60 protein-coding genes (1 of these 60 running past the window's edge) are annotated in these 53402 nt (G+C 58.2%); 31 read left to right on the top strand and 29 right to left on the bottom strand.

The annotated features are described in order from the left end of the window. Positions 1-6 carry the start of an NUDIX hydrolase gene (locus tag ACR0FE_RS19005; RefSeq protein ID WP_480914636.1) on the bottom strand. The gene continues 639 nt to the left of window position 1, outside the view, so only the first 6 of its 645 coding nucleotides appear in the window; it begins with the start codon at positions 4-6; the stop codon falls past the left edge of the window. A 5-nt stretch (positions 7-11) separates the two neighbouring features. Further along, complete coding sequence (locus tag ACR0FE_RS19000; protein WP_480914736.1) at positions 12-587, bottom strand: GcrA family cell cycle regulator; 576 nt, start codon at positions 585-587, stop codon at positions 12-14. 123 nt (positions 588-710) lie between these two features. On the opposite strand from ACR0FE_RS19000, the gene ACR0FE_RS18995 reads away from it, so the two are divergent. Beyond that, positions 711-1517, top strand: a complete 807-nt coding sequence (locus ACR0FE_RS18995; protein ID WP_480914634.1) for an ABC transporter permease — start codon at positions 711-713, stop codon at positions 1515-1517. On the opposite strand, the gene ACR0FE_RS18990 is transcribed toward ACR0FE_RS18995, so the two are convergent. Next, on the bottom strand, positions 1514-2749 hold the full coding sequence (locus ACR0FE_RS18990; protein ID WP_480914632.1) for an MFS transporter: 1236 nt from the start codon (positions 2747-2749) through the stop codon (positions 1514-1516). The two genes, ACR0FE_RS18995 and ACR0FE_RS18990, sit on opposite strands and share 4 nt — an antisense overlap. Before the next feature lie 122 nt (positions 2750-2871). Beyond that, entirely contained in the window at positions 2872-3750 is an 879-nt protein-coding gene (locus ACR0FE_RS18985; RefSeq protein ID WP_480914630.1) for a DMT family transporter, read from the bottom strand. 293 nt (positions 3751-4043) lie between these two features. On the opposite strand from ACR0FE_RS18985, the gene ACR0FE_RS18980 reads away from it, so the two are divergent. From ACR0FE_RS18980 to ACR0FE_RS18965, 4 genes are all read left to right on the top strand, one after another. Continuing rightward, positions 4044-5231, top strand: a complete 1188-nt coding sequence (locus ACR0FE_RS18980) for an acetylornithine transaminase (protein WP_480914628.1) — start codon at positions 4044-4046, stop codon at positions 5229-5231. Positions 5232-5305: 74 nt separating this feature from the next. Next, on the top strand, positions 5306-6232 hold the full coding sequence (gene argF, locus ACR0FE_RS18975; RefSeq protein ID WP_480914626.1) for an ornithine carbamoyltransferase: 927 nt from the start codon (positions 5306-5308) through the stop codon (positions 6230-6232). 96 nt (positions 6233-6328) lie between these two features. Beyond that, on the top strand, positions 6329-6733 hold the full coding sequence (mce, locus tag ACR0FE_RS18970) for a methylmalonyl-CoA epimerase (protein ID WP_170609666.1): 405 nt from the start codon (positions 6329-6331) through the stop codon (positions 6731-6733). Positions 6734-6755: 22 nt separating this feature from the next. Continuing rightward, on the top strand, positions 6756-7031 hold the full coding sequence (locus ACR0FE_RS18965; RefSeq protein WP_170609668.1) for a DUF1467 family protein: 276 nt from the start codon (positions 6756-6758) through the stop codon (positions 7029-7031). Between the two features lie 3 nt (positions 7032-7034). On the opposite strand, the gene ACR0FE_RS18960 is transcribed toward ACR0FE_RS18965, so the two are convergent. Then, positions 7035-7733 (bottom strand): EI24 domain-containing protein, encoded by a 699-nt coding sequence (locus ACR0FE_RS18960; RefSeq protein ID WP_170824797.1) that lies wholly within the window; start codon positions 7731-7733, stop codon positions 7035-7037. Continuing rightward, positions 7730-8308, bottom strand: coding sequence for a nitroreductase family protein (locus ACR0FE_RS18955; protein ID WP_170609672.1), 579 nt, complete (start codon positions 8306-8308; stop codon positions 7730-7732). Before ACR0FE_RS18955 ends, ACR0FE_RS18960 begins: the two co-directional genes overlap by 4 nt. A gap of 134 nt (positions 8309-8442) precedes the next feature. On the opposite strand from ACR0FE_RS18955, the gene ACR0FE_RS18950 reads away from it, so the two are divergent. Further along, entirely contained in the window at positions 8443-8718 is a 276-nt protein-coding gene (locus tag ACR0FE_RS18950) for a DUF167 domain-containing protein (RefSeq protein WP_480914623.1), read from the top strand. Here the strand turns inward: ACR0FE_RS18950 and ACR0FE_RS18945 are convergent. Beyond that, positions 8706-8954 carry a hypothetical protein gene (locus ACR0FE_RS18945; protein ID WP_170609675.1) on the bottom strand — a complete coding sequence of 83 codons (249 nt, stop codon included), beginning with the start codon at positions 8952-8954 and terminating at the stop codon, positions 8706-8708. The two genes, ACR0FE_RS18950 and ACR0FE_RS18945, sit on opposite strands and share 13 nt — an antisense overlap. 81 nt (positions 8955-9035) lie before the next feature. Between ACR0FE_RS18945 and ACR0FE_RS18940 the strand changes: the two genes are divergently transcribed. The 5 genes from ACR0FE_RS18940 to ACR0FE_RS18920 all read left to right on the top strand — a co-directional run bounded on the left by ACR0FE_RS18940 (position 9036) and on the right by ACR0FE_RS18920 (position 11031). After that, positions 9036-9782 (top strand): M48 family metalloprotease, encoded by a 747-nt coding sequence (locus tag ACR0FE_RS18940; RefSeq protein WP_480914621.1) that lies wholly within the window; start codon positions 9036-9038, stop codon positions 9780-9782. Beyond that, positions 9779-10147, top strand: a complete 369-nt coding sequence (locus ACR0FE_RS18935; protein ID WP_480811935.1) for a YigZ family protein — start codon at positions 9779-9781, stop codon at positions 10145-10147. The genes ACR0FE_RS18940 and ACR0FE_RS18935 overlap by 4 nt, the downstream gene beginning before the upstream one ends. A gap of 69 nt (positions 10148-10216) precedes the next feature. Beyond that, on the top strand, positions 10217-10468 hold the full coding sequence (locus tag ACR0FE_RS18930) for a DUF6455 family protein (protein ID WP_480914620.1): 252 nt from the start codon (positions 10217-10219) through the stop codon (positions 10466-10468). A gap of 15 nt (positions 10469-10483) precedes the next feature. Continuing rightward, positions 10484-10753: a DUF6455 family protein gene (locus ACR0FE_RS18925; protein WP_170682081.1), complete on the top strand. Its 270-nt coding sequence runs from the start codon at positions 10484-10486 to the stop codon at positions 10751-10753. Then, positions 10753-11031 (top strand): DUF6455 family protein, encoded by a 279-nt coding sequence (locus ACR0FE_RS18920; RefSeq protein ID WP_480914618.1) that lies wholly within the window; start codon positions 10753-10755, stop codon positions 11029-11031. Before ACR0FE_RS18925 ends, ACR0FE_RS18920 begins: the two co-directional genes overlap by 1 nt. Here the strand turns inward: ACR0FE_RS18920 and ACR0FE_RS18915 are convergent. Continuing rightward, the gene (locus tag ACR0FE_RS18915) at positions 11014-11256 is read right to left on the bottom strand and encodes a CDGSH iron-sulfur domain-containing protein (protein ID WP_480525553.1); all 243 of its coding nucleotides are present in this window, start codon (positions 11254-11256) and stop codon (positions 11014-11016) included. The two genes, ACR0FE_RS18920 and ACR0FE_RS18915, sit on opposite strands and share 18 nt — an antisense overlap. Before the next feature lie 228 nt (positions 11257-11484). Here ACR0FE_RS18915 and ACR0FE_RS18910 point away from each other — a divergent pair, with 228 nt between their 5' ends. Continuing rightward, on the top strand, positions 11485-11673 hold the full coding sequence (locus ACR0FE_RS18910; protein ID WP_170609689.1) for a hypothetical protein: 189 nt from the start codon (positions 11485-11487) through the stop codon (positions 11671-11673). 97 nt (positions 11674-11770) lie between these two features. Here the strand turns inward: ACR0FE_RS18910 and rimO are convergent, their stop codons facing one another. Further along, positions 11771-13159, bottom strand: a complete 1389-nt coding sequence (gene rimO, locus ACR0FE_RS18905) for a 30S ribosomal protein S12 methylthiotransferase RimO (protein WP_480914616.1) — start codon at positions 13157-13159, stop codon at positions 11771-11773. Between the two features lie 98 nt (positions 13160-13257). Between rimO and ACR0FE_RS18900 the strand changes: the two genes are divergently transcribed. Further along, the gene (locus ACR0FE_RS18900; protein WP_480914614.1) at positions 13258-15213 is read left to right on the top strand and encodes an AsmA family protein; all 1956 of its coding nucleotides are present in this window, start codon (positions 13258-13260) and stop codon (positions 15211-15213) included. A 54-nt stretch (positions 15214-15267) separates the two neighbouring features. Here ACR0FE_RS18900 and ACR0FE_RS18895 read toward each other — a convergent pair whose 3' ends face one another. The 4 genes from ACR0FE_RS18895 to ACR0FE_RS18880 are packed head-to-tail and all read right to left on the bottom strand — an operon-like array spanning position 15268 to position 19839. Then, the gene (locus ACR0FE_RS18895) at positions 15268-16764 is read right to left on the bottom strand and encodes a phosphomannomutase/phosphoglucomutase (RefSeq protein WP_170816737.1); all 1497 of its coding nucleotides are present in this window, start codon (positions 16762-16764) and stop codon (positions 15268-15270) included. A gap of 15 nt (positions 16765-16779) precedes the next feature. Further along, positions 16780-17613 (bottom strand): 3-deoxy-8-phosphooctulonate synthase, encoded by an 834-nt coding sequence (gene kdsA / locus ACR0FE_RS18890; RefSeq protein WP_480811930.1) that lies wholly within the window; start codon positions 17611-17613, stop codon positions 16780-16782. Between the two features lie 5 nt (positions 17614-17618). Continuing rightward, complete coding sequence (locus ACR0FE_RS18885; RefSeq protein WP_480914612.1) at positions 17619-19202, bottom strand: KpsE/RkpR family capsule polysaccharide export protein; 1584 nt, start codon at positions 19200-19202, stop codon at positions 17619-17621. After that, positions 19180-19839 (bottom strand): ABC transporter ATP-binding protein, encoded by a 660-nt coding sequence (locus ACR0FE_RS18880; RefSeq protein ID WP_170609701.1) that lies wholly within the window; start codon positions 19837-19839, stop codon positions 19180-19182. Before ACR0FE_RS18880 ends, ACR0FE_RS18885 begins: the two co-directional genes overlap by 23 nt. 225 nt (positions 19840-20064) lie before the next feature. On the opposite strand from ACR0FE_RS18880, the gene ACR0FE_RS18875 reads away from it, so the two are divergent. Together ACR0FE_RS18875 and ACR0FE_RS18870 are read left to right on the top strand one after the other, a co-directional pair. After that, on the top strand, positions 20065-20652 hold the full coding sequence (locus ACR0FE_RS18875) for a uracil-DNA glycosylase family protein (protein ID WP_480914610.1): 588 nt from the start codon (positions 20065-20067) through the stop codon (positions 20650-20652). Continuing rightward, on the top strand, positions 20645-21433 hold the full coding sequence (locus ACR0FE_RS18870; protein WP_480914608.1) for an SseB family protein: 789 nt from the start codon (positions 20645-20647) through the stop codon (positions 21431-21433). The genes ACR0FE_RS18875 and ACR0FE_RS18870 overlap by 8 nt, the downstream gene beginning before the upstream one ends. 45 nt (positions 21434-21478) lie before the next feature. Here the strand turns inward: ACR0FE_RS18870 and yghU are convergent, their stop codons facing one another. Continuing rightward, positions 21479-22357: a glutathione-dependent disulfide-bond oxidoreductase gene (yghU, locus tag ACR0FE_RS18865; protein WP_480914606.1), complete on the bottom strand. Its 879-nt coding sequence runs from the start codon at positions 22355-22357 to the stop codon at positions 21479-21481. Between the two features lie 251 nt (positions 22358-22608). On the opposite strand from yghU, the gene ACR0FE_RS18860 reads away from it, so the two are divergent. Then, the gene (locus ACR0FE_RS18860) at positions 22609-23127 is read left to right on the top strand and encodes a YHS domain-containing (seleno)protein (RefSeq protein ID WP_480811927.1); all 519 of its coding nucleotides are present in this window, start codon (positions 22609-22611) and stop codon (positions 23125-23127) included. Between the two features lie 69 nt (positions 23128-23196). Here the strand turns inward: ACR0FE_RS18860 and ACR0FE_RS18855 are convergent, their stop codons facing one another. Both ACR0FE_RS18855 and metF read right to left on the bottom strand, forming a co-directional pair. Continuing rightward, a complete protein-coding gene (locus ACR0FE_RS18855; protein WP_480914604.1) occupies positions 23197-23883 on the bottom strand; it encodes a J domain-containing protein in 687 nt (228 codons plus the stop codon). Positions 23884-24097: 214 nt separating this feature from the next. Beyond that, a complete protein-coding gene (gene metF, locus ACR0FE_RS18850) occupies positions 24098-24964 on the bottom strand; it encodes a methylenetetrahydrofolate reductase [NAD(P)H] (protein WP_170609711.1) in 867 nt (288 codons plus the stop codon). Positions 24965-25058: 94 nt separating this feature from the next. Between metF and ACR0FE_RS18845 the strand changes: the two genes are divergently transcribed. Further along, positions 25059-25964, top strand: a complete 906-nt coding sequence (locus tag ACR0FE_RS18845; protein WP_170609713.1) for a LysR family transcriptional regulator — start codon at positions 25059-25061, stop codon at positions 25962-25964. Positions 25965-26072: 108 nt separating this feature from the next. Continuing rightward, positions 26073-26858: an inositol monophosphatase family protein gene (locus ACR0FE_RS18840; protein ID WP_170609715.1), complete on the top strand. Its 786-nt coding sequence runs from the start codon at positions 26073-26075 to the stop codon at positions 26856-26858. Between the two features lie 63 nt (positions 26859-26921). On the opposite strand, the gene bhcD is transcribed toward ACR0FE_RS18840, so the two are convergent. The 4 genes from bhcD to bhcA all read right to left on the bottom strand — a co-directional run bounded on the left by bhcD (position 26922) and on the right by bhcA (position 31319). Further along, a complete protein-coding gene (bhcD, locus tag ACR0FE_RS18835; protein WP_480914601.1) occupies positions 26922-27887 on the bottom strand; it encodes an iminosuccinate reductase BhcD in 966 nt (321 codons plus the stop codon). A gap of 85 nt (positions 27888-27972) precedes the next feature. Next, a complete protein-coding gene (gene bhcC, locus ACR0FE_RS18830) occupies positions 27973-29136 on the bottom strand; it encodes a 3-hydroxy-D-aspartate aldolase BhcC (protein ID WP_480914600.1) in 1164 nt (387 codons plus the stop codon). An 11-nt stretch (positions 29137-29147) separates the two neighbouring features. Next, complete coding sequence (bhcB, locus tag ACR0FE_RS18825; protein ID WP_480914598.1) at positions 29148-30119, bottom strand: beta-hydroxyaspartate dehydratase BhcB; 972 nt, start codon at positions 30117-30119, stop codon at positions 29148-29150. Positions 30120-30128: 9 nt separating this feature from the next. After that, on the bottom strand, positions 30129-31319 hold the full coding sequence (gene bhcA / locus ACR0FE_RS18820; RefSeq protein WP_480914596.1) for an L-aspartate--glyoxylate aminotransferase BhcA: 1191 nt from the start codon (positions 31317-31319) through the stop codon (positions 30129-30131). A gap of 199 nt (positions 31320-31518) precedes the next feature. Between bhcA and ACR0FE_RS18815 the strand changes: the two genes are divergently transcribed. After that, the gene (locus ACR0FE_RS18815) at positions 31519-32358 is read left to right on the top strand and encodes an IclR family transcriptional regulator (protein WP_480914594.1); all 840 of its coding nucleotides are present in this window, start codon (positions 31519-31521) and stop codon (positions 32356-32358) included. On the opposite strand, the gene ACR0FE_RS18810 is transcribed toward ACR0FE_RS18815, so the two are convergent. From ACR0FE_RS18810 to putA, 3 genes are read right to left on the bottom strand one after another with little or no spacing between them, the layout of a single operon-like run. Beyond that, the gene (locus ACR0FE_RS18810) at positions 32334-32705 is read right to left on the bottom strand and encodes a GFA family protein (protein ID WP_480914592.1); all 372 of its coding nucleotides are present in this window, start codon (positions 32703-32705) and stop codon (positions 32334-32336) included. The genes ACR0FE_RS18815 and ACR0FE_RS18810 overlap by 25 nt on opposite strands. Next, positions 32702-33445, bottom strand: coding sequence for a rhomboid family intramembrane serine protease (locus tag ACR0FE_RS18805; RefSeq protein ID WP_480914591.1), 744 nt, complete (start codon positions 33443-33445; stop codon positions 32702-32704). The genes ACR0FE_RS18810 and ACR0FE_RS18805 overlap by 4 nt, the downstream gene beginning before the upstream one ends. A 42-nt stretch (positions 33446-33487) precedes the next feature. Further along, on the bottom strand, positions 33488-36889 hold the full coding sequence (putA, locus tag ACR0FE_RS18800; protein WP_480914589.1) for a bifunctional proline dehydrogenase/L-glutamate gamma-semialdehyde dehydrogenase PutA: 3402 nt from the start codon (positions 36887-36889) through the stop codon (positions 33488-33490). Between the two features lie 102 nt (positions 36890-36991). Between putA and ACR0FE_RS18795 the strand changes: the two genes are divergently transcribed. Both ACR0FE_RS18795 and ACR0FE_RS18790 read left to right on the top strand, forming a co-directional pair. After that, positions 36992-37480 carry an Lrp/AsnC family transcriptional regulator gene (locus ACR0FE_RS18795; RefSeq protein ID WP_170609741.1) on the top strand — a complete coding sequence of 163 codons (489 nt, stop codon included), beginning with the start codon at positions 36992-36994 and terminating at the stop codon, positions 37478-37480. Between the two features lie 30 nt (positions 37481-37510). Then, on the top strand, positions 37511-38074 hold the full coding sequence (locus ACR0FE_RS18790) for a tetratricopeptide repeat protein (protein WP_170805693.1): 564 nt from the start codon (positions 37511-37513) through the stop codon (positions 38072-38074). 148 nt (positions 38075-38222) lie between these two features. On the opposite strand, the gene ACR0FE_RS18785 is transcribed toward ACR0FE_RS18790, so the two are convergent. The 6 genes from ACR0FE_RS18785 to ACR0FE_RS18760 all read right to left on the bottom strand — a co-directional run bounded on the left by ACR0FE_RS18785 (position 38223) and on the right by ACR0FE_RS18760 (position 44247). Further along, positions 38223-39218, bottom strand: coding sequence for an ABC transporter ATP-binding protein (locus tag ACR0FE_RS18785; protein WP_480914588.1), 996 nt, complete (start codon positions 39216-39218; stop codon positions 38223-38225). After that, the gene (locus ACR0FE_RS18780) at positions 39215-40249 is read right to left on the bottom strand and encodes a Gfo/Idh/MocA family protein (RefSeq protein WP_480914586.1); all 1035 of its coding nucleotides are present in this window, start codon (positions 40247-40249) and stop codon (positions 39215-39217) included. Before ACR0FE_RS18780 ends, ACR0FE_RS18785 begins: the two co-directional genes overlap by 4 nt. Further along, positions 40246-41085, bottom strand: a complete 840-nt coding sequence (locus ACR0FE_RS18775) for a carbohydrate ABC transporter permease (RefSeq protein ID WP_480914585.1) — start codon at positions 41083-41085, stop codon at positions 40246-40248. The genes ACR0FE_RS18780 and ACR0FE_RS18775 overlap by 4 nt, the downstream gene beginning before the upstream one ends. A gap of 10 nt (positions 41086-41095) precedes the next feature. Continuing rightward, positions 41096-42010: a carbohydrate ABC transporter permease gene (locus tag ACR0FE_RS18770; RefSeq protein ID WP_170609749.1), complete on the bottom strand. Its 915-nt coding sequence runs from the start codon at positions 42008-42010 to the stop codon at positions 41096-41098. A 71-nt stretch (positions 42011-42081) separates the two neighbouring features. Beyond that, a complete protein-coding gene (locus tag ACR0FE_RS18765; protein WP_480914582.1) occupies positions 42082-43335 on the bottom strand; it encodes an ABC transporter substrate-binding protein in 1254 nt (417 codons plus the stop codon). Between the two features lie 24 nt (positions 43336-43359). Further along, complete coding sequence (locus ACR0FE_RS18760) at positions 43360-44247, bottom strand: N-acetylmuramic acid 6-phosphate etherase (protein ID WP_170609753.1); 888 nt, start codon at positions 44245-44247, stop codon at positions 43360-43362. Positions 44248-44414: 167 nt separating this feature from the next. Here ACR0FE_RS18760 and ACR0FE_RS18755 point away from each other — a divergent pair, with 167 nt between their 5' ends. From ACR0FE_RS18755 to ACR0FE_RS18710, 10 genes are all read left to right on the top strand, one after another. Beyond that, on the top strand, positions 44415-45290 hold the full coding sequence (locus ACR0FE_RS18755) for a glucosamine kinase nucleotide-binding domain-containing protein (RefSeq protein ID WP_480914580.1): 876 nt from the start codon (positions 44415-44417) through the stop codon (positions 45288-45290). Then, positions 45277-46026: a GntR family transcriptional regulator gene (locus ACR0FE_RS18750; RefSeq protein ID WP_170609757.1), complete on the top strand. Its 750-nt coding sequence runs from the start codon at positions 45277-45279 to the stop codon at positions 46024-46026. The genes ACR0FE_RS18755 and ACR0FE_RS18750 overlap by 14 nt, the downstream gene beginning before the upstream one ends. A 21-nt stretch (positions 46027-46047) precedes the next feature. Then, positions 46048-47076: an SIS domain-containing protein gene (locus ACR0FE_RS18745; protein ID WP_480914578.1), complete on the top strand. Its 1029-nt coding sequence runs from the start codon at positions 46048-46050 to the stop codon at positions 47074-47076. Then, positions 47073-48215, top strand: coding sequence for an N-acetylglucosamine-6-phosphate deacetylase (gene nagA, locus ACR0FE_RS18740; protein ID WP_480914575.1), 1143 nt, complete (start codon positions 47073-47075; stop codon positions 48213-48215). Before ACR0FE_RS18745 ends, nagA begins: the two co-directional genes overlap by 4 nt. Positions 48216-48457: 242 nt before the next feature. Then, the gene (locus ACR0FE_RS18735; RefSeq protein ID WP_480914574.1) at positions 48458-49555 is read left to right on the top strand and encodes a tyrosine-type recombinase/integrase; all 1098 of its coding nucleotides are present in this window, start codon (positions 48458-48460) and stop codon (positions 49553-49555) included. After that, a complete protein-coding gene (locus tag ACR0FE_RS18730; protein ID WP_480914572.1) occupies positions 49548-50276 on the top strand; it encodes a hypothetical protein in 729 nt (242 codons plus the stop codon). The genes ACR0FE_RS18735 and ACR0FE_RS18730 overlap by 8 nt, the downstream gene beginning before the upstream one ends. A gap of 84 nt (positions 50277-50360) precedes the next feature. Next, on the top strand, positions 50361-50564 hold the full coding sequence (locus ACR0FE_RS18725) for a helix-turn-helix domain-containing protein (RefSeq protein ID WP_170609766.1): 204 nt from the start codon (positions 50361-50363) through the stop codon (positions 50562-50564). Beyond that, positions 50564-51232: a helix-turn-helix domain-containing protein gene (locus tag ACR0FE_RS18720; RefSeq protein WP_170609768.1), complete on the top strand. Its 669-nt coding sequence runs from the start codon at positions 50564-50566 to the stop codon at positions 51230-51232. The genes ACR0FE_RS18725 and ACR0FE_RS18720 overlap by 1 nt, the downstream gene beginning before the upstream one ends. A 271-nt stretch (positions 51233-51503) precedes the next feature. Then, entirely contained in the window at positions 51504-52334 is an 831-nt protein-coding gene (locus tag ACR0FE_RS18715) for a class I SAM-dependent methyltransferase (protein ID WP_170609769.1), read from the top strand. 43 nt (positions 52335-52377) lie between these two features. Next, complete coding sequence (locus ACR0FE_RS18710) at positions 52378-52587, top strand: hypothetical protein (protein WP_170609771.1); 210 nt, start codon at positions 52378-52380, stop codon at positions 52585-52587. Positions 52588-53402 lie beyond the last annotated feature (815 nt).

Here is a 53402-nt window from a genome sequence, read left to right as displayed (position 1 = left end):
GCGCATCCCGGTCAGCGACGGCGGTCGCGGCGGGCGCTCATGGGTTGAAAGGCCACGCCCACATGCGCCTCGCAATAGGGTTTGCCCTGTTCAACCGGCAGACCGCAGAACCAGAAATCTTCGGTTGCGGGGTCGCCGACCGGCCATTTGCAGGTTTTCTCGGTCAGTTCCATCAAAGTCAGCTTTTTGGCCTTCTTTTCGACCTCGTTGACCTTGGCCAGCGCTTCGGGGCTGATCTCGTTGGCCGACGGTTGCGGCGGCAGGGGCTGACCGGCCGGGATGATCTGACGACGGGCCGGAATGGCGGGCTTGGCTTCGGCTGCCGGGGCAGGGGCCGGGCGTGCCGGTTCAGTCTTAGGTGCAGGTTTTTGCTTGGCTTCCGCCTTTGGTTCGGAGGCTGGTTTTTCCTTGGGTTCAGCCTTGGCCGGTGCCGCGCCCGTGGTCCGGTTCGACAGGCCCAGACGGTGCACCTTGCCGATCACGGCGTTGCGGGTCACACCACCCAGTTCCTTGGCGATCTGGCTGGCCGACTGGCCCTCGCCCCACATCTTCTTCAGCAGTTCTACACGCTCGTCAGTCCAGGACATCATTTGCCTTTCAAAAGCGGAAAGCGGCCCCGGATTCGGGCCGCCTTGGGAATTCGTATCAGCCCCCTATTTTAATCACTGCAGCCCGAGTTACAAGCTGTCTTCGAATCAGGTTGAGGTCAGATGATGCAAATTCCCGCAGATCAGAATACGCGCCATTTCGGAGCAGTGAACTGGATGGGCCTTTACACGCTGGCGCAGCGCGAGACCCTGCGCTTTCTGGCGGTGTGGACGCAGACTTTGCTGGCCCCGCTGGTGACCGCGGGGTTGTTCCTGTTGATCTTCAATATCGCTATCGGCCCCGGCAGGCCGGACGTGATGGGTGTGCCGTTCCTGATCTTCCTAGCCCCGGGCATCATGATGATGACAGTCATTCAGAACGCCTTTGCCAACACATCATCATCGATGGTGATCGCCAAGGTACAGGGAAACATTGTCGACACTCTGATGCCTCCGCTTTCGCCGCTGGAGATTTTGCTGGGCTATCTGGCCGGCGGCATCGCTAGGGGGCTATTGATTGCCTGCGTTGTCGCCATCGCGCTGGCGGTGGTCCTGGGGCTGGTGCCGCAACATCCGCTGACAGCGCTGATTTTTGTGCTGCTTGGCGGCGCTTTCATGGGGGCACTCGGGTTGCTTGCCGGAATTTTCGCCAACAAATTCGACCAGATGGCGGCGATCACCAATTTCATTGTCACACCGTTGGCCTTTTTGTCGGGCACCTTCTACTCGGTCGAAGCCTTGCCACCGGTGCTGAACCGCCTGAGCCATCTGAATCCCGTCTTTTATCTGATTGACGGGTTGCGCTACGGGATGATCGGCGTGTCCGACAGTTCGCCGTGGCTGGGCATGGCCGTCTGCGCAGGCGCAACCGGCCTGATAGGCGCGTTGACCTGGCAGATGCTGCGCACAGGATATCGGCTAAAAGCCTAGGCGGCTTCGGCCAGCGCAACTGGCTGCAACGGGACCCGGGGTCGTCCCAGCCTGGGGTGCAACCGTGCCGCTACCGCCCATGCCCCAAACAGGGCAACGCCGCCGGCCGCAAACACGCCTGCAACCGGCGTAGCCAGAAGTACCAGTGAGGCCACGCCCGGCGTCAGAATGCCCGATACGTCGCGATAGCTGGAATAGATAGCAGACATCTCGGTCCGCTCCGACGGTTTCACGGCCATCAGAAATGGCAACCCGGCGCAGATATCCAGCACGATCAGCCAGACCGACCCCAAAACCAGCGCCGCAACCGACGCGGCGGGCCATCCCGCCACCGCCCCGGCGATGACGAAACAGACCCCACAGGCGGCAAAACCCGTCCGAACCGCAGCCCGCAAAGACCGCGCCTGGACCCAGCGCAGAATCAATGGGGCGACAAACAGCATTGCATTGGTTCCCGACAGCAGAATGCCGCCAAGCTGCTCACCCAGCCCGTTCTGAATGGCAAAGATTGGCAGGTAGACCACATAGATCCACCAGCCGCACGAGCGGATCATCGCAAACAGATATCCGGCCACCAGCCGGGGCTGGGAGAAGAAACGAGGCAGAAACGCCATTGGATTCGTTGCCGGTCCGCGTGCTTTGGTGATCAGTTTGCCATTGCCCAGGCGCATGCTCCAGAACAGGATCAGCATGCCAAAAGAGGCGACCGCGCTGATCACGAAAGGCGCTGGTGCCCATAGTTCCATCAGCAATACGCCGGCCATCGGTCCGCCAGTCCAGCCCAGCGCGCTGTAAAACATGCGGCTGGTTTCGCAGCGTCCAAGTTCGATTTTGCTGATGTAATCCAGCACGTAAGCGTTGAAGCAGACAAATGTCACAACTGTCGCCACCGTGTTTATGGCCAAGGCAGTCACCACGGCGGTCGGGCTGCCCTCGATGGCCAGAACAGCGCTGACCATGAACATCACGCAGCCGATGGTGTACGCCCAGCGCCGCGGAATGAAGCGAATGATGAATGGCACCATCAGACCGGCCGTCAGTGACACGATCCCCACCAGAAAATACACAAAGGAAACCGAAGACGCGTCGCCCAGCGCGCGATACATCACCAGCGGAAAGACCGAAATCAGAATGCCGCGAACAATCGCCTCAAAACCCGCAAGCAGTCCGAACTCGCGAACCGACGGGGCAGGAGCATGGCGGACCCATTCCGGGATTCGGCGTTCGTGCATCGCGTAATCTCTCTAAACAACAAACAACTTCGACCAGAATGCGGGTCTCGGATCAGGTGTCGTGAAGATTTGCGACACCGAGGTCGCCCTCGGGCCAAAGCGTTGGAAGTTTCCGGATATTTTTATTGCCGGGCGCGGGCCTCGCGCCAGACCAGAATCAGGGCGCCGGTCAGGATGATGGCCGAGCCTGCCAAGCTGACCGCATCCGGAAACACGCCAAAAACAGCAAAATCGTACAGGGCGGCAAAGATCAGGGTCGCGTAGCTGATCGGCGCCACGAATGAGGCGTCAGCCCTGGCCATACCGTTGACAAAACAGGCCTGCGCACAGGCCATGAGCCCACCGATCCCCGCCAGAGCGACCCATTGTGCAGGGGTGGGCGGCTGCCAAACCGCAATTACCGCGACCGTTGCGATGCCCAGCCCCATAGAGTTGTTCACCAGCAGAATCTGGATCGGAATTTCACGACCTGAGAGTTTCTTGATAAATATCAGCTCCATCCCGATCACCGCAGCCGCCGTCAACGCCAAAAGCGCTGCGGACTGAAAACTGGCCGGCGTGGGGCGCAACAGGATCAGCGCGCCTGTCAGGGCCACCGCTGCCGCCAGCCAGCGCCAGGGACCGACCCCCTCTTTCAGAAGTGGGATAGCAAGCATCATCGCAAAGACGGGGTTCAGGAAGGAAATCGCAGTCGCATCCGCTATTGGAATATACGCGACCGAGGCAAACATCAGCGTGACCCCCAACCAGCCAAAGCTGGTGCGCCCGACATGCAGCCCCCAATGAGGTCGCCGCAGGTTCGGACGCAGCGCGAAGACCGCGCTGATGATCACGACAAAGGCAAACAGAAACCGCCCATGGCTGATCTGTATCGGATGCAGCGCCGGACCAAGCGTATCGGTGCCCAGCGCCTTGGCCAGCAGTGTTGTGCCCGCGATCAGCGCGCTTGCAACAAAGATGAGAATAGCCGCAAGGGCAGGGTTCTGGCGCGCCGGGGTCATGGTTCAGCGGTGCGCGACGCAGGGCGAAATGACAAGTGCCAAATGCTTGTGTCAGAGTGAAATTATGCGATCCACTCAATTTCGGGGTTTTCAGAAACCGAAGGTCCCGCTATACGGCCCGCATGATCAAACACGCACATATCCTGCGCCTCCGACGCCGACGCCTGACCGCGTAACCGGCCCAGTTGATCCTTTGTGCTGTTCAAATCAGCGCAATCTCCACCAAATCAGTTGACGAAACCGGCCTTCGTGTATCACTCACGGGGCTTAACCAATCTGAAAAGGATGATCCGATGATCCCGTCCGTTCTGCCGACCTACAATCGCGCACCGCTTTCATTCGTGAAAGGCGAAGGTGCCTGGCTGACCGAGGCGGACGGCCGACGTTTTCTTGACCTCGGCGCCGGGATCGCGGTGAACGCGCTGGGTCACGCGCATCCGGCACTGGTTGCGGCTCTGACGGATCAGGCGCACGCGTTGTGGCATGTTTCGAACCTGTACCAGATCCCTCAACAACAGGCGCTGGCCGACAAACTGGTCGAACACACATTCGCGGATACCGTATTCTTCACCAATTCCGGTACCGAAGCCTGTGAACTGGCCGTCAAGATGGCTCGGAAGCACTTCTATGACAAAGATCAGCCGGACCGGATCGAGATCATCACCTTCGAGGGATCTTTTCACGGGCGTTCTTCGGCAGGTATCGCCGCCGCAGGGTCCGAGAAGATGACCAAAGGCTTCGGTCCACTGCTACCCGGCTTCGTGCATGTTGCATTCGGTGATCTGGAAGGTGTCACAAACGCCATCACTGAACAAACAGCAGCGATCATGATCGAACCCGTTCAGGGCGAAGGGGGCATTCGCCCGGTTCCGGATGCGGAACTCAAGGCGCTGCGCCAGATCTGCAACGATAACGGAATCCTGCTGATCCTGGACGAAGTGCAATGCGGTGTCGGCCGTACCGGAAAGCTCTTTGCTCATGAATGGGCGGGTATTACGCCTGATATCATGTTGGTTGCCAAGGGTATAGGAGGGGGCTTCCCGCTGGGTGCCGTGCTGGCAACCGAGGATGCGGCGAACGGCATGACAGCGGGCACACATGGGTCTACCTATGGCGGCAACCCGCTGGGTTGCGCGGTAGGCTGTGCAGTGATCGATCAGGTCGCCACACCGGCCTTCCTCGAAGGCGTGAACCGCAAGGCCGGCCTGCTGCGCCAGAAACTCGAAAGCCTGATCGCCAATCATCCTGACGTGTTCGAAGAAGTGCGCGGCGCCGGTCTGATGCTGGGCCTCAAATGCAAGCCGACAAACATAGACGTGGTGAATGCCGGCTATGACAACGGGGTCATCACCGTCCCTGCCGCCGATAACGTCATTCGGCTCCTGCCACCGCTCACGCTGACCGAGGACGATATCGCGCAGGCCATGATCCGCCTGGAAAAAGCCGCCCGAAAGGTCGAAGCCAGTCTCGCAACCGCCTGATCTTCATCTTTTCCCAAATACTCCGGGGGTCCGGGGGCTGGCCCCCGGCGTCCGACAGCCAAAAGCGAAATGAAATGAACCATTTTCTCGACATCCATAAAACCGATGCAGCAGCCCTGCGCAGTATGATCGACCAAGCCGACGCCATGAAAAAGGCGCGCCTCGGCCGCCCCAAGGCGGCTCATGACGATGAACGGCCTCTCAAGGATCGCATGGTCGCGCTGATCTTCGAAAAGCCTTCGACCCGAACCCGCGTGTCGTTTGATGTGGGCGTGCGTCAGATGGGCGGGCAGACCATGGTTCTGTCCGGCAAGGATATGCAGCTGGGCCATGGCGAAACCATCGCCGACACCGCCCGTGTGCTATCGCGCTATGTCGACATGATCATGATCCGGACCTTTGACGAAACCATCCTGACCGAAATGGCCGAGTACTCGGATGTCCCCGTCATTAACGGTCTGACAGATCGCACCCATCCCTGCCAGATCATGGCGGACGTCTTGACGTTTGAAGAACACCGCGGCCCCATCGCCGGCAAAAAGGTGGTCTGGACAGGCGACGGCAACAATGTGTGTGCTTCGTTCCTGCATGCTGCAGGCCAGTTCGGCTTCGATCTGACCTTTACAGGACCCGCTCAATTCAACCCGGAAGAAGAGTTCATGGGCTTTGCCCGTCAGAAGGGCTCGAAGATCGTGGTCGAACGTGATCCCTACAAAGCGGTTGAAGGTGCCGATCTGGTGGTCGCCGACACCTGGGTCTCGATGCACGATTCCCAGTCTGCCAAGGAACGCCGTCACAACCTGCTGCGCCCCTATCAGGTCAATGCCGAACTGATGGCCCACGCCAAACCCGACGCGTTGTTCATGCATTGCCTGCCGGCGCACCGGGAAGAGGAAGCCACGTCCGAGGTTATGGATGGCCCGAATTCGGTCATTTTTGATGAGGCCGAAAACCGTCTTCACGCGCAAAAGGCGGTCATGCGCTGGTGTCTGGGTGTTTGACGCCGGAGGGCAATACCGGGGCAGGGCCGTCGCGCCTTGCCCTTTTGATCGTCTGCGACCATAAACGCTGCAACGCAGAAACGACAGGAGAGCACAATGATCGGACGTTTGAACCACGTCGCCATCGCCGTTCCGGACCTCGAAGCCGCATCCGCGCAATACAGCAACGCGCTGGGCGCAAAGGTTGGCGCGCCTCAGGATGAGCCGGACCACGGTGTAACCGTCGTTTTCATCGAGTTGCCGAACACCAAGATCGAACTGCTCTATCCGCTGGGCGACAACAGCCCGATCAACGGGTTTCTGGAAAAGAACCCTGCGGGCGGCATTCACCATGTGTGTTACGAGGTCGAAGATATCATTGCCGCTCGTGACCACCTGAAGGAAACCGGTGCCCGTGTTCTGGGGTCGGGAGAGCCCAAGATCGGTGCCCACGGCAAACCTGTTCTGTTCCTGCACCCCAAGGATTTCAACGGATGTCTGGTCGAACTCGAGCAGGTCTGACCACAGCCTCGGAGGATCTGATATGACGATCACGGCAGCGATTGTTTTGTTTGCGGTCATCTGGTTCATGACCTTGCTGGTGGTGTTGCCCATCCGGATCAAAACGCAGGGCGATCTGGGCGAGATCGTTCCGGGCACCCATGCGGGTGCTCCGGAAGTGCATCACATGAAGAAAAAGATGTGGATCACCACCGGGATTTCGGCCGTCCTGTGGGCCATCATCGCCGGTATCATCGTGTCCGGCGTGATCTCGGTGCAGGATTTCGACTGGCTGAACCAGCTTGACCGCCAGGGATAGCCCTTACAAGTCCGTGGCTGACAGTTGATGGTAGATATGCGTGAACGTGGCTGCTCCGATAATGGGGATCAGCAGGTTTACAAGCGGCACTGACAGCGGAATTGCCATCAACGTGCCGGCTATCCAGATGGTTGCGGAATGCCTAGCGCGCAGCTTGCGCGCGCCATCGCGGCCCAGCCTGCGCATCGCTGCCAGAGTGAAGTATTCACGCCCCAGGAGGAATCCGTTCAGCGCCCAGAAGATAAACGGGGCAAGCGGCGTGAAGATCACGTATAGAACCAGCGCCAGCAGGTTGGCCGCGATCAGAACGCCCAAAAAGTTCACTGTATCCTTCAACGCCTCGGCTACCGGAATTCCTGCAACCGGTGGCAGATTGGGATAGTGCCTGTCCTCGACGGCCTGCGCGACCTCATCCAGAAACATCGACGTGATGGCCGAGGCGACGGGCACCATCAGAAACACGGACAGTACCATCATCAACAGCAGTGAGGACACGCTGAGCAGATCGTTCAGCCACGTGACCTCACCCAGCAAGGGTAAAGTGGCCTGGTCGCCGACAAGCGCATTGATAAGCCACAGGAAACCGGCATAAGCCACGACCAGCAATGCGAAAGTCAAGCCGACGCCCAGCAGCAGGACCTTGCGGAATCTCGGATCTCCGATCTGGCCGAGCGCCAGAAAGAACGACTGAAAAATAATCATTCAACAACCCATTGCGTCAGTGCCATCACATCCGGGCGCGGGCGCTCCGGTGGTTCCGCTCCTTCTGTCGCGATGTGAATCAGGCCCGCTACACGCTCGTGATCGGCCAGGCCCAGAGCGTCCTTGCAGAACTTGCGGTCATGGACTTGCCAGCCTGACAGCCAGTTCGCGCCCCAGCCGGCGGCCAGCGCCGCGTTCAAAAGCGCCAGACAGACCGCTCCGGCGGAGTAGGTCTGCTCGATGGCGGGAATTTTTTCCGATGGTTTCTGAACCTCGATCACAGCGACGGCCAGATGACCCATGTCGAACTGGCTGCGGGCCTTGGAAATATCTTCAGGCGATTTCCCCAGTCGAGCGCCGCAGTCCCCGGTCAGCTCCGAAAGACGGGCCATCGCCCCTTTTTCCAACACAAGAAAACGCCAGGGCTCGAGCTTGCCATGATCCGGACTGCGAGCCGCGGCCGTAAGCAGAGGCATCAGCTCTTCCCGCGTCGGGGCCGGTGCAATCAGCGTTTTGGCCGGACGTGAGCGGCGGATTTGCAGAAACTCCAGAGCAGCCTGATTCTTGAGAGGCATATGTTAAGTTCCTTTACATAGGCAGTTTGTATCTTGGGTGGCACTGCCTCTGATTCAAGGGCAAGCTGTTTTGGTGTCAGATCAATTTCACTCTGTCCCCGTTCATGCAAGGGTGTTGCGAACAGGGAAGCAGGATGGCCAAAGCAAAACTACGAAATTTACCGGATCTGAGCGCACTTGCCGTGCCGGGCAAACAGATTTCGGTCAGGGTTACTCCAAAAGCAGCGCGTGACAGCATTGCGGTGGACGGCACCACTCTGCGTGTCCGTGTCACCGCCGCACCTGAAGACGGAAGGGCAAACAAGGCGGTTCGTAATCTTTTGGCACGCTCCATTGGGATTTCGGCGTCTGCCTTGATCCTGAAGCACGGTCAGACCGCTCGTGACAAAACCTTTGTCTATGATCCCTGAGGTGGCGTTTCGCGTATCTGATAGACCCCCTCGGGCAGGTCCAGCGCCGCCGCCAAGTCGCGCACCTGTTCGGGTGACAGGGTAATTTTCTGAACCTGGTCCGTGCGCGGATCCAATTGTTCAAGCGTCACACATTCTGCGAAACTGTTGATAACGACATCTTCGTTCAAAGGCTTTTCGCCTTCGTCCACCAGGGTAATGACCGTCGAGTCGAATTCATGCTCAATCGAAAACATAAAAGCAAAGTGCAGGGCCAACGCAGGTAATGCAACCCATTGACTGCCAATCAGACGTGGCCGTTCCCGGCGTGGCACGCTATGGTTGCGATACGGTATGACCGGTCCAAAGGATTACTGATGCGCCGCCTGACATTTTTGCTGGTTTCTGTTCTGTTGGCGGCCTGCGAAGCCGGTACTTTGCGTGTCTTGCCTGCCGAGGATTGGGACAGCGAAAGCCCGGGTTCTCAGGTCTCGTCCGCAGAGTTCCGCGAAATCAGCCGAGCAGTCGGCAAAGCGGCGCGCACTGAATGCTTGCGACAGTCGGGCAACCGGAACTGCGACTTTACGATCATGGTTGATCTGAACCCACGGGCCCCAGAAAACGCGTTTCAGACATTGGATGATGACGGGCAACCGGTGATTATTTTCACACAGACCATGATCAATTCAGCAAAGAACGCCGACGAACTGGCGTTTGTCATGGGGCACGAGGCCGCGCATCACGTTTTGGGTCACCTTGCCAGGCAGTCGAACAATTCGCAGGAGAGCGCGGTGATTTTCGGTGACCTCGCGCGCCTCGACGGAGGAGATGACGCTGATGTTGAAGCTTGGCAGAAACTGGGGGCACAGGTCGGTGTGCAGGCCTATGTTAAGGACTTCGAGCTTGAGGCCGATCAACTGGGCACCGTCATTACCTATAGGGCGGGATACAACCCCTTGGTGGGGGCAGTGTATTTCAATCGCATTCCTGATCCGGGTGACAAGTTTCTTGGCACCCATCCACCTAACGCGCAGCGTGTGCAGATAGTTCAGGAAACCGCCCGGCAACTGGGGCTGACCCCATGACATCGCTTGTCCGGATGGGCGTGATCCTGACAGATCGCGGTTCGAAATATGCGGTATCCGGTGCGCCAGTAAAAACCCGGGATGAAATCGACGCGGTTTTGAGTGAGCTGAAATCTGACAAGAGCTATGCGAAAGCCACGCACAATACCTGGGCTGCGGTCCTGCCGACCGGTGCGCTCAAGGCGGATGACGGCGAAAGCGGGGCCGGAATGGTGATCCTGCGAATGATGGAGCGGGCAGGTCTGGACAGTCATCTGATCGTAGTAACGCGCTGGTACGGCGGGAAAAAACTTGGGGGTGATCGCTTTAGGCGCGTGCAGGATGCGACGCGCGCCTATCTAGATCATCAGGCGGCGGCACCTTGACCTGAGTCAAAGGCTGACGCGACCGGGTGCGATATCCTTTCTTGTAACGCGAACGGGAAAGGATGCGTGATGCTCAGCCGTAACACATTGCGACGCCATGCCGGTCTTCTGGACCAGATGGCCACGACAATCGGAGTTGATCTGGAAGAAGCGGCCATCGCTGGCCAGGTTTCGCTCGACGCGATTTCCGATGCCGTTCTGCGTTGCACCGATTGCCCCAATCCCGGCCATTGCGAGAACTTCCTGACCAAAGCGGTAGCCACAAGCCAGACGCCGGAATACTGCCGAAATCAGGAGTTGCTGAACAAACTGAAACCCTGAGCGGCCGGATGTACCATGTCACCACTGGGACACATCATGACCCATCTTCGACTGGTCCTGCGCATGGGACAGGCGACCGGCGTAGACATCGCCGCAGCGCATAAGGGCGGGCACCTGACCCAGCGGGACTGGAGCAACATGGTGCAGCGATGCCGGGGCTGTAACTGGGCCAGTGCCTGTCCTGAATGGCTGGACCGTTGTGAAGACGCGTCCAACGCCCCTGAAATCTGTATGAACAAGGCTCAGTTTGCGGTGCTGAAAGCCCGGCAAAAAGGATGCAAGTGATGGCTTCGGACAGACTGGGAGATATCGACAAGCACTTCTGGCTTACCCGATCGACCGCACGGATCATCGGGGTTTCGTTCTCGGATGCGATGGCCGAAGGGAAACTGTCGCACCACGGATTTGCCGAAATCGTTACTCGGTGCCGGGCAGCGGATTGTAGCAGCAAATGTGAGTTGTGGCTGGCAGCGCAGCAGTCCACACCGGAAAAGGCGCCTGATTTCTGCGCAAACGCCTCTGCTCTTGAGGCGCTTAGAAAGTCTTCACAGACGCGAATGTGAGCCGTCGCACAATGGTGGTTTCGATGTCTGCTTGCAGCCGCAGAAGAACACCTTCTTCGTTGCTTCGGCAGTGTATTTCACCGGCTCCAGCCCCGTTCCTTTGTGAGATCCGTCGCAAAAAGGTTGTTTCTTGGACGTACCGCAGGCGCACCAGAAATAGCTTTTTCCTTCGGTCACTTCGACCGGATAAGGGCCTTTCTGGGCAATGATCGGGCTGTCGGCCATTTGGCTGCTCCGTTGTTGGCTGATGTCATTTCAATAGTTTAGAACATAGGCCTGAAAAGGGTAGCGGTTGTGGAATTTTCAGCGCTCGTGGTCGCCTTTACCAGCGTAACTCTGCCCGAAATAACGAATTTGTGATCTGTTTAGTTGCCAGAACGCCCGCCAACTCTTATTCTGAGATTGGCCCGAAAAACCGGGCAATATCAGAAAAGTAATAGAGGATTGACGGACATGAAACTGAAACTCGCAGCCGTAGGTGCGTTTGCCCTTATTCTGACCGCCTGCTCTCAGCAGGAAGAGCCGGCCCCGGTCTATATCCAGCCTGACTATGACAAATACGGTTCTCCGAGCTGTCCGGCAGGTTATGAACTGGCCACAACCGAAGCGGGTCAGACTGTCTGTAATCCAGTTTCCCAATAAGCCTTTCGCAGGCGGTCCTGTTCAGGGCCGCCTGCAAATCCGCGCCCTGATCTGAATGTCCCAATTGCCGGTCGTCACGGCGATTGACGTCTTTTGGTCAGGCCAGTTTTCCCCACAAATCATACTCTCCGGCCTCGTCGACCTCGACAGAAACGATGTCGCCCGGTTTCAGGGATTCGAAGTTTTCGTCAATGAACAGGTTGCCGTCGATCTCGGGCGCGTCTGCCTTCGTGCGGCATGTCGCGGCGTCTTCGTCGATTTCGTCGACGATGACCTCAATCGCCTGACCAACCTTGGCCGCCAGCTTGGCCTCTGAAATTGCCTGTGCCTTTTCCATGAACCGCTCCCAACGGTCCTGTTTGACGTCGGCAGGAACGTGATCCGGCAGGTCGTTGGACCGGGCACCGTCTACGTTTTCGTATTGAAAGCAGCCAACGCGATCCAGTTGGGCTTCGTCCATCCAGTCCAGCAGGGTCTGAAATTCGGCATCTGTCTCGCCCGGATAACCCACGATAAAGGTCGAACGCAGGGTGATGTCGGGGCAGGTCGCGCGCCATGCGGCGATTTCTTCCAGTGTTTTGGCCGCGGCGGCCGGGCGGGCCATGCGTTTCAGAACATCCGGATGGGCGTGCTGAAAGGGGATGTCCAGATAGGGCAGAACATTGCAGCCAGCATCCGCCATCAACGGGATCAGTTCGCGCACATGCGGGTAGGGATAGACGTAATGCAGCCGTACCCAGGCGTCCAACCGTCCCAACTCGCGCGCCAGATCGGTGATGTGGCTGCGTACCTCGCGGTCTTTCCACGGGTTGACGTCGTATTTGCGATCCAGCCCATAAGCCGAGGTGTCCTGCGAGATTACCAGCAACTCGCGCACACCGCTTTCAACCAGCTTTTCCGCCTCGCGCAGCACCGCATGGGCCGGGCGGCTGGCCAGTTTCCCGCGCATGTCAGGGATGATGCAGAATTTGCATTTGTGGTTACAGCCTTCCGAAATCTTCAGATAGCTGTAGTGGCGTGGTGTCAGTTTGACGCCCGAGGCAGGCAGCAGGTCGACGAACGGGTCCGGATCGGGCGGTACTGCGGAATGCACCGCATCCAGCACCTGTTCGTATTGATGTGGGCCGGTAACGGCCATGATCCGCGGGTGATGCTCGCGGATGTAGTCCGGTTCCGCGCCCAGACAGCCGGTCACGATGACCTTGCCGTTTTCCACCAACGCTTCGCCGATTGCATCCAGCGATTCAGCCTTGGCGCTGTCCAGGAACCCGCATGTGTTCACGATGACGGCATCGGCCCCTGAATAATCGGGCGAAATGCCGTACCCTTCGGCACGCAGACGGGTCAGGATACGCTCGCTATCGACCAAAGCCTTGGGGCAGCCCAAGGACACCATACCGATGGTCGGCTGGTTCGGACGGGGCGTATCGGTGATCCGGGCGGCAGGCGCCAGGTCGGGGCGGAGGTTTGGCGGGTTCGTGCTCATGGCGCGGCATATAGTGGGGAACGCTTCCCCTTGCAAATCCCGCTTTTGATTTGAATGATCCCAAGCAAAGAAAAGCCAAAAAGGCGGAGAGCAGAAAGATGAAGTGGTTGTTGCGGATCCTGTTCGTATTCGTTGCCGTAATCGGGCTGGTGATTGGCGCGTTGCTGCTGATGCCGGGCGAAAAACTGGGGTCGATTCTGGCCGAGCAGGTTCGGGCGCAGACAGGTCGCGACCTGAACCTGTCCGGAGACGTGAACCTGTCCTTCTGGCCGGTTCTCGGAATGGAAACCGGGCCCGTCACCTTTGGTAACGCTGCATGGGCCGGACCAGAACCAATGCTGAGCGCGGAACGCCTGATGTTCGGTGTCGATGCAGCGGCGTTGTTGTCCGGTGACATCAGGATCAAACGGGTCGTGGCAGAAAACCCGGTTCTTCGACTGGAAGTGTCGGATGGGCGCGCAAACTGGGAACTTGGCACAGCGACGGCTGCCACTTCGGGTGGCGATCCCGGGGGATCTGCGCCGGATGCCGAAGCTGGCACGGTCACGCTGGAGTTTCTGGAACTGACCCGTGTGCGGCTGATCTACGTCGAAAACGGTGTCACAACGATGGATTTCGCGAATGTCGATTTGTCGGCCAGTTGGCCCGAAGTCACCGCTCCAATGGTGATGGAGGCCAGCATGGCGGTGCCCGGCGGCACCGTGAAGGTCGATCTGAAAATACCCGACCTACCCGCATTTTCGTCTGGAGACGTGACCGCGTTGGAATTGCTGCTTGCGGCGCCGGGTGGTCAGATCGGGTTTGACGGACGGGTCAACCTGGCCGGGGAAATGGACGGCCAGCTTGAGGTCCAGTCGTCAAGCACCGAGAAAATGCTGGCGGCCTTCGGGCGGGCCGGAACTTATGTGCCGCAGGGGCTGGGGCGCGTGGCGAATGTATCCGGTCAGATGACCTATACCAGCGACGGCCGGGTCGCCTTGCGGGATATGACCGCAATTCTGGACAACAACCGCCTGACTGGCGAGGCGGACATTGTCATTTCCGATCCGCCTCAGATCACGGCCCGGCTGAGCGCGGGTGATCTGGATCTGTCTCAGATTACTGGCACCGATGCCTCCACCGGTGGTGGAGCAACCAGTGCATCTGCGCCTGACACGGGTTGGTCCAAAGACCCGATTGATGCATCAGCCCTGGCTTTGGCCAACGGCAATATCCGCCTGACGGCCACCTCGATTGCGGTTCCTGGAATGACATTCGGCCAAAGCGATCTGACCATGAGCCTTGATCGCGCGCGGGCTGTGTTTCAAATGCACCCGGCCACCTTGTTCTCAGGACAGTTGAACGGGCAGATGGTGGTCAACAACCGGAACGGGCTGTCGGTGGGCGGCAACCTTAGGGCTGACGGGATTGACCTGAAGCAGATGCTCTCAACGCTGGCCGGGATCGAACGGCTTTCGGGCACCGGATCGGGAACGCTCGAGTTTCTGGGCGTCGGGCAAACCGAAGACCAGATCATGCGATCCCTCAGCGGGAAAGGGGGCGTCAATGTTGGCAAAGGGGTTATCGCGGGTATCGATCTCGACCGTCTGATGGGCCGGGGGCAGGGCACGGGCGGCACAACGGTTTTCAACAGCTTGTCGGCCATGTTCACCATGGATCAAGGCACGCTGACCAATAACGATCTGCTGATGCTGTTGGATAACTACCGGGCGGATGGAAAAGGTCGCGTCGGGCTGGGTACCCGGGACATCGATTACCTGTTCACCCCGGTCGCATTGCGGGCAAATTCGGGTCAGGGCATTGCCGTGCCGGTGCGGATACAGGGGCCATGGAGCAACCCCTCGATCCGGCCGGACCTGAGCAAGGTGATCGAGGCCGCGGCTGATGCAGAACTCAAGAAGCTTGAAGATGACGCCAAGCAGAAGGTCTTTGAAAAAGTCGGCGGCGAACTGGACACAACGATCACGGACAGTGGCCAAATCGAAGATGCCATCAAGAACAAGCTTGAGGAAGAGGCCAAAAAAGGTCTTCTGAAACTGCTGGGCGCGGACTGAAATGACGGCCCGGTCAGAAATACCCGGGGCGCGACCCGCGCCCCGGTTGTTACATCAGATGGTCTGATCGTAATCGCCGACGCCCGGTTCAGTACGGATGACCGCGTCGATATCCGAAAATATGGCGCGCATCTCGCCTTCGCTCTCGCTGCTTTCGCAAACCACAACAAGGTTGGGCGTGTTCGAAGAGGCGCGTACCAGACCCCAGCTGCCGTTGTCCAGAATGACACGGGCACCGTTGACGGTAACCACCTCTTTGATCGCACGTCCGGCAAAACTTTCGCCAGCGTCGGCCTTGGCGACCAGTTTGTCGACCAGGCGGTTCAGGATATCGTACTTCTCGGTGTCTGCTGCATAGGGTGACATGGTCGGCGTCGACCACGTTTTTGGCAGCGCCTTGCGCAGGTCAGACATGCTTTGATCAGGATTGCGGTCCATCAGTTTACAGATCTCGACCGCCACGCGCATGCCGCAGTCGTAGCCGCGACCAATAGGTTCAGCCAGAAAGTAATGGCCCGATTTCTCGAACCCGGCCAGGGCGTTGATCTCTTTCACGCGGCGCTTCATGTGGCTGTGGCCGGTCTTCCAGTAATCCGCCTTTACGCCATGCGCTCGAAGCTCTGGATCACTGGCGAACAGGCCCGTGGACTTCACGTCGGCCACGAAGGTCGAATTGGGATATAGCTTGGCCAGATCGCGTGCCATGATGACGCCGACCTTATCGGCGAAAATCTCCTCACCCTCGTCATCGACCACACCGCATCGATCGCCATCCCCGTCAAACCCAAGCGCCAGATCGGCGCCGCTGGATTTCACAGTGTCGGACATGTCGTGCAACATCTCCATGGCTTCGGGATTGGGGTTGTAGTTCGGGAAGGTGTAATCCAGCCGGTTGTGGCTAGGTACGACCTCGACGCCCATCCGCTCGAATATTTCAGGGGCAAAGGCCGATGCCGTCCCGTTTCCTGTGGCGCACACAACTTTCAGCTGGCGGGACATTCTGAAATCGCCAACCAGATCGTCGATATACGCCTCTTTCACGCCATCGACGAATTCGTAGGATCCACCTTCATGCGGGACACCTTCGCCATTCAGGACGATATCGCGCAGCTCGGACATCTCATCCGGACCATGGGTCAGGGGGCGGTCAAAGCCCATCTTGACGCCGGTCCAGCCGTTCGGGTTGTGGCTGGCCGTGACCATCGCCACGGCAGGCACGTCAAGATGAAACTGCGCGAAATAGGCCATCGGGCTGAGAGCCGGGCCGATATCCTTGACCTGAATACCCGCCTGCATCAGCCCCAGGATCAGCGCGTTCTTGATCGCCAGAGAATAGTCGCGGTAATCGTTGCCCACTGCAATCACCGGTTCAATCCCGCGTCTGCGCATCTGCGTGCCTAGCCCCAGACCAAGCGCGGTCATGCCGGGCAGGTTGATTTCCTCGGGGTATTTCCAGCGGGCGTCATATTCGCGAAACCCGGTGGGTTTGATCATCGCATCGCGCAGAAAGCTCCAGGTGTTAGGGGTCACCTCAGGCGTGGGTTTGGTCATAACTCTTCTCAATCGTTAAATCTGAATCGGGTTTTCTTTGGCCAGCGCATCAAAACGCATCAATGTGGCAATCAGCTGTCCCATCTGGTCCAGCGGAATCATGTTGGGGCCGTCGGACGGCGCGGTATCCGGGTCCTGGTGGGTTTCGATGAACACGGCGCCGACGCCCAGCGAAACCGCCGCACGGGCCATCACCGGCGCGAATTCCCTTTGCCCGCCGGACGAGCCGCCCTTGCCGCCGGGTTGTTGAACCGAATGTGTGGCATCCATCACGACCGGATAGCCGGTTTTGGCCATTTGCGGCAGTGATCGCATGTCGGCCACCAATGTATTGTAGCCAAAGGATGTGCCGCGCTCGGTCAGCAGAATGTTCTGGTTGCCGGTGCTTTCGATCTTGTCGACGATATTACCCATCTCCCACGGCGCCAGGAACTGACCCTTTTTGACATTGACGGCCTTGCCGGTTTCACCAGCGGCCAGCAACATGTCGGTCTGTCGGCACAAGAAGGCGGGGATTTGCAGAATATCCACCGCCTCGGCCGCGACTGCGCACTGGGCCTCGGTGTGGACATCCGTCAGTACCGGTATGCCCATCGAGCTGCGGATGTCGTCCAGCACCTTCAGCCCGGCATCGATGCCCATGCCGCGCTTGCCAGACAATGAGGTGCGGTTCGCCTTGTCATAGGAGGCCTTGAAAATGTACTGCGCGCCTGCGGCATCGCAGGCTTCTTTCATGGTGCCTGCGATCATCTGGGCATGATCGGCGGTTTCAAGCTGGCAGGGGCCGGCGATGACGGTCAGCGGAAGATCGTTGCCAACCGTTAGGTCGGAGATTTTTACATGTTTCATATGTCTTACGAGGATACCTGTTCACGAAGGACCGACGCGGTAAGCGAGATCAACAGGTAGATACCAGCAAACAACAGGAAAGCCAAAATCGTATTTTCGAACTTGCGCGGATAGCTGGGTTCCTGGCTGGGGACGGGGTTGACCGAGACTGTCAGGTACCGAACTTTACGGTTGGCTTCGGTGCGCGTTGTTTCCACTTGCTGCATGGCTGTTTGAAGCATCATGTCCCGCGCCGCCAGATCGGCCTGCGCCATCTGAATCCTGACACTCAGCCGCGCCAGCGAGTTTTCGCCTGCCGAGGCATCCAGCATCTCGGCATTCAGTTCCTCCAGCACGACTTCAAGCCGTTCGATATCGGCAGTAACGCCATCGACCTTGGCCTTGTTGGGCCGCAGGTTGTCCAGAAGGGCGGCCAGTTGCAGTTCCTTGTCCTGCAACAAGATCTCGATCTCGTTGATCCGGCCGCGTAGTCCCGCCAGAACGTTTTCGGGATCAAGCACCGCGCCTTCCAGCTGCAGTTCGATCAGCTTTTCCTGCGCCTTGCGCCGCTCTTCCTGGGCGGTTTCAAACCCCCTCATAGCGTCCCGCATCTGGTCTTCGCGTTTCAGTTCGGTCAGGCCGTTGATTGTATCTTCGGCATAGGAAATCAGCCGGTTCGACAGATCAACGGCGATATCCGGATCCGGGGCCGCGACCTCCATCCGGACGATTCCATCCGTGGGGTCGTAGCCGATTGTCACCATGCGCTTGTACAGTTTGTACGTCTCTTCCAGGCTGGCGTCGGGGGACAGCCGCTGCACCGGGTCGATCCAGTCCTGCTTAAAGATTTCAGCAAAGCCGGTATCGCGTTCAAGACGTTGCAGGGCATCCTTGGATTCCAGAAACTCCTGCGTCGCGACCGAGTCCTGTGCTGTCGCAAACTGCGTTCCGGAAAGCAGGCCCCCAATCGAACCGCCGCCACCATCTGCCTGCAGGATCGAAAACGCCGAGTCGCTGGCATACATCGGCGTCGCTACGCGGTAAAAATAATACCCCACAACAAATGTGGGCAGCAGCACAAACGCAGCCAGGCGGGCAAACAGGGTAAACAATTTCCGTTTGCGACGCCGGGCGACCTCTTTCTGGATCTGGCTGATCTCATAGTTGCGCCGTTCAGTCGGGCTCCACTCCGGGCCGGGCAGGGGATGGGATTTATCTCCGACAGTTTGCGGCAGGTGGACCGTTACCTTGTCCTCGACCTGAGCCGTGCCCTGCTCGTCCTTGTTACCCGCAGCCGCCAGATCCAGCAGGTTGTTGCCCTGAAAAGGGTCGATCCCCTTTTTGCGCAACAGGCGAACCGCGTCGTAATCCGACGTGGCCGCCAGCCCGTTCTTCTGTGCCAGCCGTCGCGCCATGCGTAACTGGCGCCCGGTCAGCCCCTCGCGCTTGATTTCGTCCAGTTCAGTTCCGGGCTGTTTACTGTTGGCCGCTTCGGGTGGTTGAGTCGCACTTCGAATACGCGAAATCGCATCTGCGCGCGCATCCGGTGTTCCTTCGCCTTGGCGTTTTCGGCGCCAGTTGTATTTTCTAGCCTTGGGTTTGGTAGTCATATAACTGTTTTGCCTCTTCCAAGGTTTCAAACATGTAAAGCTGCCCGTCCACTAGAACCGCTGCCTGACGCGCAAATTTTTCCAGAGTGGTTGGAGAATGCGACACAATCACAAGCGTTGTGGTGCGCAATCTCTCTTTCAGGATCGAGCCCGCTTTCTTGTTGAATTCGACATCGGTTGTAGCGGGCATGCCCTCATCTATCAGGTACATGTCGAAATCAAGTGCCAGCATCAGCGCAAACGTGAACCGGGCCCGCATGCCAGATGAATAGGTCGCAAGCGGTTGGTTGAAATATTCGCCCAGACCGCACAGCCATTGGCAATATGCCTCGATATAATCGGGGTCCATGCCGTAGATCTTTGCGATATAGCGCGAGTTTTCCAGCGCCGACATCTTGCCGGAAACCCCTCCGGTAAACCCCATTGGGAACGACACCTTGCATTCGCGGCGGATTACCCCCTCGTCAGGTTTTTCCAGACCGGCCATCATATTGATCAGCGTGGTTTTTCCGGTTCCGTTGGGTGCAAGTATCCCAACCGAGCGGCCAAGTTCGATCCGAAAGGAAACACGATCAAGGATCACCTTGCGCCGGGTGCCGGTCCAGAAGGACTTGCTGACATTTTCGAATTCAAGCATTGCTGGCCTGTTTCGCTTCGGAGTTGCGGTCTTTCCTCGATGAAAGAACGCATCGTTTACGAGTTCTTGTTGGCTACATTATGTCGAATTGTGAAACAAATGATCAATGCGCCCCACAAGGTGCTGTGGCTTTTGTGATATAACGGCAGTTGGCGCAGGCGCGCGCGGTCTCTATCGTTCAGCGAAGCCTGTTTGGAAACCTGTCTCAGGAAGTGCTGCCACCAGATGACCACTCTTGCCCAGGAAATCCGGTCCTGCCGGATCTGCGAAGCGCGTTTTGCCGCGACGCAGACCGCGCATGAGCCACGCCCGGTAGTCTGGTTCCGTCCCGGAACGCCGATCCTTGTTGCAGGACAGGCACCGGGCGCGCGGGTGCATGACTCAGGTCGTCCCTTCACAGACCCTTCGGGCGACCGGTTGCGCGACTGGTTGGGGATTGATGAGAGCGTGTTTTATGACCGATCCAGTGTTTCAATCGTTCCGATGGCTTTCTGTTTCCCCGGCTATGATGCGCGCAAGGCCGATCTGCCGCCGCCCGCAATCTGTGGCGAGACTTGGCATGACAGAGTCATGCAGGCATTGGGAGCGGTTCCGCTGACTGTTCTGGTCGGTGCCCATGCCCATACCTACCATCTGGGTACGCGTACGTCCGTGACAGAGACGGTCCGGAACTGGCGAGACCACGCGCCGCAGGTCTTTGCCTTGCCTCATCCGTCCTGGCGCAATACGGCATGGCTGAAAAAGAACCCCTGGTTCGAGGCAGACCTGCTGCCGGTTCTGCGCGCCAGGGTGCAAGAGGTTCTGAATGACTGAGACAACGGCCTTGGATGCCGCCCATTCCGCGATGGAGGCTGCCCCACAGGATGACGCAGCCCGGCTGAAGTTCTTTGAACGGCTGGCAGACGCTGAACTGTTCCTGCTGCTGACGGAAGAAGCACGGGACGATAACGTCTCGCCCGAGGTTTTCGATGTGGCGGACGGACGTTTTGTGCTGGCGTTTGATCGCGAAGACCGGCTTGCCCGGTTTGCAGATCGTCCCGTTCCTTATGTGGCCCTGTCCGGGCGGGTTCTGTCATCGCTGCTGGCAGGGCAGCGAATTGGTCTGGGGCTCAACCTCGAGGTCGCCCCGTCCTCGATGCTGATTCCGCCAGAGGCTTTGGGATGGCTGACGGAGACCCTTCAGCATTCCCCGCAAGAGGTTCAGGAACAACTCGCCGAGTTCTTTCCCCCGGCGGGTCTGCCGGATGAACTGCTGACGGCGCTTGATACCAAACTGGCGACGGCGGTGGGGTTGGCGCAGGCTGCTTTCCTGGCCGGAACCAGATCGGCCAGCGGAGCATCTGGTCATTTGCTGGGTTTTGTCGGGGCGGTCGAAGGCGCAGAACCGGCCCTTGCCAAAGCCGCGTCCGAAGCGCTGACATTTTCCGGAATCGAAGCTGGCGCGATGGATGTCGGCTTTTTCGCGCCCGGGGACCAAGTCACGTTAAGGTTGGAAAAAGTCGGGCTGCGGTTTGACCTGCCGCAGCCCGAAAAGCGTGATGTCGGGCGCTCTGCGCCCGGTAGTGATCCCGAACGGCCGCCAATTCTGAAGTAATTCGCTAGCCGGATGCTCCCTACCGTGACGGGCAGGGCGGCAAGACTATTCGGCGGCAGGTTCCAGTTTGTCCTGCGTCCGGGTTTCGAAATCGCTGGCGTCGTGACGCTCGTGCAACTGCGTGTGCGGCTCGCCAAAGGCCCGGTTGACTATACGGCCTCGCTGTACCGCGGGCCGCGCATCGACCGCCTTGGCCCAACGCATCAGGTTCTTGTAGGACTCAACGTCCAGGAACTCGGCTGCGCTGTAAAGGCGGCCCAGAACCAGTTGCCCGTACCACGGCCAGATTGCCATATCGGCAATGGTATAGTCTTCGCCCGCGATAAAGGTCTTGTTGGCCAGTTCCCGGTCCAACACGTCCAATTGCCGCTTGGTTTCCATTGCAAACCGATTGATCGGATATTCCCATTTCTCTGGCGCGTATGCATAGAAATGGCCGAACCCGCCGCCTAGATAGGGCGCGCTTCCCATCTGCCAGAACACCCAGCTCATGACTTCCGTGCGTTCAGGCCCTTCCTTGGGCAGAAACGCATCGAATTTCTCGGCCAGATGGAACAGGATCGAGGCACTTTCGAACACGCGCACCGGCTTGTCACCCGACCGGTCCCACAGGGCCGGGATCTTCGAGTTCGGGTTGGCCTCGACAAATCCTGAACTGAACTGATCCCCTTCACCGATATTGATCAGCCACGCATTGTATTCGGCACCCTTGTGCCCCAGCGCCAGCAGTTCTTCCAGCATGACAGTGACCTTGACCCCGTTGGGCGTGGCCAGCGAATAAAGCTGCAGGGGATGCTGTCCGACCGGAAGGTCCTTGTCATGGGTCGCGCCTGCGATCGGGCGATTGATATTGGCGAATTGTCCGCCGCTTTGGCTGTCCCATGTCCAGACCTTCGGGGGTTCATAGGTGGGTTGCTCGCTCATCTCTATCTTGCCTTTCTCAGCAAAGTGGGAGGAATTGTCCGACATCCCAACAGCTAATATTGCAGTCGGCAGAGTCCAACCCCGGTCAACGGGTCTGTTTTGTAACAATGGCTGCAAAACCCGTCACGAAATCTCATTCAACCTCACAGCGGCGCGAGCGGGGCTATGTTTTGACCGTGTATTGCCTATTCTCTGACCAGACCCGCAAAACGGGCGATCCTGCTAACCCCGGACCCAATAGGATTTATGACATGAAACGCTTTGCCTTGTCCCTTGCCACCGCGCTGACCCTGGCCGTGCCCGCCTTTGCCGGCGATCAGTATATTGACGGAACCGGATTTGCCGTCTCTGGCTACGACGTTGTCGCTTATCGCGGCCTGGATCAGGTTCCGGTCGGGCAGTCTCAGCCCGAAGCCGTTCGCGGCAATGCAAACTTCACGGCAGATTACAATGGTGCCACGTGGGCCTTTTCAAGCGCAGAAAACCGCGACAAGTTCCTTGAAAATCCTGCCTATTACGCTCCGCAATATGACGGACATTGCGCCTATGGCGTTTCCAAAGGCGGCAAGGTTCCGGGCAATCCGAACCTGTGGCGCATCGTGGATGACAAGCTGTACCTCAACATCACCGATGTTGTGGTCGGGTTCTGGGAAGAGGACGTGCCTGGCAACATCAATCTGGCCGAAGGCAATTGGCCGGGTATCGAACCCGACGCCGCCTCGACCAGTGTAATCCCAAAGTTCACTTCGGAAGGCCCTGTAACAAACTGAGCCTTACCTGTTTAAAACACCAAAGCCCGGCTCCCCACCGATGCCGGGCTTTGGCTTTGCGGCAAGGGCTCAACTTGCCATGCAATAGTCGTCGCGTGTGCGCTGATCGGATTCGAACCGGATCCTGACACTTTTGGCGCCGGGGAACTTGCGGGCCATGATTGCGTCAGGAACCACAACCTCTCCTGCGCCTGACTCTTTCGACTGAAAACTCAAAACCTCGTTTTCGGCGTGCCGGCAACCGGCCAGGACCGTTGTTGGCAGGGCCACGCGGTTTGCCCCTTCGCAAACTGAGGAGGTCACAAAATAAGTCAGATGCCGACCATTGCACCCGACAGCCTCGGGGATGTGGTCGGACAATGCAGATTGGGCACCTTTTCCGGAGGAAACCGGATCAGCATCTGATTCCTTCGATTGCGACAGGACGTTGCGCAGCATATCCCGGCAGGCGTCGATTGCGGTTGCATCCAGTTCGATGACCCGTTTGCGAATTTTCGGGCGGCGCGGCTTTCGGGCGGCTGACCCGGCAGTCCCTTTTGCAACCATGCCCTCTCGGCGCAGCAGATCATAGGCCGCCTTGGCATTGGCAAAGCCGGAACTGTCACCTTCGGTGTGGTCCGGATGGGCATGAAACGCGATATGTCTCCATGCCTCGCGGATGTCATCGGAATTAGCAGACGGGTCCAGGCCGAGATGTGCCAAAGCATCCTGGCGCGCCCTGATCTTGTCAGCAGGCTCCATACTCAAATCACTCATTAAACACTACACTGAAACCACATTGAGCAGCTTCATGGCTTTGTCAAATTTTCAGTTAAATTTAAGGCGTTGCGGGAACAATGCGGCAATTCCATCTTGGATTGTCCGTCAGGCGCACCCGGAAGGGGCATCCCGTCTGAAATAAAGGAGCCTTCGAAAAAAGCCCCTGTCTGGCGGTGGCCAAACAGGGGCAGAATGGAACGTGCCAACCGGGTCAGGCGACGTTCTGCAATTCAGTTTTCGGCGTAATTCCCAGCGCAAAGCAGACATCACGGGTCAGCTCGGGGCGGTTCAGCGTGTAGAAATGCAGTTTGTCCACGCCGCCCTCCAGCAAGTCCGAGCACAATTCTGTGCACATTGCCGTCGCCAGCAGGTCTTCGCGATCATCACGCACGGCCTTTTCGAAAGCGTTTTCGACCCAGGCCGGAATGCGCGTTCCGCAGCGGCGGGCAAAATTCCGTGCGCCCTTCCAGTTCTCGATGGGCAGGATGCCGGGCACGATGGGTTTGTCGATGCCGGCCTTTTCGCACGCGTCGCGGAACCGGAAATAGGTTTCGGCCTCAAAGAAGAATTGTGTCAGGGCCTCTTCCGCGCCTGCGTCCAGTTTGGCCTTGAGCCAATCGATATCCGCCTGCGCGTTGGAGGCTTCTGGGTGGATATCTGGATAGGCGCCGACACGGATCGAGAACATCTCGGTTTCGGCCAGCGCGGAAATCAGCTCGACCGAGCTTGCGAACCCGTCCGGGTGCGGAACGAACTGATCCTGACCCTTGGGCGGATCACCGCGCAGGGCAACGATGTCCTGAACGCCCGCGCGGGCAAACGTGTCGGCGATCTCCAGGGTTTCCTGACGCGAGGCATCGACGCAGGTCAGGTGCGCGGCCACCGGAAGATCCAGCGACTTGTGCAGGGTCGCCACGGCATCGCGTGTCAGTTCGCGTGTGGTGCCGCCTGCACCATAGGTGACAGAGACAAATCGTGGTGCCAGCGGTGCTAGAATGTGAACCGTGTCCCACAACCGAAAGGAAGCTTCGAGCGTCTGCGGCGGAAAGAACTCGAATGAGATATCTGGCTTGGTCATCGTGGCCTCGTCTTAACAACCTGGATCCCTTGTGCCACGTCCCGCTATGTGAGACAAACTCATATAATTCAAGAACAACATGAGTCGAACAGCAATGCACATTGAATTCCGACACCTTCGTACGATCAAGGCGATCCATGATTGCGGTGGACTGGCGCGGGCTGCAGATCAATTGAACATTACCCAGTCTGCGTTAAGCCATCAGATCAAGGGGTTAGAGGATCAGGCCGGTGTTGAACTGTTCCTGCGCCGCTCGAAACCGATGAAGCTTTCGGCGGCGGGTGTGCGCCTGTTGCGTCTGGCCGAACAGATCCTGCCGCAGGTTGAGGCAGCCCAGCACGAGTTTTCATCCCTTCGGGACGGGCGAACCGGGCGCATGCATATCGCAATCGAATGCCACGCCTGTTTCGAATGGCTGTTTCCGGTGCTGGAATCATTCCGGAAATCCTGGGCAGATGTCGACGTGGACATTCGCCCGGGCCTGGCCTTTGACGCGCTTCCGGCTTTGCAGAAAGAAGAGGTCGACCTGGTTGTTTCTTCCGACCCCGAGGACCTGCCGGGTGTCGAGTTCGTGGAACTGTTCGACTACAACGCAGTTTTCGTCGCTGCCTCGGCCCATCCGTTGGCGCAAAAGGAATTTATCGAGGCCGAGGATTTTCGCGGTCAGACCCTGATCACATATCCGGTCGAACGCACGCGGCTGGACGTGTTCAGCCAGTTGCTGATACCCGCCCGTGTGGAGCCTGCATCGATCCGGCAGGTGGAACTGACAGCCGTCATCCTGCTGCTGGTGGCCTCAAACCGCGGTATTTCGGTTCTGCCGGACTGGGTTGTGCGCGAGGTCAAGTACAACTCGGACTACGTCACCCGGCCCCTGACCAGCGAAGGGATCACGCGCAGATTGTACGCGGCGGTCCGGTCAGAAGATCTGGAAAAACCGTTTGTGCAGGAACTGGTCAATCTGGCCCGGACCGAGGCACGCAGGCTTCAGGCGCAATAGGTCCAAGCCACGGCGCAAGCTGTGGGGCTGCTATGCGCATCAACCCTCTTGGCAACGGCGCAATGCATCAGTATACGCGCGGTTTGACCGGACAGGAGCCCATACACAATGGTTGGCAGTGCAAATCTCAACATCATGATCAAGGCCGCGCGTAAGGCGGGGCGTTCTTTGGTCAAGGATTTTCGTGAAGTCGAAAACCTGCAGGTGTCGATGAAGGGTGCCGGAGATTTTGTTTCCAAGGCCGATATTGCAGCCGAGGCGATCCTGAAAGAGGAACTGCTCGGCGCGCGTCCGACCTATGGCTGGCTGGCCGAAGAGGGCGGTTCGATCGACGGCGAAGATCCGACCCGTCGTTGGATTGTGGACCCACTGGACGGCACAACCAACTTTCTGCACGGCCTACCGCACTGGGCGATTTCCATCGCGCTGGAACACAAGGGCAAGATCGTCGCCGGTGTGATCTACGATGCGGCCAAGGACGAGATGTTCTTTGCCGAAAAGGGCGAAGGCGCATGGATGAATGACCATCGTATCCGGGTTTCGGGCCGGCACCGCATGATCGAATCCGTGTTTTCCACGGGTCTGCCGTTTGGCGGGCGTTCCGATTTGCCTGCGACGTTGCAGGATTTGGCCCGGCTGATGCCGGTGTGCGCCGGCGTACGCCGCTGGGGTGCCGCTGCGCTGGACATGGCATATGTCGCGGCAGGCCGGTACGAAGGGTTTTGGGAACGCCGCCTGAACGCCTGGGATTTGGCCGCAGGCATCATCATCGTGAAAGAAGCGGGTGGGCTGGTTCAGGCGCTGGACCCTGAGGGCGAAATTCTGTCCGACGGCGAAGTCATCTGCGCCAACGAGCCGATCTTTGACAGTTTCGCCAAGGTGATCCGGGGATAACGGAACATCCCCGCCACAGCTAAATTTTTGATGACGCGCCCCAATCAGGGCGCGTTTCTCGTTTCAGAAATCGACTTCGATGGCGACGCCGCTTTCGATGGCCAGATCGACCACTGCACTGGCGACGGCCAAATCCTGCAGGCCCACGCCTGTGCCATCGAACAACGTGACCTCCTCTGCCGAGGTGCGGCCCGGATGCGCGCCGTTGATGACCTCACCGATTTGGCGAATGTCCTTTTCGGATTTCTCCCCAGCCGCGACCGCGTGCTGGCACTCGCCCAGCGTCACCGCCTGCGCGACTTCGTCCGTGAAGACACTGGCGCGAATGATCAGATCCGTTTCCACTTCCTGTTTGCCAACCGTGTCGGTGCCCATGCACGCGACATGCGTGCCATCCGACACATGTTGCGACAGGAGTGAAGGCGCGAAGGACGACGTGATGGTGATGATCACATCCGCTTCGGCCAGACCCGGCAGGTCCACGGCCTCGAACGGCAATCCCGCGTCTTCAGCAACCTTGGCGAGATTGGGCAGCATTTCAGGATGCAGGTTCCAGCCGATGACCTTTTCAAACTTGCGCTGTTCCAGCGCCGCCCGCAGTTGAAAGGCAGCCTGATGCCCTGCGCCAACCATGCCGATCACCTTGGCATCCTTCCGGGCCAAATGGTTGATCGACACGGACGAGGCCGCTGCGGTTCTGAGGGCGGTCAGCAGATTGCCACCAACCATTGCCTTTGCCCGTCCGGTATCCGGGTCAAACAGGAAAACGGTGGACTGATGGTTGATCACTCCGTGCGTTTCCAGATTGTTGGGCCAGTATCCCCCGGCCTTCAGGCCCAATGTCATACCTGCCCGGTCAAATCCGCCTTTGAACCCGTAAAGCGCATCCGCATGGCCAATGGCTTCGCGCACAACCGGAAAGTTGTATGCATCCCCTGACGCCATCGCGGCAAATACCTGTTCGACAGCCGCATAGCTTTCCTTTCGGCCCATCAGGGCTCCGATTTCCTTTTCGGGAACGATGTACATCGTTTGCGCCTTTCCTGAGTGTTGGCGAAGAACGTAGCAAACGGGGCAGATTGTAAACTGCCCCGTCGGTCAGATTGGATACCGGTCAGTAGGCTTTGCCACGGGCAGAAACCGGCCACAGCGTTTCAACCTTGCCGTCGCGCACACCAACATACCAGTCATGGACGTTGGCCGTCGGGTCGCAATGGCCGGGCACCAGCCGCAGTTTGTCATTCACCTTCAGCGCTCCGCCGGGATCGGAAATCACCCCGTGTTCATCCGAGCATTTGATGTATTCCACATCGTCGCGCCCATAGATAAAGGGCAGCCCGCTATCGACTGACTGGGCCTTGAGACCTGCATCGCAGATCGCCTTGTCGGCTTTGGCATGGCTCATCACACTGGTCAGGATGAAGAACGCGTTCTCCCATTCCCCCTGATCGATCCGTTTGCCGTCCTTGTCGAGAATCCGGCCGTAGTCGGCATCCATGAAGGCGTAGGACCCACACTGCAGTTCATTGTAAACGCCAGAATTGGATTCGAAGTAGTAAGACCCCGTGCCACCGCCCGAAACCAGTTCAGGTTCCAGTCCGACGGCCTTCAACCCCTGCACGGCATCCGCCACCATGGCGATTGCAACATCGAGCTTGGCTTTGCGATCGTCAAAACTGTCCATGTGCTGCATCGCGCCCTGATAGGCCTGAATGCCCAGAAACTTCAGGTTGTCAGCGGCATCGACGGCTTGCGCAATCGCAACCACATCTGCTGTTGTCGTCACACCGCAGCGCCCCGCACCGCAATCGATTTCGACAAAGATACTCAATTCCGTTCCGTGCCGCACCGCCGCAGCGGACAGATCGGCGACGTTGTCGATGTCATCCACACAGACGATGACGTGGGCGTCATATTTTGGCAGTCGCGCCAGCCTGTCGATCTTGGCCGGGTCGCGCACCTGATTTGACACCAAAATGTCCTTGATGCCGCCGCGGGCAAACACCTCGGCCTCGGACACTTTCTGGCAACACACGCCAACAGCGCCGCCGAGCTCTTCCTGCAGTTTGGCAACGTCCACCGATTTGTGCATCTTGCCATGCACCCGGTGACGCATCCCGTGTGCCTTAGCATAGTCGCCCATCTTGCGGATGTTCCGCTCCAGCGCGTCAAGGTCCAGGATCAGGCAGGGGGTCTGGATTTCGCTTTCATCCATGCCAATGGCGGCGGGGACGTCAAAGCCAACTTCCAGTTCGTCCATGTTCAAAGGTTTGTTCATTGTCATCCTCCTTACCCTGCCAGCCAGGGAAGCTTGTCCAGATCCACATTTCCGCCGGTAATGATCACCCCGACGCGTTTGCCCCGGAACACTTCGGGGTTTTTGAGAATGGTCGCCAGCGGCACTGCCGAAGAAGGTTCCATCACCACGCGCAGGTACTTCCACGTCAGTTTCATCGCATCGATGATCTCATCCTCGGTCGCGGTGAAAATGTCGGTGACGTGGTTTGAAACGAAATGCCATGTGTTTTCTTTGAGGGGCACCAGCAGGCCGTCGGCCACCGTCTTGGGCGCGTCATCTGCAATGATCCGACCCGCTTTGAATGAACGATATGCGTCATCCGCCTGTTCCGGTTCAGCCGCGTAAATCGCAGTTTCCGGGGCTAGGTTGGAGACGGTCAGGCAAGTCCCCGACACCATGCCGCCACCGCCGATCGGGGCAATGACGGCATCCACGCCATCCGTCTGTTCCAGCAATTCCGCCGAACATGTCGCTTGACCCGCAATGACGCGAGGATCGTTATAGGGATGCACGAACTCGCCACCGGTTCGGGCCTGTACTTCGGTGAACGTTGCTTCGCGGGACGAAGTCGACGGCTCGCATTCGGTGATCGTACCGCCATAGCGGCGCACCGCGTCCTTTTTGGCCTGCGGTGCAGTGCGGGGCATGACCACGTTGCACGGAATGCCTCGCCGGCCCGCCGCATAGGACAGGGACAGGGCGTGGTTGCCACTGGAATGCGTGCAGACGCCCTTGGCGGACTTCTCTTCGCTCAGCCCGAATACGGCGTTGCACGCACCGCGTACCTTGAAGGCGCCGGCTTCCTGAAAGTTCTCGCATTTGAAGTACAACTGCGCACCGGTGAGGTCATCCAGATATTCCGAACGCATGACCGGAGTGCGGCGGATATGGGGTTTGATCCGCTCATGCGCCGCGCGCATGTCGGCGATGGTCAGATCGGCTGCGGTGACTTGATCCAGCATCTTCGCCTCCTACGCTGCAGCCTGAGCATGGCCGGACGGACCACTGCGATAGTAATCCTGTGCCGCGGCAACACCGCTGCCCAGTTTGATGGGGTAGTTCAGATCGGCCATGGCCATCTCGATCGTGGCGAGGCCAGACAGAACCATAACGTCGGTCAGCGATCCCAGATGCCCGATACGGAACGCCTTGCCGTTCAGTTGCCCCAAACCAACACCGAACGAGACACCATAGGCGTTGAAGGCGTGGTCGGTCAGGGCGTTACTGTCGAACCCATCCGGAACATAAACCGCGCTGACGGTATCCGAAAACAGATCCGGGCTTTGCGCCACCAGCTTCAGCCCCCACGCATCCACGGCCCGGCGAACGCCCTCGGCCAGACGGAAATGGCGGGCGTAGACATTTTCGAGCCCTTCTTCGAACAACATTTTCAAGCTTTCCCTCATACCGTAGATCAGTTGCAGGGGCGGGGTATATGGAAAGCCGCCGGATGCGTTGGCCGCAAGCATGTCGCGGAAGTCAAAAAAGGTGCGCGGCAGTTTCGCGGATTGCATCGCCTCCAGAGCCTTGGGGCTGGCGCACAGGATCGCCATTCCGGTTGCCAGCATGAACCCCTTTTGCGAGCCCGACACGGCGATATCGACTCCCCATTGATCAAATTCGAACGGCATCGAGGCAAGCGAGCTGACGCAATCGACCATCAAAAGCGCCGGATGGTCGGCCGCCTCCATGGCATTGCGAACCGCTGCGATGTCCGAGCGCACACCGGTCGCCGTTTCGTTGTGAGTGACCAGTACAGCACGGATTTCGTGGTTCGTGTCTGCAGCCAGGGCGGCTTGGAACTGATCCGCCGGCGCGCCGCTGCCCCAGGCGCATTCAATGACCTGCACGTCCAGCCCGTGCCGTTCGCACATATCGATCCAGCGGTGGCTGAAAACGCCATAGCGCGAGACCAGAACCTTGTCGCCGGGGCTAAGCGTGTTGGTTATCGACGCTTCCCACCCTCCGGTTCCGCTGGCCGGGAATGTGATGATCTTGCCATCGGTGGTGCCGAACACCTTCTTTGTGTCCTCCAGCACGGGGGCAAAGGTTTCGACGAAATCCGGCGCACGGTGATCCTGTGTCTGAACATGCATGGCCAGACGCAGACGATCGGGGATGTTGGTCGGGCCGGGTATGAAGACCGGATTCTGGTTTGACATGACTGAGTCCTCCGCTTTGTCAGAATTGTGACTGCGCAGGCGTCAGCTTGCAATTTTCTTGAAAAATATTTTCATTTTTGCAATTAAATATGTAATACCCTGAAATTATGAGATTTTCAGTTTCTCAAATTTGTAGGTCGGAATATGGCCTGAAAATTTCCAATCTATGGCCAGGCGAAACTTCGAACAGGAAACAGAAATGAACAATCAAAAGCGGCCACGCGGCAGACCAAAATCCCTGTTCAAGGAAAGTTCTGCCGGGACCATGCAATCGCTGGACCGCGCGCTGGGCGTTCTGAGCGCGGTTGCCCGTTTCGAACGCGCGGCCCTCAGCGATCTGGCCCGTGAAATCGATGTGCCCACGGCCACGACACACAGGATTCTGACGACCCTGCAAAAGCACGGCTATGTGACTTTTGACGATGAACGGCAGGAATGGATGATCGGGATCGAAGCCTACCGGACCGGCGCATCCTTTTTGCGGCGCAACAGTGTTTTGGAGATCGGCCGCCCGATTTTGCGCCGTCTCATGCAGGACAGTGGGGAAACGGCCAATCTGGCGGTACCGGATGGCGCCGAGGTGGTCTTTGTCGGGCAGGTTGAAACATCGAACCCGATCCGCGCGTTCTTTCCGCCAGGGGCGCGAACACCTATGTATGCGTCAGGAACTGGCAAAGCCATACTGGCAGCCATGAAGGAAGCTTCCCTGCAAAAAGTCCTGCGCGGCACGGAACTGACCGCCTTCACCCAGCATACGCAGGTGCCCGAACCGCAGTTGTTGCTGGATTTGGCCAAAACGCGCAGGCGTGGCTGGTCGCTGGACAGGGAAGAACGGTATGAGGGCATGTCCTGCATCGGTGCCGCGATCTACAATGACCGGGGTGAACCCTGTGCGGGAATATCAGTCTCTGGCCCGTCGGTGCGGTTTGACGAAACACGTGCGCCGGAACTGGCAGACCTTGTGACAAAGGCGGCCGCTGAAATCACGTTCCTGAGCGGGGGGCGCCCCCCGGATCACTCCGATCTGTCAGACAGGTGATTGACGCCGTCGTTCCAAGGTATTGGCCCATGCGTGCGGGGATTGCCACCTTCGATACAACCCAGATTGACACCGCATTCGGCGGGGTCGGACCGGCGCTGGTGATACACGTAGATGCCGCAGGTCTTGCAGAAGTGATGCTTGGCCGTGTGCGTGCCCCAGGTGTACAGGCTGAGGTTCTCAGCACCCTTTACTACGCGCAGACTTTCGGTGGTCGCAGTGACCGCCGCTGCTCCGCGCCGCAGGCAGAATGAGCAATCACAACGGGCGGCCGAGGACAGGCCTTCAAGAAACTCGGCCTCGATTTCCACTGCGCCGCAATGGCAGGTGGCTGTCATTCTGGTCATCTGCGAGGCACTTTCGGAATGCGGGATTGGGTCAGCTTGTACTTGTGTTCGGGGTGGGGCGGGTGGCCATGGGTCCGGTTCCAGAAACCGGGTCCGCCCCGGCGCAGCCAAACCGGAATGCACAGCGCCAATCCGACCACAAAGCCGCCGGTATGCGCCCAGTAGGCGACACCACCCTCATCAGGGTTGCTGGCCAGGCTTCCCAAAAACTGCATCCCCAGCCAGATGCCCAGCATGATAAAGGCAGGAATGGTGAAGACGCGGAAATAGATGATCAGGATCAGAAGAACATCGACCCGCGCTTTGGGGAACAGCAAGAGGTAACCGCCCATGACACCGGCAATGGCGCCAGAGGCTCCGATGGTCGGAACGATGGAGGCTGGCGCGGTCAGGACATGAATCAGGCCTGCTCCGATGCCGGACAGTACATAGAATAGCAGAAAGGGCAGGTGGCCCATCTCGTCTTCCAGATTGTCGCCGAAGATCCACAGAAACAGCATGTTCCCCGCCAGATGCATCCAGCCGCCGTGCAAGAACATCGAGGTCACCAGGGTTTCAAAGCTGAACCCGTCCGTGATGCGCGCGGGGATGACTGCATAGTCGTAGTAAAGCTGGTTGATCAGTCGTGCGTTGTCCATAACGCCGACATAGCTGAGGAAAATCAGGATATTGGCCGCCATCAGAATATAGACGACATACGGCGTGCGCCCCGAAGGGTTGTGATCTCGGATCGGAAACATGGGGCGACGCTGGGCTTTTCCCGGCCCAGCGTCAAGACATGCTTACGCCGCACCCCCCAAAAGGGCTGCGTTTCCTCCGGCGGCGGTTGTATCGACGCAGACGTGGCGCTCTCCCAACACGCGGGCGCGGTCGGGCAAGCCCGGGATCAGGGGCAGGATCGGACTTTCCCGTCGCGCCAGAAGGCGTTCGATTTGCCGGGCGGTTTCTTCGCCACCCCACCACAACACGCCCGAAATCCCGGTGAGGTTTTCGATCCGGCGCAGGTCCAGGTTGCCGGTTGCGCAGATGGCGGTGCCGCCAAGGGCCTTTACAGCCTCCGCCTGTGCCCGAGCGGCGTCTTCACCGGGTCCCATGCACAGCAGGGGCGCGCGGGGTGTTTCGCTCAGGCGGTTGGATTCGCCGGTGGGGCCGGGCAAGGAGCGTGTCCGAGTTGGCGCGGCTTGTCCTTCGGGTTTGGGCAGCGTTGTCATGATTGAGTCCCATTGACCCGGGCTTATCTGTCTGTCCGGCGCGCAGAATCGCGCCATGTAGTTTGGCCCGCCCGCCTTTGGGCCGGTGCCGGATAGCCCTTCTCCACCGAATGGTTGCGAGCCGACAATCGCGCCGATCTGGTTGCGATTGACGTAGATGTTTCCGGCATGCACCGCCTCGGTCACGTGTTGAACACGGTCGTCAATCCGGGTGTGCAGGCCAAATGTCAGACCATAGCCGGTCGCGTTGATATCCGCGATCACCTGATCGATTTCGGCGGCTTTAAAGCGGGCGACGTGCAGAACGGGTCCAAAGATCTCGCGCTCCAGTGCGGTGATGCCTGACACTTCGATCAGGGTCGGAGCAACAAATGTGCCTTCGGGCGGAAGCGGCATTTCTTTCAATACGCGGCCTTCGGCGCGGGCGCGGGCCACATGATCGGCGATACCCTGCCGCGCGGTTTCATCGATCACCGGGCCGCTGTCAGTCGAAATCAGCCACGGATCGTCCAGCTGCAGGGCATTCATGGCACCCTTGAGCATCTTCAGAAGGTCGTCGGCGATATCTTCCTGCACATAGAGACAGCGCAAGGCCGAGCACCGTTGGCCAGCGGACTGAAACGCGCTTTCAATGATGGATTGCACGGCCTGTTCCGGAAGCGCGGTGCTGTCGACGATCATCGCATTCAAACCGCCGGTTTCCGCAATTAGCGGCGTGCCCGGGCGCAGGTTTTCTGCCATGGCGGCGCGGATTTTCAGTGCCGTCGCAGTCGAGCCGGTAAAGGCCACTCCGGATACCCGCGGGTCAGAGGTGAGAGCTGTGCCAACCGACGGCCCACCCGGCAGCAATTGCAGGGCATCGCGGGGCACACCGGCCTCGTGCAGCAATTGCACGGCCCGATGGGCGATCAGCGGTGTTTGCGGTGCAGGCTTGGCCAGAACGGCGTTGCCGGTCGCCAGCGCCGCCGAAATCTGACCCGAGAAAATCGCCAGCGGAAAATTCCACGGACTGATGCAGGTAAAGGTACCGGCCGGTTTGGCATCCGGAATGTTGGCCGCATAATAGCGCAGGAAATCGACAGCTTCGCGCAGCTCGGCTACCGCGTCGGGCAGGGTCTTACCGGCTTCCCGCGCCAGCAGGGCAAACAGTTCCCCGAAGTTTTGTTCATAAAGATCTGCAGCCCTGTTCAGGGTTTCCTGGCGCTCGGAAGCAGGGGCCTGCCACGGCGCCGCTGAGGCAAGGGCCAGTTCGACATCGTCTGCGCTGGCGGGGGCAACCGCTCCGGGCCGGTCCATCGGTTGCGCCGGGTTAATGACCGGCTCATCCACTTCGGGCGCAGCGTTGTCGGACAGCAGGGGTCGTGCGTACCAGTGATGGGCCCGGAACTTGTCCCTTGCGGCGTCGATCCTGTCCAGCGTGGGCGTGTGATGCAGGTCGAACCCAACCGAGTTTTTTCGCTCGGGCTGGAACAGATCGGGACCGGTGGTCAGCGGCGTGACAGCTTGTTCAATGGATACGAACGGGTCGGCCGCAACTTCTTCCGGGGGGACGTCCTCATCCACAATCTGGTTCACGAAGGACGAGTTCGCACCGTTCTCCAGCAACCGCCGCACCAGATAGGCCAACAGATCGCGATGCGCGCCAACCGGGGCGTAGATACGGCAGCGCGTGTTGCTTTTGTCCTTGACGATCCGGTGCAGGGTTTCGCCCATGCCGTGCAGGCGCTGGAACTCGTACGGCTGGTCGTCGGCCATATGCAGAATCGCGCTGACGGTGTGGGCATTATGCGTGGCAAACTGCGGATAAATCCTGTCCGTCATGCCGAGAAGCTTCCGGGCGTTGGCAATGTACGAGACGTCGGTTGCGGCTTTGCGAGTAAAGACGGGGAACCCGTTCATGCCCTCGACCTGAGCCCGCTTGATCTCGGTATCCCAATAGGCGCCTTTTACCAGCCGCACCATCAGTTTGCGGTCGTGACGTTCGGCCATTTCATAAAGCGTATCCAGAACCAGCCCGGCGCGGGGGCCGTAGGCCTGAACAACGATGCCGAAGCCGTCCCAACCCGCCAATGCGGGTTCAGACATGACAGCCTCGATCACTTGCAGCGACAAGGACAGGCGGTCTGCTTCTTCCGCGTCCACGTTCAGACCCATCCCCGCGGCTTTGGCCAGCAATGCCAGCGCGCGCAAGCGGGGAACGAGTTCATCCATCACCCGCTGTTCCTGCGCCAGCTCATAGCGCGGATGCAGAGCGGACAGTTTCACTGAAATGCCGGGGTTGGCACGGATGTCGTCATGGGTGCAGGCATCGGAAATCGCGGTGATGGCGCGGGAATAGGACAGGTGATAACGCGCCGCATCCGCCTCGGTCCGGGCGGCTTCGCCAAGCATGTCATAGGAATATGTGTAGCCCTTCGTCTCCATCCCTTTGGCGCGCGACATGGCCGACTGAATGGTTTCGCCCAGAACGAACTGACGCCCCATTTCTTTCATCGCACGTCCGACTGCGGTTCGGATCACCGGTTCCCCCAGCCGCTTGATTGCACTGCGCAGCACACCCACGGGCGAGGCCTTGTCTTCATCCAGCACTTTGCCCGTCAGCATCAGCGCCCAGGTCGACGCATTGACCAGCGAGGACGAGGAGTGGCCCAGATGCTTGCCCCAGTCCGACGGTGCGATCTTGTCTTCGATCAGCGCATCGATCGTGTCGGCATCCGGGACGCGTAACAGGGCTTCGGCCAGACACATAAGCGCGATGCCCTCATCCGTGGACAGGCCGTATTCGGCCAGAAACACCTCCATCATGCCCGGCGATGTGCTGGATCGGATATCACGCACCAGTTGCGCCGCCGCCGCGCATATGGCGTTTCGGTCGGCAACCGTCAGGTTTGCCTGTTCGGTCAGGCGTTCCAGTACGGTGTCCTGATCGGCATAAGTTTGGCTGTCGATGACAGAGCGCAGGTTGTGTGACATCTTTCCTCCGGGCTTTTGATGAGTATACCGTCGAAATTTCGGGACAATCGCCTGATTTTTGGCAATACTTGGGTAAATGGACCGTATTTTCGGGTAAGTGCGATGCAAAAAGACTTTTTGGATATTGATCGGTTCGATCAGTCAATTCTGACGATTCTGGCAGAGGACGGACGGGTATCCGTCGCGGATCTGGCTCGGCGGATCGGATTGTCGAAATCGCCGACACAGGCGCGGCTGAAACGGCTTGAGGCTGAAGGCATCATAACGGGCTATCGCGCCTTGCTTGATCCTATCCGCCTTGGACTGGATCATGTTGCGTTCGTCGAGGTACGCATGTCCGACACGCGAGAAAAGGCATTGGCCGAGTTCAACGCGGCGGTGCGCCGGGTGGCCGAGATCGAGCAGGCGCATATGATCGCCTCGAACTTTGACTACCTTCTCAAAGTCCGCACAGGGTCCATGTCTGAATACCGGGCGGTTCTGGCGGAAAAGATCTCGTCCCTGCCACACGTGGCGAATACATCGACTTTTGTCGCGATGGAGGCCGTGAAGGAAACCGGATTGTCAGGGGCCATCGAAAGGATCGGTTGACGAAACCCCGGGATGCACCATCATTGGCAGATGAAACTTCATGCCCTGCCTCTGATTGCCGTACTGGCCGCTACGGTTGCCAACGCTGAAGAATGTCCGCCAGCGCCCGATCACGTCGAAGACGTCGACCTGCTGATCTCGCAGGTTCAACAGGCGCCAAGCGAACAGGCCGCGCGTGAGATTTCTGGCCTGATGTGGGAGTTGTGGCGGGATGCGCCCGATGAAGATGCGCAAGCCATGCTGGACCGCGGCATGGCGCGCATCCAACGTCGCGATCTGTCAGGCGCGATACAGGAATTTGATCGGTTGATCGATTATTGCCCATCCTACGCCGAAGGCTACAATCAACGGGCTTTCGCAAATTATCTGCGTTCCAATTTCAAGGCGGCCCTGGTTGACCTTGACCGGGCAATCGAGCTTTCGCCCAACCATGTCGCGGCGATCAGCGGCCGGGCGCTGACACTGCTTGGGTTACACAGAATAGATCAGGCGCGTGAAGCGCTGGATGAAGCGCTGGTTTTAAATCCGTGGCTGGCCGAGCGTCATCTGGCCGGGCCGGGCGGACCGCTGGAACCCCCGGGCGAGGATATCTGACAATTGGTCATCCTGTGAAAATGTTTGGGGCGGCTTGAAAAACTGAATGCCCCGGTAGCCTTCTTCGATGCGTATGGGACAAGGCCGTTGCGAATAGCACCGATTGCTATACTCGACGGTTATCCGAACACGTTGTTGGCACCGCGCGTCACCGCAGGCGCATTCCGTCGCTGTCAAACCGATAGGCTTTATCCGGAGAGAACGACAGGTGCAGTTCTTCCCCTTCCGATATGGCATGTTGGCCGAACAACCGGGCTGTCACCGAATGCTCATGCACTTTTGCAATGACATTCGTATCGCCGCCCAACTTTTCAACGTGGCTCACGCGCGCGGCCAAGGGGCCGCCATCGGACAGGAACAGGTCTTCGGGACGGATGCCGATGGTGTTCTGCCCTTCGCCATGGACCAGATCTTCCGGCAGGAAGTTCATCGAGGGTGAGCCCAGAAAGCCAGCAACGAACTGGTTGGCCGGGTTATTGTACAATTCCATCGGGCTACCGATCTGTTCGACCCGACCGTCGCGCAGAACGACGATCTTGTCGGCCAGCGTCATGGCCTCGGTCTGATCGTGGGTCACGTAGATCATCGATGCATCCAGAGCGCGATGCAGGTTGGCGATCTCGATCCTTGTGTTCATGCGAAGCGCGGCGTCCAGGTTCGAAAGCGGTTCGTCAAACAGAAACAGCTTGGGTTCGCGGACGATCGCCCGGCCGATGGCGACACGCTGCCGTTGGCCACCTGACAGTTCAGACGGAAAACGATCCAGATACGGCTCCAGGTTCAGCATCCGGCTGGCATTGGCAACGCGTTCTTCCATCACCGCTTTGGGCTGTTTTTCCTGTTTCAGCGCCAGCGTCATGTTTCCGCGCACGCTGAGGTGAGGGTAGAGCGCATAGCTCTGGAACACCATCGCGATCCCGCGTTTGGAGGGCGGAACAAGGTTGACCTCATGGCCACCGATGCTGATTTCGCCCGAGGATGCATCCTCGAGCCCTGCAATCACACGCAGCAAGGTTGATTTGCCACAACCTGATGGGCCGACGAAGACGACAAATTCACCTTCTTCAACTTCAAGCGTGATGTCTTTCAGGACATGCACATTGCCAAAGGACTTGTTTACATTGGTCAGGGTCAGAGCGGTCATTGTGCGGGCTCCTCAAGGGAAACGGGTTGGCCGGTCCGGATGCTTTCATCCGCGGCCAGACAGATGGCGAGCGACTGTACGGCGTCGGTCATATGGCGGGTCAGGTCGATGTCTTCGGCAATGGCGCGCAGCATATAGGCCTGTTCGGCGTCACAAAGCTCCTGATGGCCGGGTTCATCGGGCATTTCGATTGTGCGGTCTCCGTCCGGCGTGTGGATCAGCAGACCGCCGACCTTGGTGTGGCCGTCGATATCGGCGGAAGCGCCCTTGTTGCCGTCCGTAATCGAAACGGACCCTTTGGGGGAAACGATATCTTTCACAAAGAACGCGGTTTCGGACATCATCGGGCCCCAGCCCGCTTCGTACCAGCCGACCGATCCATCGTCGAAGATCACCTGAAACTGACCGTAATTGTACATGTCAGGCGCGATCTCATCGGACAGGCGCAAGCCCATGCCATGCACGCGGACAGGGCGCGCGTCGGTGATCTGGCACATCACGTCGACATAGTGCACGCCGCAGTCAACGATGGGCGAGGTGGTCTGCATCAACGCTTTGTGCGTCTCCCATTCTGCGCCCGAAGATTGCTGGTTCAGGTTCAGGCGGAACACATAAGGCCCGCCCAGATCACGCGCCTCGGCAATCAGCCGCATCCATGAAGGGTGGTGGCGCAGGATATACCCGACGACCAGTTTGCGGTTCAGTCGAGTGGCGGTTGCAACCACGCGCCGTGCGTCAGCGACGTTGGTGGCAAGAGGCTTTTCAACGAACACATGCGCACCGGCTTCCATCGCCGCGCAGGCGTAGTCGGCATGACTGTCCGAGTAGGTGGCGACCACCACCAGATCCGGTTTCGTTTTGGCCAGCGCCGCTGCGAAGTCCGAATAAGCCGGATAACCGGCAAGCTCGGGGTGATCCACACGGCCGGACCGGTTCACCAAACCGACGATCTGGGCGTCGGGATGGTGGTGGTGAGCCAGCGCGTGGCTCAGCCCCATATTGCCAAGGCCTGCAATCAGAACACGGGTCATTTGACAGCTCCGGATGTAATGCCGCGGATCAACTGGCGTGAGAAGATGACGTACAGGATCAGCACCGGCAGGATCGCCATGGACAGCGCCGACAGAACAGCGTTCCAGTCGGTGACGAACTGGCCGATGAAGACCTGGCTGCCCAGCGTCAGCGTTTTGGTTTCTTCAGCCGGGGCAAGGATCAGCGGGAACCAGAGGTCGTTCCAGATCGGGATCATGTTGAACACGGCCACGGTTGCCATGGCAGGGCGGACGAGGGGCAGCACCAGCCGGAAGAAGATCGTGTATTCCGACAGCCCGTCGATGCGGCCGGCATTCTTCAGGTCATCGCTGACCTGTCGCATGAACTCGGACAGGATAAACACCGCCAACGGCAAACCTTGCGCTGTATAGACCAGTATCAGCGCCCAGAGGCTGTTTACCAGCCCTGTTGCCACCATCATCTCAAGGATTGCGACGGTGCCGATGCGGATCGGGATCATGATCCCAAGCGCCAGGTACAGGCCCATCACCAGGTTGCCCTTGAACTTGTATTCGGACAGCGCATAGGCCGCCATGGCGCCGAACAGCAGGATGAAGAACAGCGATGCCACGGTGACGATCATCGAATTCTGGAAATAAAGGAAGAAATCCCCCTGCTTCATCACCGTCTCATAGCCGATCATCGAAAAGCTTTCCGAATTCGGCAAAGCCAACGGTTCGCGAAAGATGGCGCGGCGGGATTTGAAGCTGTTGATCAGGATCACGAAGACCGGGAACAGGGCGATCAACGTGTAGAGGATCAGCGCGCCGTGCATGGCGTACATATTGAGGGGGTTATGACGTGCTTTGTTCATCGCTTGGCCCTCACAGTTGATACCGGCGCATCCGGGTCTGGATGCCGAACAGGTAGATGCAGACACCGACGAGGATGATGGCGAACATCGCACCGGCTATCGCGGACCCCATATGCGGATCGCCCAGCTGCAACTGGAAGCCGAAGAATGTGCGGTACATGAATGTGCCCAGAATGTCGGTTGAGAAGTCCGGACCCGCCAGCGCACCTTGGGCCGCATAGATCAGGTCAAACGCGTTGAAATTGCCTACGAAGGTCAGGATCGAGATAATCCCGATCGACGGCAGGATCAGCGGCAGTTTGATTTTCCAGAATGCGGCGGCACCGGTGATGCCATCGATCTCTCCAGCCTCAAGAATTTCTTCCGGAATGGTCAGTAGGGCGGCATAGATCAGCATCATCGGGATGCCCACGAATTGCCAGACCGAGATCAGCGCCAGCGTGGTCAACGCGTATTCCTCTTTCCCCAGCCACGGTGCGTAAAGAGACTTGAGGCCGATGGCGTCCAACATGGACGGTGCGATGCCCCAGATCGGGGACAGGATAAGCTTCCAAGCGAACCCGACGATCACGAAGCTCAGGATCGTGGGGATGAAGATCGCTGATCGGTAAAGCGCAGCAAACCGCAGGCGCGGGTGGCTGAGCAGGGCGGCCAGAGCGATCCCGATGGGGTTCTGCACCAGCATGTGGATCAGGAAGAACCAGAAATTGTTGCCCAATGCGTTCCAGAACTGTTCAGACCAGATGGGGTCGAAAAACAGCGTTTGAAAATTCTGCAATCCAACGAAGACGCGGCTCTGATCGATCTCGGTGTAAAGCGCCAGACGCAGCGTGTTGAACAGCGGAAAGATCATCACTGCGGTGTAAACCAGCACGGCGGGTGCCAGAAAAACAACGATATGCCAGCGGAAGCGGGGGCGGTTCATCGGACTGCTTTCAATGGAGTGTCGGGTATACCCGGGCGATCATCGCCGCCCGGGTAAGGTTGAGGCCAAACTTACTGGTGCGGCGCGTACCAGGAGGACAGACCCTCCTGCAGTTCTGCGCCCAGTTCCTCGGGGGTGCTGGTGCCTTTGATGGCGGCGACCGATGCGCCCCAGGTTTCGTTTTCAAGGTTCGGCGTGCCGCGCGACAGGATTTGATAGGTCGAGCGGATGGTCGATTCACACTCGTCGCGCCAGCCGACGAATTCCTTGGCCAGCGGGTCCTGCAGTTCTACCGGAGTATTGGACAGCGGGAAGAAGCCGGGCACGGCGTTGCCGAAAATCTCGGCGAACTCGGGGCTTGCGACCCAGGCGAGGAAGGTTTCTGCCGCTTCGGGATGCTCGGTGGCAGCATTCATGCCAATGCCGATATCGGTGTGGTCCGAGATGTAGCAGGTATCGCCCGCATTTTGGACCGGGGGCTTGAACGCGCCCATTTCGAAATCCGCCTGCGAGTTGAAACCGGCAATCTCCCACGAACCGGCAGGGTAGATCGCTGCGCGGCCCAGCGTGAAGATATTCTGGCTGTCAGGATAGGTCTGCGCCTCATACCCGTCACCCAGATACTGGCTCCAACGTGCCAGAGTGGCGTAAGGGGCCGTCCACGGCTCATCGGTCAGTTTCTGTTCGCCCGCGATCAGGGCCTGTCGACCTTCTTCGCCTTTCCAATAGTTCGGACCGATGTTGTTATAGCCCATCGTGGCGGCTTCCCACTGGTCGTTGGTGCCCATCGCCATCGGGATGTAGCTGCCGTCTTCCTTGATCTTGTCGAGCGCGGCAAAGAATTCATCTTCTGTGGTCGGGACTTCAATACCCAGTTCGGCAAATGCATCCTTGTTGTAGATGAAACCATGGATCACCGACGCCATCGGAACGCAGAAGCTGGCCGAGCCGTCATCCGTCTGCCACGCGGACTTGGCCACGTCCGAGAAGTTGCTCATCGCTTCGACCGAGGACAGATCGGTCAGGTGACCAGCTTCGTACAGGGCCAGAGAAGCGTCGAAAGGACGGCAGGTGATCAGATCTCCGGCCGAACCTGCATCGAGCTTCGAGTTAAGAACCGCGTTGTATTCTGCCGGGGCCGACGGGGTGAATTGCAGTTTGATGCCCGGGTTTGCGGCCTCGAACGCCGGAATGATCTGCTCTTGCCACAAAGTCAGGTCGTCATTGCGCCAGCTTTCGATGGTCAGCGTCACATCCTCGGCCATGGCGCCGGTCGCGGCCAGTGTCGAGCCGAGCAAGGCCAGTTTCAGACTTCTATAAGTCATTTCTCTCTCCCAGTTGGTTAGCAGTCATGTGTCCTGCGCCAGTGCGGCGCTTAGGTTTCCATTTGCATTGCGCAGTCGCGCGGTTGCTTCGAGTAAGGTCAGGTCAAGCGCCGCGATCAGAATGGCGGGTTTTACCTCGCCTTTTGCAATCGCCAGCGCCCGGTTGGCCGTTTCGCTGTGGACGCGGGCGATGCGGCAAACGATGCCGGTGGCCCGGGCGCGCAGCTTGTCATTGTCGGCGTGCAAGTTGACCATCATGCCGTCGTGAACATGACCCAGTTCCAGCGCCATCAGCGTGGACAGCATGTTCAGGGCGATCTTCTGCGCGGTTCCGGCCCCCATGCGGGTCGAACCCGAAACCAGTTCGGGCGGTGTTGCCAGCAGGATCGGAATGTCGGCCTTCTGCAAAAGTGGGCTGCCGGCATTGTTGGCAATACCGATCACGCAGGCGCCGCGCGCGCGGGCAATCTCGATGGCTGCCACCGTATAGGCGGTTGAGCCGCTGGCTGAGACCGCGATGACCGTGTCACGCTTGCCTAACGCGCTGAAAGCCTGGTCAAGCCCGTCCTGCAGATCCTCGGCGTCACCGGGCATTTCCACCCCGGTTGGAAGGCCACCGGCCATATGAATGCGCAGTTGGTTGGACGGTATCGAAAAGGTTCCGCCCAGTTCCTGCGCGTCTGCTGCGGCCATCAGGCCGGAAGATCCGGCGGCGGTGTAATGCAGAACTCCACCTGCCTGAATCGTCCGTGCCATTGCGTGCGCACCCTTTGCGATCGCGTCGGCCGCGTCACGTACGGATTGCGCCGCCGCTATCTGGCCCTCGGCCAGCAGCAATGCCGAGGCGGAAAGGTCGCCCGAATCCAGGTTGGCGGCAGCGCTGTGCACTTGTTCTGTTGATGGCAGCGTCAAAGGATTCCCCCTGTTGATCGGTTTACAATACCTATTTAATACCAATTGTCCAACACTTTATTTTCTTCATGATTTCCCGGCGCTTGGTGCGATAATTGGCGATATTTTGTTGATTTCGGTCTAATTCAGTCTTTCAAAAAGCTTAAAGGTATTATAATGGTATTGTCATGACTGAGTCCCTTGCAGATGCTGTTTTGGCCGTGGATGGTGGTGGAACGCGATGCCGCGTTGCCTGCGCCATTGCGGGCAGTGTCTGTCAGGTTGAAGCTGGCTCTGCGAATGTTTCAACGGATTTTAATGGTGCCGTGGGTCAGATTCGGGCCGGGCTTGACGCGTTGGCGGGAAAGCTTGGCGTTGATCCCCGTTCGATGATCGGCCTGCCTGCGTTTGTCGGCCTCGCCGGTGTGACAGATGCCGCTTTGGCACAAAGACTTAAAGATGCGGTGGGGTTTGCCTGCGCGCGTGTCGAAGACGACAGGCCTGCTGCGGTTCGGGGCGCGCTGGGCGCGCAGGATGGCGTCGTGGTCCATTGCGGAACCGGTTCGTTTCTGGCGTCGCAGCGGAGCCGCGTCATGCGGTTCGCAGGTGGCTGGGGCCCCGTTCTTGGTGACGAGGCATCGGCGCAATGGGTCGGCCGGCAAGCATTGTCCCGAGCGCTGAGCGCACTTGATGGCGTTCATCCCCGGTCCGACCTGACGCGAAGCCTGTTGTCCGATCTTGGGGGGGCGCCCGGTATCGTGCAGTTTGCCGGCAGGGCCACACCATTTCAGTTCGGCGAACTCGCGCCCCAGGTCACAAAAGCTGCCGGAAACGGCGACGTCGTCGCCGTGCGGATCATGCGGGCAGGGGCGGGTTATGTCGTGGAAACCGCCGGTCAATTGGGCTGGCAAAGCGGCGTTACGATTTGCCTGACCGGCGGTATTGCAAATCACTATGCCGACTATCTGCCGCCGGACATGCAATCCTTCATTCGCCCGCCATTGGGAGAGCCTTTGGCAGGGGCGCTGGAACTGGCGAGGGAGGTTCAGCATGAGTATCACTGATTTCCTGCGCCCCGACGCGTGGCTGGGCCGCGACAACGGTCCCCGTTATGTGCAACTGCGACGCAGATTGCAGGAAGGTGTCGATACCGGCGTGCTGCCGCCGGGCTCTTCGCTGCCTTCCGAGCGGGAACTGGTTGAAATAACAGATCTTTCGCGCGTGACCATCCGAAAGGCTATTCAGGAGCTGGTGCAAGAGGGCGTCATCGAGCAAAGGCAGGGCTCGGGTTCGTTCATTCGCCAGCGATTGCCCCGTGTCGAGCAGTCGCTGACGCACCTGACATCCTTCACCGAGGATATGGCCAGCCGGGGCATGCAAACCACCTCGAAATGGCTGGAGCGCGGAGTGTTCGAGCCGTCTGCCGAGGAAGTGAACGCCCTGAACCTGTCCGAGGGCGAGCAGATTTCCCGTATCTATCGCCTGCGCGAGGCCGATGGCCGACCGCTGGCGTTGGAACGGGCAGCCTTGCCGCTGGACATCCTGCCCAACCCGATCGAAGTGACCACATCCCTGTATGAAGTGCTCGACGATCTGGGGCATCGCCCGGTTCGTGCGGTGCAGAAGATTTCAGCCCTCAACCTGGCGGCGCGCGAGGCGGATTTGCTGGCTGTTCCCGAAGGGGCGGCAGGGCTGAACATAGAACGCATATCATTTCTGAAAAACGGACGGGTCGCGGAACTGACCCGATCCCTCTATCGCGGTGACGCCTACGACTTCGTAGCTGAATTGCGGTTGTAACACGGAAAGGCCGGTACTCTTATGTCCGCAGAAACCACAAAAATGCGCCGGGAGATTCTGGAAATCCCCGACGCGGTCGAACGGCTGCTGTCTCAGGGCGCGGCCCAGATCCAGACGGCGGCCCAACTGGCGCGCGATGCCGATCCGCGTTTTCTGGTGTCAGTGGCGCGCGGTTCTTCCGATCATGTCTGCACTTATCTGAAATACGCCAGCGAGTTGCTGCTGGGTTTGCCGGTGGCCTCGGTCGGGCCTTCCGTCAGCTCAATTTATGGCGTTGATCTGAAAGCAGACGGAACACTGTGCCTGTCGGTCTCCCAGTCGGGTCAAAGCCCGGATATCGTCGGAATGACCCGATCGCTCAAGGCGTCAGGCGCGCTTACGATGGCGATCACCAACAACACAGAATCGCGCCTAGCCGAGGTGGCGGACGCGGTGTTGCCGATTCACGCGGGCCCCGAGCTGAGCGTGGCGGCCACCAAAACATTTGTGACATCGCTTGTTGCCGGGCTGTGGCTGTTGGCCGAGATCAAGGGTGATGCGGCGCTGTTGCGCGCCATTCACGCGCTGCCAGATCATCTGGCCGACGCCGCGCGGTGTGACTGGTCTGCTGCAGCCGCGGCCATCGACGGGCGGTCGCTGTTTACTCTTGGCCGGGGACCCTCGCTGGCGATCTCCAACGAAGCGGCCCTCAAGATCAAGGAAACCTGCCAGATCCACGCCGAAAGCTACTCGGCCGCCGAAGTGCTGCATGGGCCTGTCTCCATTGTCGACGAGGGGTTCCCAACAATTGTGTTTGCCGCCCGCGACGCCGCCGAGCAAAATGCGGCTGAAGCCGCCGATGCACTGGCAGAAAAAGGAGCGACCGTGTTTGCAGCGACGGACAAGGTCAAACGGGCCGAACCCTTGCCGGTTGTGCGCACCGATCACTGGCTGACAGATCCGATAACGGCGATCACGGCCTTTTATGGCATGGTCGAAGCTGTAGCTGACAATCGCGGAATTGATCCCGATACCCCGCGACATCTGAAGAAAGTGACCGAGACGGTATGAGCGCCAGCGCGATAACATTCAGAAACGGAAAAATATTTGACGGTGCGCAGTTGCTGAGCGATCGGCCGGTGCGGCTCATCGATGGGAACCTGACTATTCTTGGGCGCGAATCGGATGCATCGGGCGAAGGGGGCGTCGTTGATCTGGGCGGAGATATTCTGAGCCCTGGATATGTCGACCTTCAGGTCAATGGCGGCGACGGGGTGATGTTCAATGACGACCCCTCCGTCGAAACCCTTGGCCGGATAGCTGCGGCACACAAGCGGTTGGGTGTGTCGCATCTGTTGCCGACGCTGATCACCGACACGGCAGAGAAGACGGCGGCTGCCATCGAGGCCGCTGTTCAGGCGGTTCGGAAAGGTGTTCCCGGCATTGCCGGCCTGCATCTGGAAGGGCCGCACCTGTCGGTTGCCCGAAAAGGGGCGCATGACGCTTCTTTGATCCGGTCCATGGGGGATGCGGACCTTGATGCGCTGATCAGGGCCGCCGAGTTGCTGCCATGCCTGAAAGTGACGCTCGCCCCCGAGGCAGTGACACTGGAACAGGTCATGGAACTCAAGCAGGTCGGCGCCCTGGTGTCGCTGGGCCATAGCGATGCGGATTTCGAAACCTGCCAGCGCTATGCCAAAGCTGGGGCATCTTGCGTCACTCATCTGTTCAACGCGATGAGCCAGATGGGCAATCGTGAACCTGGCCTTGTCGGCACCGCCTTGGCCAATGGTGGTTTGTCTGCAGGCCTTATAGCCGACGGCATTCATGTGCATCCCGAAGTGATGCGGACCGCCTGGGCTGCCAAAACCGGACCCGGCCGGATCTTTCTTGTCAGTGATGCAATGGCTGTGGCCGGAACGGATCAAACCGAATTCAAACTGGAGGGGCGTCGCATTACGCGCACTGATGGGCGGCTAACCCTTGGCGATGGAACTTTGGCTGGCGCCGATCTGGATTTGACGACCGCTGTCAGAACCCTGGTTGAACAGGTCGGTGTGCCCTTGCAGGACGCACTTGTGGCCGCGATTACAACACCTGCACGGATGATCGGGTTGCCGCCTGCGCCCTTGCAGGCGGACACAATGATCCGGATATCTTCTGACCTTAAATCCTGCACGTGGTTGTCCAAAAGCCTGCCCCCTGCCTGAGGCAGGTTTTTTGATTTCCACCCGGCGAACTGCGCTTGACGCGGTCTGATGCATCGCTTAAACCGCCACCTGCTGAGCGGGCGTCGTATACTGGCTATTACCTCAGCCTTCCAAGCAAGCGTTATGAGTTTCCCAGGCATTCCTGCAGTTGCCAAGCCATTCATACTATGTATTTATTTTGTTGATACTCGTTCCTCGAGTTTCCTTGAGTTTCAATTCACTTCCGACAAAAAACTGACAAAATGCCAAAGCTCACAGAGACCTTCGCCCGCAAGGTTCCACAGACAAAAAAGGGCACTGCCAAGCACTGGGATAGCGAGGTCAAAGGGCTCGTTCTATTCGTCGGCAAGCAGTCCAAAACCTGGTACTTCCAGAAAGATGTTGGAGGGCAAACCCGGCGGGTTTTAATCGGTCGGCACCCTCTGATCTCTGCGGACGTCGCACGACAAACTGCATTGGGTTTTGCGTTGGACTGGGGCAGGGGAGCAGGCAGGCAGCTGCAGATTGGAGCACCCACTCTTGAGACAGCTATGGAAACTTATTTGGCACGTCCAAAGCTTCGGTCTGAGGCCCACCGGTCAGGGTTGCGGCAGCAGTTCGAGCTTCATTTGAAAGATTGGCTACGCCTGCCGCTGAATGAGATCACAAAATCCATGGTGGTTGAGCGCCATAGGTCGATGGCCGCGACACCGTCCTCCGCAAATCACACTTTGAAGTACTTTCGGACAGTCTGGAATCACGCGCGGCGGGTGCATGATCTGCCGGAAAGCCCAACGATGGCCATAGAGTGGTATGAGGAACAACCAAATGGCTCGATAATTGAGGATTTGAACGCGTGGCGCGAGGCCGTTGATGAGCTCTACAACCCGATCCACAGGGTATTCTACGAATTGCTCTTGTTCACAGGGCTTCGCAAAACCGAGGCACTGACGCTCGAATGGAAGAACGTGCAGAAAGATCACATACATTTGCCGATGACCAAGAACGGGCGCAGTTTTGATCTCCCCATATCGCAAGTGCATCACGAGATACTTGCTCCTTTACGGGGCCTTCATCACCAATGGGTCTTTCCCTCTCCGAAGTCACCGAGTGGCCATTTGAAAGGACCCCAGCGTATGCAATGGTCCATTCATTCCCATCGTCGGACATTCGCGACGGTCGCCATGGAGGCTGGAATATTGGAAGAGATTGTAGGACGCCTTCTCAATCACGCGCCGCTATCAATCACCGGTCAGCGCTACGTGAAGCCGTCGCTAGACGCCCTCACACCAGCGATGGATTCTGTGTGTCGGGAATTGACCCGCAGGACAAGGAGGAACGCGGTGGATTGTAATGTCTAAGCGGGATTGGATTTGGCCTGTCGATTCCGACTTACCTGAATTGGATATGCCATATCCAGCGGAGTTTAGTAGTGAGCCCAGCGAATTCAATACGGAGTTAATTCGCCTCCTGAGAAAGCACTTTGATAAGTACGAACGCTTTGATAACGAAAGCTATGGCTGGATGGCCCATTACCTAAATTTCGACCAAGCTCATGAACTAGACGAGTTCTGGTCATCTAAAGAGGCTCTGGAAGACCTCGCTAGGCTCAGAACACGCCTAAACGAAGCAGGAGAAATCTTGGATCGGCTTCCTACGCCCGTCAGTGATGCGTTTCGCATCGGCGCATTGAATCGGAGTGGTTTGCGAAATCAATACAAAGTGGCTGATGTTCGTAACGTCTGGTTAAACGATGCAATTGAAGAAACACCACATTGGAAGGCGATGATGGCCGAAGTAGAGTTCTTCAAGAGACTTCGCTACTATATTGAATTGATTAAAGATGCTGAAACTGCTGCTGCTCAGGGCAAGCCGGTCGGGAAGAAGGCAATTGAAGCTTGGCGCTTAGTCTCGGCTTGTGTCAGGCTTTGTGAGCGCCACCCAGACACAATCCGAGTTCCTAAAGCGATGAATGAAGGTGGTCCATTCTATCGATTCCTGTGCGATATGTTCGAGGTGTTTGGTATTGAAGAGCTTCCAACGTCGGCATTTAGAGGCTGGAAAAAACATGTGGGTCGTTAGAAGGATTCTTTCTTTCTAACGACCCATGACGAAAATGCCACCTACGCCTTTTTTGTTCCTAGACATACTCAAAGGAGCAAGGCCATGCAGGCGCACTATCTGACAACACAAGAAGCTGCTCAATACACCGGAATAAGCCAAAGCTATCTCGCAAAACTGCGCATGGGTATCGGTAGCGTTACGGGACCGAGGTTTATTCGGATCGGTTTACGATCCATCCGCTACAAGCGCTCTGATCTCGATGCGTGGATGATTTCGCGAAGCGAAGGTGTCGGGGGAGAGGGCTAATGGCTCGAACGGCTCCATTTACGAAACTTCGCTACCATTGGAAGAGGCGAATTCAAAGTTCAGCTCATCTGGCACCACGAACCAAGCACTTTGCAATGTTCGTCTGCGATCAGTTTGTGTCAAAAGCGAATGGTTGCTTCTGGGCCAGAAATACAACGCTCGCCAGCGCGTTTGGCGTTCATGAGCGCAGCATCCAGCGTTATCTTCGGGAACTCGAAGTGTGCGGTTGGATCACGCGTGTTCGTCGACGCGGCGTTCGTCGCACATTTCAGATCAGCGTGCCGCGAGACGCCGAATGCGACACTGAACATGACATTGAAATACGCAAAAGGGCGACAGACCTGTACCGGAAAGGCGACAACGTTGTCGCGCAAAATAAGAACATAGGAAAGAACATAGAAATCAAGCTCGGTGCGACATGTGGTGGTGCGTATCATTGGTTCGACGAAAGAGACGCATCTGCTCTTCGTGAATGGGAAGCGTTCGTAACTGCCAAGACCGCCTTCAATTTTGAGGCGTTGGCGCAATTGCTGAGAAAGGATGGTTCTATTGCTTTGCCGGCACGTTTCCCAAAATCTGAAGAAGCAGATCGGTATGTTCGGTTCTTTGGCGAAGTCATTCTCAGCAAAGGACAGAGCATTGGTACTGCACCGTCGCCAACTCGATGAAGGTCTCCTTGGGGGGGCATCAAAAGTCTTAGGGCTAAAAGCTAGGGACCGGTGGGGGTAGTCAGATTTTTTCGCGTGAAACTTTTAAGGGGGGGGTCCCACGAATTGTGCACTTAGGGCTGTAAACAGACTTTTTCTACACCGTTCATGGAACTCCGAAAAGAGGAGCAGAACAGACATCAAACTATCGCTGAACATCCGCACCGCGGACAAGGCAGACATTTCGGATAACCGCGTGTACCCTAACTGCATCGATTAGAGAGGCTGTGTAATGACTAATCCGAATGAAGTCGCGCACCATTACCATTCCGGACACCTGCTCCAGCAGATTTCTGATGGTTGCGCTGCGCTGAACCTAACCCCACCATTTTCTCAAGACGCCTTGGCTCCAGTTGACGAGTTTCACGTTGGTGGGCGCCTCGCAACCGAACCGTTTGTGAAGGCTCTTGGCCTTACGCCCGAAAGCCGGGTTATCGATTTTGGATGCGGTCTCGGCGGTCCGGCACGCTATGTCGCGGCAGCTACCGGAGCGCACGTAACCGGCGTTGATTTGACCGCTGAGTTTGTGGAAACCGGACGGACACTCACAGAATGGACAGGGTTATCGGATCGGGTTCAACTTATCGAAGGCAGCGTGCTCGATTTGCCGATAGAAGCTGGTTCCATGGACGCCGCTTATATGATCCACGTTGGCATGAACATCGCGGACAAACTAGGCATAGCGCGCGAGGCGAAACGGGTCCTCAAGCCAGGAGGAATCTTTGCAATTTACGATGTGATGCTAGTCGGAGAGGGACAAATGGACTATCCGGCGCCTTGGGCTTTTTCTTCAGATCAAAGCTCACTTGCATCACCAGAGACGTATGAGGCTGCTTTGAAGTCCGTTGGTTTCGAGGTGAGTGACCGGATCGACCGCACTGAATTTGCCAAACAGTTCTTCGCCGATCTGGCTGCCGCGCAAAGCCGTGCAGATGGCCCTCCACCACTGGGTCTTCATCTTATCATGGGCGATGATACCGCGCTTAAGGTTCAACACATGGTTCGGAACATCGCCGGTGGATTGATTGCTCCGATTGAAATCCACTCTCGCCTCCCAGAGTAATAAACCACTCTATACTATCGGCGAATGCCAGAAAGGTAGGTTGATGGCAGCAGACAATTTCCGACTGACCAAAGAAGCTACTCTCAAATGTGACAGCCATATTGTGCCGGCTATGTTTGGACCACTGGCGCAAGCGACAATGGAGAAGGCGCCGATTTCGTTCCGCGATGGAGACTTAATTTCGAACCTTCTGACGGACGCAGGCTTCCAAATCAGCCGTCATGACGCCTTTGTGCTTGAACGCCGTTTTTGAAGACCTGCGGGAGGTGGACCTCAGAAAGGCGAGTGACGATATTGCTGAAGCGGTTGTGGCAGAAGTGGCTGCTGAGCCGGCCCAGTACGACAAGTCCGGAGTATTGCGCGTTCCACAAGAAGCGCATCTTTTCGTCGCCGAAACGAGAGAGGAGATTCGTCGAGGGCTGAACCAAAGACGGCAGTGCAGACGCAGAGGCCGTTTGCTGCGGCGCAGAGCTCCGGTTTCAATTGAATGATTGCTCAGCAGACGGAGTGAACGAACAGAGCTATCTTTCGCTGTTTGGTCTAAAAGCGCGGATTCTCATTGTCTATCTCAGGGCAAAAGCCTTCTTCTACTACAGGATCGATACATAGCTTGCGACGGACGCTCTATTTAGAAAAAAGGCCAGTAGAAGAAAAAACAACAATATTGGGGCCGCAAATATAGCTTTTCTTATCATAAGTTTTAGGGAGCTATTCTTGTTCGGCCCAAACGTTTCGACCTCGTCGTCGTTTAAAGGTGGGAATAGCTCCCTTTTGCTTTGCTTAACCATAGTCAACTCGTAAAAACTATTTATTCTTTTTCAGACCTCACATTAACCGAGTGTTAACGCCCCTATTATTTCCGTTTTAGCGATTTTTTTTGATCTCTTTTGGAGACAAAAACTTTAAAATTACCGCCATTGTCAACAGTCTTATGTTCCCAGGTGATTCTTTTGGGAGTAACGGCTAAGCTGTTAATGTTAAATTAAAAATATCCACTCCGAAATGTCGGATCGTTGCCACATTCTGGCCCCGTTTTGACAACACTCTTAAGTGTGGCATTTGCACGTC

The sequence above is a fragment of the Ruegeria sp. K7 genome (assembly GCF_056531785.1).
Note: the sequence above shows the minus strand (reverse complement) of the source record. Positions and strands in the feature narration are given on the sequence as shown.

Excerpts from the sequence above, each read along its gene's own strand:
- ACR0FE_RS19000 (WP_480914736.1), bottom strand. The coding sequence starts at position 587 with ATGTCCTGGACTGACGAGCGTGTAGAACTGCTGAAGAAGATGTGGGGC.
- ACR0FE_RS18995 (WP_480914634.1), top strand. The coding sequence starts at position 711 with ATGATGCAAATTCCCGCAGATCAGAATACGCGCCATTTCGGAGCAGTG.
- ACR0FE_RS18990 (WP_480914632.1), bottom strand. The coding sequence starts at position 2,749 with ATGCACGAACGCCGAATCCCGGAATGGGTCCGCCATGCTCCTGCCCCG.
- ACR0FE_RS18985 (WP_480914630.1), bottom strand. The coding sequence starts at position 3,750 with ATGACCCCGGCGCGCCAGAACCCTGCCCTTGCGGCTATTCTCATCTTT.
- ACR0FE_RS18980 (WP_480914628.1), top strand. The coding sequence starts at position 4,044 with ATGATCCCGTCCGTTCTGCCGACCTACAATCGCGCACCGCTTTCATTC.
- argF (WP_480914626.1), top strand. The coding sequence starts at position 5,306 with ATGAACCATTTTCTCGACATCCATAAAACCGATGCAGCAGCCCTGCGC.
- mce (WP_170609666.1), top strand. The coding sequence starts at position 6,329 with ATGATCGGACGTTTGAACCACGTCGCCATCGCCGTTCCGGACCTCGAA.
- ACR0FE_RS18965 (WP_170609668.1), top strand. The coding sequence starts at position 6,756 with ATGACGATCACGGCAGCGATTGTTTTGTTTGCGGTCATCTGGTTCATG.
- ACR0FE_RS18960 (WP_170824797.1), bottom strand. The coding sequence starts at position 7,733 with ATGATTATTTTTCAGTCGTTCTTTCTGGCGCTCGGCCAGATCGGAGAT.
- ACR0FE_RS18955 (WP_170609672.1), bottom strand. The coding sequence starts at position 8,308 with ATGCCTCTCAAGAATCAGGCTGCTCTGGAGTTTCTGCAAATCCGCCGC.
- ACR0FE_RS18950 (WP_480914623.1), top strand. The coding sequence starts at position 8,443 with ATGGCCAAAGCAAAACTACGAAATTTACCGGATCTGAGCGCACTTGCC.
- ACR0FE_RS18945 (WP_170609675.1), bottom strand. The coding sequence starts at position 8,954 with ATGTTTTCGATTGAGCATGAATTCGACTCGACGGTCATTACCCTGGTG.
- ACR0FE_RS18940 (WP_480914621.1), top strand. The coding sequence starts at position 9,036 with ATGGTTGCGATACGGTATGACCGGTCCAAAGGATTACTGATGCGCCGC.
- ACR0FE_RS18935 (WP_480811935.1), top strand. The coding sequence starts at position 9,779 with ATGACATCGCTTGTCCGGATGGGCGTGATCCTGACAGATCGCGGTTCG.
- ACR0FE_RS18930 (WP_480914620.1), top strand. The coding sequence starts at position 10,217 with ATGCTCAGCCGTAACACATTGCGACGCCATGCCGGTCTTCTGGACCAG.
- ACR0FE_RS18925 (WP_170682081.1), top strand. The coding sequence starts at position 10,484 with ATGTCACCACTGGGACACATCATGACCCATCTTCGACTGGTCCTGCGC.
- ACR0FE_RS18920 (WP_480914618.1), top strand. The coding sequence starts at position 10,753 with ATGGCTTCGGACAGACTGGGAGATATCGACAAGCACTTCTGGCTTACC.
- ACR0FE_RS18915 (WP_480525553.1), bottom strand. The coding sequence starts at position 11,256 with ATGGCCGACAGCCCGATCATTGCCCAGAAAGGCCCTTATCCGGTCGAA.
- ACR0FE_RS18910 (WP_170609689.1), top strand. The coding sequence starts at position 11,485 with ATGAAACTGAAACTCGCAGCCGTAGGTGCGTTTGCCCTTATTCTGACC.
- rimO (WP_480914616.1), bottom strand. The coding sequence starts at position 13,159 with ATGAGCACGAACCCGCCAAACCTCCGCCCCGACCTGGCGCCTGCCGCC.
- ACR0FE_RS18900 (WP_480914614.1), top strand. The coding sequence starts at position 13,258 with ATGAAGTGGTTGTTGCGGATCCTGTTCGTATTCGTTGCCGTAATCGGG.
- ACR0FE_RS18895 (WP_170816737.1), bottom strand. The coding sequence starts at position 16,764 with ATGACCAAACCCACGCCTGAGGTGACCCCTAACACCTGGAGCTTTCTG.
- kdsA (WP_480811930.1), bottom strand. The coding sequence starts at position 17,613 with ATGAAACATGTAAAAATCTCCGACCTAACGGTTGGCAACGATCTTCCG.
- ACR0FE_RS18885 (WP_480914612.1), bottom strand. The coding sequence starts at position 19,202 with ATGACTACCAAACCCAAGGCTAGAAAATACAACTGGCGCCGAAAACGC.
- ACR0FE_RS18880 (WP_170609701.1), bottom strand. The coding sequence starts at position 19,839 with ATGCTTGAATTCGAAAATGTCAGCAAGTCCTTCTGGACCGGCACCCGG.
- ACR0FE_RS18875 (WP_480914610.1), top strand. The coding sequence starts at position 20,065 with ATGACCACTCTTGCCCAGGAAATCCGGTCCTGCCGGATCTGCGAAGCG.
- ACR0FE_RS18870 (WP_480914608.1), top strand. The coding sequence starts at position 20,645 with ATGACTGAGACAACGGCCTTGGATGCCGCCCATTCCGCGATGGAGGCT.
- yghU (WP_480914606.1), bottom strand. The coding sequence starts at position 22,357 with ATGAGCGAGCAACCCACCTATGAACCCCCGAAGGTCTGGACATGGGAC.
- ACR0FE_RS18860 (WP_480811927.1), top strand. The coding sequence starts at position 22,609 with ATGAAACGCTTTGCCTTGTCCCTTGCCACCGCGCTGACCCTGGCCGTG.
- ACR0FE_RS18855 (WP_480914604.1), bottom strand. The coding sequence starts at position 23,883 with ATGAGTGATTTGAGTATGGAGCCTGCTGACAAGATCAGGGCGCGCCAG.
- metF (WP_170609711.1), bottom strand. The coding sequence starts at position 24,964 with ATGACCAAGCCAGATATCTCATTCGAGTTCTTTCCGCCGCAGACGCTC.
- ACR0FE_RS18845 (WP_170609713.1), top strand. The coding sequence starts at position 25,059 with ATGCACATTGAATTCCGACACCTTCGTACGATCAAGGCGATCCATGAT.
- ACR0FE_RS18840 (WP_170609715.1), top strand. The coding sequence starts at position 26,073 with ATGGTTGGCAGTGCAAATCTCAACATCATGATCAAGGCCGCGCGTAAG.
- bhcD (WP_480914601.1), bottom strand. The coding sequence starts at position 27,887 with ATGTACATCGTTCCCGAAAAGGAAATCGGAGCCCTGATGGGCCGAAAG.
- bhcC (WP_480914600.1), bottom strand. The coding sequence starts at position 29,136 with ATGAACAAACCTTTGAACATGGACGAACTGGAAGTTGGCTTTGACGTC.
- bhcB (WP_480914598.1), bottom strand. The coding sequence starts at position 30,119 with ATGCTGGATCAAGTCACCGCAGCCGATCTGACCATCGCCGACATGCGC.
- bhcA (WP_480914596.1), bottom strand. The coding sequence starts at position 31,319 with ATGTCAAACCAGAATCCGGTCTTCATACCCGGCCCGACCAACATCCCC.
- ACR0FE_RS18815 (WP_480914594.1), top strand. The coding sequence starts at position 31,519 with ATGAACAATCAAAAGCGGCCACGCGGCAGACCAAAATCCCTGTTCAAG.
- ACR0FE_RS18810 (WP_480914592.1), bottom strand. The coding sequence starts at position 32,705 with ATGACCAGAATGACAGCCACCTGCCATTGCGGCGCAGTGGAAATCGAG.
- ACR0FE_RS18805 (WP_480914591.1), bottom strand. The coding sequence starts at position 33,445 with ATGTTTCCGATCCGAGATCACAACCCTTCGGGGCGCACGCCGTATGTC.
- putA (WP_480914589.1), bottom strand. The coding sequence starts at position 36,889 with ATGTCACACAACCTGCGCTCTGTCATCGACAGCCAAACTTATGCCGAT.
- ACR0FE_RS18795 (WP_170609741.1), top strand. The coding sequence starts at position 36,992 with ATGCAAAAAGACTTTTTGGATATTGATCGGTTCGATCAGTCAATTCTG.
- ACR0FE_RS18790 (WP_170805693.1), top strand. The coding sequence starts at position 37,511 with ATGAAACTTCATGCCCTGCCTCTGATTGCCGTACTGGCCGCTACGGTT.
- ACR0FE_RS18785 (WP_480914588.1), bottom strand. The coding sequence starts at position 39,218 with ATGACCGCTCTGACCCTGACCAATGTAAACAAGTCCTTTGGCAATGTG.
- ACR0FE_RS18780 (WP_480914586.1), bottom strand. The coding sequence starts at position 40,249 with ATGACCCGTGTTCTGATTGCAGGCCTTGGCAATATGGGGCTGAGCCAC.
- ACR0FE_RS18775 (WP_480914585.1), bottom strand. The coding sequence starts at position 41,085 with ATGAACAAAGCACGTCATAACCCCCTCAATATGTACGCCATGCACGGC.
- ACR0FE_RS18770 (WP_170609749.1), bottom strand. The coding sequence starts at position 42,010 with ATGAACCGCCCCCGCTTCCGCTGGCATATCGTTGTTTTTCTGGCACCC.
- ACR0FE_RS18765 (WP_480914582.1), bottom strand. The coding sequence starts at position 43,335 with ATGACTTATAGAAGTCTGAAACTGGCCTTGCTCGGCTCGACACTGGCC.
- ACR0FE_RS18755 (WP_480914580.1), top strand. The coding sequence starts at position 44,415 with ATGACTGAGTCCCTTGCAGATGCTGTTTTGGCCGTGGATGGTGGTGGA.
- ACR0FE_RS18750 (WP_170609757.1), top strand. The coding sequence starts at position 45,277 with ATGAGTATCACTGATTTCCTGCGCCCCGACGCGTGGCTGGGCCGCGAC.
- ACR0FE_RS18745 (WP_480914578.1), top strand. The coding sequence starts at position 46,048 with ATGTCCGCAGAAACCACAAAAATGCGCCGGGAGATTCTGGAAATCCCC.
- nagA (WP_480914575.1), top strand. The coding sequence starts at position 47,073 with ATGAGCGCCAGCGCGATAACATTCAGAAACGGAAAAATATTTGACGGT.
- ACR0FE_RS18735 (WP_480914574.1), top strand. The coding sequence starts at position 48,458 with ATGCCAAAGCTCACAGAGACCTTCGCCCGCAAGGTTCCACAGACAAAA.
- ACR0FE_RS18730 (WP_480914572.1), top strand. The coding sequence starts at position 49,548 with ATGTCTAAGCGGGATTGGATTTGGCCTGTCGATTCCGACTTACCTGAA.
- ACR0FE_RS18725 (WP_170609766.1), top strand. The coding sequence starts at position 50,361 with ATGCAGGCGCACTATCTGACAACACAAGAAGCTGCTCAATACACCGGA.
- ACR0FE_RS18720 (WP_170609768.1), top strand. The coding sequence starts at position 50,564 with ATGGCTCGAACGGCTCCATTTACGAAACTTCGCTACCATTGGAAGAGG.
- ACR0FE_RS18715 (WP_170609769.1), top strand. The coding sequence starts at position 51,504 with ATGACTAATCCGAATGAAGTCGCGCACCATTACCATTCCGGACACCTG.
- ACR0FE_RS18710 (WP_170609771.1), top strand. The coding sequence starts at position 52,378 with ATGGCAGCAGACAATTTCCGACTGACCAAAGAAGCTACTCTCAAATGT.